53 protein-coding genes (1 of these 53 only partly in view) are annotated in these 55,660 nt (G+C 64.1%); 25 read left to right on the top strand and 28 right to left on the bottom strand.

Going from position 1 to position 55,660, the window contains the following annotated elements:
• Positions 1 to 235: 235 nt before the first annotated feature.
• Positions 236 to 556: a DUF6280 family protein gene (locus F8A10_RS10950; protein WP_010391945.1), complete on the top strand. Its 321-nt coding sequence runs from the start codon at positions 236 to 238 to the stop codon at positions 554 to 556.
• A 70-nt stretch (positions 557 to 626) separates the two neighbouring features.
• Here the strand turns inward: F8A10_RS10950 and chrA are convergent, their stop codons facing one another.
• The 3 genes from chrA to F8A10_RS10935 form a co-directional block, all read right to left on the bottom strand.
• Positions 627 to 1,838, bottom strand: coding sequence for a chromate efflux transporter (gene chrA, locus F8A10_RS10945; protein WP_152367292.1), 1,212 nt, complete (start codon positions 1,836 to 1,838; stop codon positions 627 to 629).
• Between the two features lie 85 nt (positions 1,839 to 1,923).
• Entirely contained in the window at positions 1,924 to 2,640 is a 717-nt protein-coding gene (locus tag F8A10_RS10940) for an LrgB family protein (protein WP_010391940.1), read from the bottom strand.
• The gene (locus F8A10_RS10935) at positions 2,637 to 2,990 is read right to left on the bottom strand and encodes a CidA/LrgA family protein (RefSeq protein WP_010391938.1); all 354 of its coding nucleotides are present in this window, start codon (positions 2,988 to 2,990) and stop codon (positions 2,637 to 2,639) included. Before F8A10_RS10935 ends, F8A10_RS10940 begins: the two co-directional genes overlap by 4 nt.
• A 149-nt stretch (positions 2,991 to 3,139) precedes the next feature.
• Here F8A10_RS10935 and F8A10_RS10930 point away from each other — a divergent pair, with 149 nt between their 5' ends.
• From F8A10_RS10930 to F8A10_RS10910, 5 genes are read left to right on the top strand one after another with little or no spacing between them, the layout of a single operon-like run.
• Entirely contained in the window at positions 3,140 to 6,583 is a 3,444-nt protein-coding gene (locus F8A10_RS10930) for a chromosome segregation SMC family protein (protein WP_152367291.1), read from the top strand.
• A 46-nt stretch (positions 6,584 to 6,629) separates the two neighbouring features.
• Positions 6,630 to 7,082, top strand: coding sequence for a YbjN domain-containing protein (locus F8A10_RS10925; protein WP_010391934.1), 453 nt, complete (start codon positions 6,630 to 6,632; stop codon positions 7,080 to 7,082).
• Between the two features lie 11 nt (positions 7,083 to 7,093).
• Complete coding sequence (locus F8A10_RS10920) at positions 7,094 to 7,534, top strand: RidA family protein (protein ID WP_010391932.1); 441 nt, start codon at positions 7,094 to 7,096, stop codon at positions 7,532 to 7,534.
• A complete protein-coding gene (locus F8A10_RS10915; protein WP_010391930.1) occupies positions 7,534 to 8,289 on the top strand; it encodes a glycerophosphodiester phosphodiesterase family protein in 756 nt (251 codons plus the stop codon). The genes F8A10_RS10920 and F8A10_RS10915 overlap by 1 nt, the downstream gene beginning before the upstream one ends.
• A gap of 31 nt (positions 8,290 to 8,320) precedes the next feature.
• Positions 8,321 to 9,475, top strand: a complete 1,155-nt coding sequence (locus F8A10_RS10910) for a GNAT family N-acetyltransferase (protein ID WP_152367290.1) — start codon at positions 8,321 to 8,323, stop codon at positions 9,473 to 9,475.
• Here the strand turns inward: F8A10_RS10910 and F8A10_RS10905 are convergent.
• Both F8A10_RS10905 and F8A10_RS10900 read right to left on the bottom strand, forming a co-directional pair.
• A complete protein-coding gene (locus F8A10_RS10905; protein ID WP_085502003.1) occupies positions 9,462 to 10,307 on the bottom strand; it encodes a TIGR02186 family protein in 846 nt (281 codons plus the stop codon). The genes F8A10_RS10910 and F8A10_RS10905 overlap by 14 nt on opposite strands.
• The gene (locus F8A10_RS10900) at positions 10,304 to 11,227 is read right to left on the bottom strand and encodes a sulfite exporter TauE/SafE family protein (protein ID WP_010391922.1); all 924 of its coding nucleotides are present in this window, start codon (positions 11,225 to 11,227) and stop codon (positions 10,304 to 10,306) included. The genes F8A10_RS10905 and F8A10_RS10900 overlap by 4 nt, the downstream gene beginning before the upstream one ends.
• Before the next feature lie 192 nt (positions 11,228 to 11,419).
• On the opposite strand from F8A10_RS10900, the gene surE reads away from it, so the two are divergent.
• Genes surE through F8A10_RS10885 form a run of 3 tightly spaced genes read left to right on the top strand, consistent with a single transcriptional unit; the run spans position 11,420 to position 14,064 of the window.
• Entirely contained in the window at positions 11,420 to 12,214 is a 795-nt protein-coding gene (gene surE, locus F8A10_RS10895; RefSeq protein WP_010391918.1) for a 5'/3'-nucleotidase SurE, read from the top strand.
• Between the two features lie 7 nt (positions 12,215 to 12,221).
• Complete coding sequence (locus F8A10_RS10890; protein ID WP_010391916.1) at positions 12,222 to 12,872, top strand: protein-L-isoaspartate(D-aspartate) O-methyltransferase; 651 nt, start codon at positions 12,222 to 12,224, stop codon at positions 12,870 to 12,872.
• Between the two features lie 31 nt (positions 12,873 to 12,903).
• Positions 12,904 to 14,064, top strand: coding sequence for a LysM peptidoglycan-binding domain-containing protein (locus tag F8A10_RS10885; protein WP_152367289.1), 1,161 nt, complete (start codon positions 12,904 to 12,906; stop codon positions 14,062 to 14,064).
• 230 nt (positions 14,065 to 14,294) lie between these two features.
• Here the strand turns inward: F8A10_RS10885 and F8A10_RS10880 are convergent, their stop codons facing one another.
• Genes F8A10_RS10880 through F8A10_RS10870 form a run of 3 tightly spaced genes read right to left on the bottom strand, consistent with a single transcriptional unit; the run spans position 14,295 to position 17,190 of the window.
• Complete coding sequence (locus tag F8A10_RS10880; RefSeq protein ID WP_152367288.1) at positions 14,295 to 15,089, bottom strand: hypothetical protein; 795 nt, start codon at positions 15,087 to 15,089, stop codon at positions 14,295 to 14,297.
• A gap of 26 nt (positions 15,090 to 15,115) precedes the next feature.
• On the bottom strand, positions 15,116 to 16,513 hold the full coding sequence (locus tag F8A10_RS10875; protein WP_010391909.1) for a TolC family outer membrane protein: 1,398 nt from the start codon (positions 16,511 to 16,513) through the stop codon (positions 15,116 to 15,118).
• A 23-nt stretch (positions 16,514 to 16,536) separates the two neighbouring features.
• The gene (locus tag F8A10_RS10870; protein WP_085502005.1) at positions 16,537 to 17,190 is read right to left on the bottom strand and encodes a protein-L-isoaspartate O-methyltransferase family protein; all 654 of its coding nucleotides are present in this window, start codon (positions 17,188 to 17,190) and stop codon (positions 16,537 to 16,539) included.
• A gap of 112 nt (positions 17,191 to 17,302) precedes the next feature.
• On the opposite strand from F8A10_RS10870, the gene F8A10_RS10865 reads away from it, so the two are divergent.
• Positions 17,303 to 17,998 (top strand): fumarylacetoacetate hydrolase family protein, encoded by a 696-nt coding sequence (locus F8A10_RS10865; protein ID WP_152367287.1) that lies wholly within the window; start codon positions 17,303 to 17,305, stop codon positions 17,996 to 17,998.
• Positions 17,999 to 18,007: 9 nt separating this feature from the next.
• On the opposite strand, the gene F8A10_RS10860 is transcribed toward F8A10_RS10865, so the two are convergent.
• The 6 genes from F8A10_RS10860 to F8A10_RS10835 all read right to left on the bottom strand — a co-directional run bounded on the left by F8A10_RS10860 (position 18,008) and on the right by F8A10_RS10835 (position 24,615).
• Positions 18,008 to 18,427, bottom strand: a complete 420-nt coding sequence (locus F8A10_RS10860) for a PaaI family thioesterase (protein WP_010391901.1) — start codon at positions 18,425 to 18,427, stop codon at positions 18,008 to 18,010.
• A 68-nt stretch (positions 18,428 to 18,495) separates the two neighbouring features.
• Positions 18,496 to 18,897, bottom strand: a complete 402-nt coding sequence (locus F8A10_RS10855; protein ID WP_152367286.1) for a hypothetical protein — start codon at positions 18,895 to 18,897, stop codon at positions 18,496 to 18,498.
• A 76-nt stretch (positions 18,898 to 18,973) separates the two neighbouring features.
• Positions 18,974 to 20,017: a selenide, water dikinase SelD gene (selD, locus tag F8A10_RS10850; RefSeq protein WP_152367285.1), complete on the bottom strand. Its 1,044-nt coding sequence runs from the start codon at positions 20,015 to 20,017 to the stop codon at positions 18,974 to 18,976.
• Entirely contained in the window at positions 20,014 to 23,115 is a 3,102-nt protein-coding gene (locus F8A10_RS10845; protein ID WP_152367284.1) for an efflux RND transporter permease subunit, read from the bottom strand. The genes selD and F8A10_RS10845 overlap by 4 nt, the downstream gene beginning before the upstream one ends.
• Positions 23,116 to 23,118: 3 nt before the next feature.
• Complete coding sequence (locus F8A10_RS10840) at positions 23,119 to 24,288, bottom strand: efflux RND transporter periplasmic adaptor subunit (RefSeq protein ID WP_152367283.1); 1,170 nt, start codon at positions 24,286 to 24,288, stop codon at positions 23,119 to 23,121.
• Positions 24,289 to 24,441: 153 nt separating this feature from the next.
• Positions 24,442 to 24,615, bottom strand: coding sequence for a DUF1674 domain-containing protein (locus F8A10_RS10835; RefSeq protein WP_010391895.1), 174 nt, complete (start codon positions 24,613 to 24,615; stop codon positions 24,442 to 24,444).
• A 75-nt stretch (positions 24,616 to 24,690) separates the two neighbouring features.
• On the opposite strand from F8A10_RS10835, the gene F8A10_RS10830 reads away from it, so the two are divergent.
• From F8A10_RS10830 to F8A10_RS10790, 9 genes are all read left to right on the top strand, one after another.
• On the top strand, positions 24,691 to 25,941 hold the full coding sequence (locus tag F8A10_RS10830) for an RsmB/NOP family class I SAM-dependent RNA methyltransferase (protein WP_193668205.1): 1,251 nt from the start codon (positions 24,691 to 24,693) through the stop codon (positions 25,939 to 25,941).
• Between the two features lie 31 nt (positions 25,942 to 25,972).
• Complete coding sequence (locus tag F8A10_RS10825) at positions 25,973 to 27,622, top strand: heparinase II/III family protein (RefSeq protein ID WP_152367281.1); 1,650 nt, start codon at positions 25,973 to 25,975, stop codon at positions 27,620 to 27,622.
• A gap of 39 nt (positions 27,623 to 27,661) precedes the next feature.
• Complete coding sequence (gene purH / locus F8A10_RS10820; protein WP_152367280.1) at positions 27,662 to 29,251, top strand: bifunctional phosphoribosylaminoimidazolecarboxamide formyltransferase/IMP cyclohydrolase; 1,590 nt, start codon at positions 27,662 to 27,664, stop codon at positions 29,249 to 29,251.
• A complete protein-coding gene (gene lspA, locus F8A10_RS10815) occupies positions 29,251 to 29,934 on the top strand; it encodes a signal peptidase II (RefSeq protein WP_085502010.1) in 684 nt (227 codons plus the stop codon). Before purH ends, lspA begins: the two co-directional genes overlap by 1 nt.
• A 32-nt stretch (positions 29,935 to 29,966) precedes the next feature.
• Positions 29,967 to 30,521, top strand: a complete 555-nt coding sequence (locus tag F8A10_RS10810; protein WP_010391885.1) for a DUF3035 domain-containing protein — start codon at positions 29,967 to 29,969, stop codon at positions 30,519 to 30,521.
• Positions 30,522 to 30,618: 97 nt separating this feature from the next.
• Complete coding sequence (locus F8A10_RS10805; protein WP_085502011.1) at positions 30,619 to 32,013, top strand: M16 family metallopeptidase; 1,395 nt, start codon at positions 30,619 to 30,621, stop codon at positions 32,011 to 32,013.
• Complete coding sequence (locus F8A10_RS10800) at positions 32,010 to 33,338, top strand: M16 family metallopeptidase (RefSeq protein ID WP_010391883.1); 1,329 nt, start codon at positions 32,010 to 32,012, stop codon at positions 33,336 to 33,338. Before F8A10_RS10805 ends, F8A10_RS10800 begins: the two co-directional genes overlap by 4 nt.
• A gap of 43 nt (positions 33,339 to 33,381) precedes the next feature.
• Positions 33,382 to 35,199 (top strand): DNA mismatch repair endonuclease MutL, encoded by a 1,818-nt coding sequence (mutL, locus tag F8A10_RS10795; RefSeq protein ID WP_152367279.1) that lies wholly within the window; start codon positions 33,382 to 33,384, stop codon positions 35,197 to 35,199.
• Between the two features lie 67 nt (positions 35,200 to 35,266).
• Positions 35,267 to 35,638, top strand: coding sequence for a DUF3775 domain-containing protein (locus F8A10_RS10790; RefSeq protein ID WP_152367372.1), 372 nt, complete (start codon positions 35,267 to 35,269; stop codon positions 35,636 to 35,638).
• 3 nt (positions 35,639 to 35,641) lie between these two features.
• Here the strand turns inward: F8A10_RS10790 and F8A10_RS10785 are convergent, their stop codons facing one another.
• The 5 genes from F8A10_RS10785 to F8A10_RS10765 all read right to left on the bottom strand — a co-directional run bounded on the left by F8A10_RS10785 (position 35,642) and on the right by F8A10_RS10765 (position 40,672).
• Entirely contained in the window at positions 35,642 to 36,829 is a 1,188-nt protein-coding gene (locus tag F8A10_RS10785; RefSeq protein ID WP_010391879.1) for a PQQ-dependent sugar dehydrogenase, read from the bottom strand.
• Between the two features lie 62 nt (positions 36,830 to 36,891).
• Positions 36,892 to 37,953 carry a saccharopine dehydrogenase gene (locus tag F8A10_RS10780; RefSeq protein ID WP_085502013.1) on the bottom strand — a complete coding sequence of 354 codons (1,062 nt, stop codon included), beginning with the start codon at positions 37,951 to 37,953 and terminating at the stop codon, positions 36,892 to 36,894.
• Between the two features lie 24 nt (positions 37,954 to 37,977).
• Positions 37,978 to 38,826, bottom strand: coding sequence for a C40 family peptidase (locus F8A10_RS10775; RefSeq protein WP_152367278.1), 849 nt, complete (start codon positions 38,824 to 38,826; stop codon positions 37,978 to 37,980).
• The gene (locus tag F8A10_RS10770; protein WP_152367277.1) at positions 38,823 to 40,226 is read right to left on the bottom strand and encodes a leucyl aminopeptidase family protein; all 1,404 of its coding nucleotides are present in this window, start codon (positions 40,224 to 40,226) and stop codon (positions 38,823 to 38,825) included. The genes F8A10_RS10775 and F8A10_RS10770 overlap by 4 nt, the downstream gene beginning before the upstream one ends.
• A gap of 68 nt (positions 40,227 to 40,294) precedes the next feature.
• Positions 40,295 to 40,672, bottom strand: coding sequence for a hypothetical protein (locus F8A10_RS10765; protein ID WP_152367276.1), 378 nt, complete (start codon positions 40,670 to 40,672; stop codon positions 40,295 to 40,297).
• A gap of 141 nt (positions 40,673 to 40,813) precedes the next feature.
• Between F8A10_RS10765 and F8A10_RS10760 the strand changes: the two genes are divergently transcribed.
• Positions 40,814 to 41,464: a carbonic anhydrase gene (locus tag F8A10_RS10760; protein ID WP_010391872.1), complete on the top strand. Its 651-nt coding sequence runs from the start codon at positions 40,814 to 40,816 to the stop codon at positions 41,462 to 41,464.
• An 86-nt stretch (positions 41,465 to 41,550) separates the two neighbouring features.
• Here F8A10_RS10760 and F8A10_RS10755 read toward each other — a convergent pair whose 3' ends face one another.
• From F8A10_RS10755 to F8A10_RS10735, 5 genes are all read right to left on the bottom strand, one after another.
• Positions 41,551 to 42,594 (bottom strand): flagellar basal body P-ring protein FlgI, encoded by a 1,044-nt coding sequence (locus F8A10_RS10755; RefSeq protein ID WP_240547585.1) that lies wholly within the window; start codon positions 42,592 to 42,594, stop codon positions 41,551 to 41,553.
• Between the two features lie 53 nt (positions 42,595 to 42,647).
• Positions 42,648 to 43,667 (bottom strand): flagellin, encoded by a 1,020-nt coding sequence (locus F8A10_RS10750; protein ID WP_010391868.1) that lies wholly within the window; start codon positions 43,665 to 43,667, stop codon positions 42,648 to 42,650.
• The gene (gene flgK, locus F8A10_RS10745; RefSeq protein WP_152367275.1) at positions 43,664 to 45,121 is read right to left on the bottom strand and encodes a flagellar hook-associated protein FlgK; all 1,458 of its coding nucleotides are present in this window, start codon (positions 45,119 to 45,121) and stop codon (positions 43,664 to 43,666) included. Before flgK ends, F8A10_RS10750 begins: the two co-directional genes overlap by 4 nt.
• A gap of 56 nt (positions 45,122 to 45,177) precedes the next feature.
• Entirely contained in the window at positions 45,178 to 46,521 is a 1,344-nt protein-coding gene (locus F8A10_RS10740; RefSeq protein WP_152367274.1) for a flagellar hook protein FlgE, read from the bottom strand.
• 87 nt (positions 46,522 to 46,608) lie between these two features.
• Positions 46,609 to 47,409 (bottom strand): flagellar motor protein MotB, encoded by an 801-nt coding sequence (locus tag F8A10_RS10735; protein WP_152367273.1) that lies wholly within the window; start codon positions 47,407 to 47,409, stop codon positions 46,609 to 46,611.
• Positions 47,410 to 47,680: 271 nt separating this feature from the next.
• Between F8A10_RS10735 and F8A10_RS10730 the strand changes: the two genes are divergently transcribed.
• The 5 genes from F8A10_RS10730 to F8A10_RS10710 all read left to right on the top strand — a co-directional run bounded on the left by F8A10_RS10730 (position 47,681) and on the right by F8A10_RS10710 (position 52,297).
• Positions 47,681 to 48,361, top strand: a complete 681-nt coding sequence (locus tag F8A10_RS10730; protein WP_010391859.1) for a paraquat-inducible protein A — start codon at positions 47,681 to 47,683, stop codon at positions 48,359 to 48,361.
• A complete protein-coding gene (locus tag F8A10_RS10725; protein WP_010391857.1) occupies positions 48,358 to 49,005 on the top strand; it encodes a paraquat-inducible protein A in 648 nt (215 codons plus the stop codon). The genes F8A10_RS10730 and F8A10_RS10725 overlap by 4 nt, the downstream gene beginning before the upstream one ends.
• A gap of 2 nt (positions 49,006 to 49,007) precedes the next feature.
• On the top strand, positions 49,008 to 51,080 hold the full coding sequence (locus F8A10_RS10720; RefSeq protein WP_152367272.1) for a PqiB family protein: 2,073 nt from the start codon (positions 49,008 to 49,010) through the stop codon (positions 51,078 to 51,080).
• A 1-nt stretch (position 51,081) separates the two neighbouring features.
• Positions 51,082 to 51,732: a PqiC family protein gene (locus F8A10_RS10715; protein ID WP_010391852.1), complete on the top strand. Its 651-nt coding sequence runs from the start codon at positions 51,082 to 51,084 to the stop codon at positions 51,730 to 51,732.
• Between the two features lie 232 nt (positions 51,733 to 51,964).
• The gene (locus F8A10_RS10710) at positions 51,965 to 52,297 is read left to right on the top strand and encodes a DUF2867 domain-containing protein (protein WP_152367271.1); all 333 of its coding nucleotides are present in this window, start codon (positions 51,965 to 51,967) and stop codon (positions 52,295 to 52,297) included.
• On the opposite strand, the gene F8A10_RS10705 is transcribed toward F8A10_RS10710, so the two are convergent.
• From F8A10_RS10705 to F8A10_RS10690, 4 genes are all read right to left on the bottom strand, one after another.
• Positions 52,294 to 52,839: a flavin reductase family protein gene (locus F8A10_RS10705; RefSeq protein WP_085502024.1), complete on the bottom strand. Its 546-nt coding sequence runs from the start codon at positions 52,837 to 52,839 to the stop codon at positions 52,294 to 52,296. The genes F8A10_RS10710 and F8A10_RS10705 overlap by 4 nt on opposite strands.
• A 57-nt stretch (positions 52,840 to 52,896) precedes the next feature.
• A complete protein-coding gene (locus F8A10_RS10700) occupies positions 52,897 to 53,718 on the bottom strand; it encodes a 3'(2'),5'-bisphosphate nucleotidase CysQ (protein ID WP_152367270.1) in 822 nt (273 codons plus the stop codon).
• Positions 53,705 to 55,057 (bottom strand): TldD/PmbA family protein, encoded by a 1,353-nt coding sequence (locus F8A10_RS10695; protein ID WP_010391844.1) that lies wholly within the window; start codon positions 55,055 to 55,057, stop codon positions 53,705 to 53,707. The genes F8A10_RS10700 and F8A10_RS10695 overlap by 14 nt, the downstream gene beginning before the upstream one ends.
• Before the next feature lie 95 nt (positions 55,058 to 55,152).
• A protein-coding gene (locus F8A10_RS10690) for a DUF2125 domain-containing protein (protein ID WP_152367269.1) crosses the window boundary here: on the bottom strand, positions 55,153 to 55,660 show its end. The gene runs 1,031 nt beyond the window's last position; only the last 508 of its 1,539 coding nucleotides appear in the window; the start codon falls outside the window, past its right edge; it ends in the stop codon at positions 55,153 to 55,155.

Below are 55,660 nucleotides of genomic sequence, written 5' to 3'. Positions count from 1 at the left end.
GCGTTGTCAAGGGGGCCTGCGAACTTCCGCTTGTCGCAAGACCGTTGCTTTTGGCGGCTATTCTTTACATCCGCCGGGGTTTGCACAGTGTGCATGGCGGACATGCGGTGGGGGGCATACCGAATCATGGCCTGGATCGGCTAAGCCGACCAGCGCCGCCTGGAGGCAAGACCATTAAGCAGCCTTGGCATTGTTCAAGGTGCGGTGGCACCGCAAGAAAAACAGGATAACGATGATGCGCGATTTCGTGGATGGCTCGGCTTTCAACTTTGAACAAGGACAGCGGGCCCGCAAGCTTTTTGCTGCGGTTGTGCTGGCCGCGCTGGACGATGCGATCGCCGATGATAAAAAATACGGCAACGGGCCTGAACAAATTGCACGTTGGGCACGGTCGCGCGACGGTCGCGAGGTTTTGTCCTGCGCCGGAATTGATCCGAACGAACGCGTGGTGAAAGGTCTGATGGAATTCGTGGCCAAGGGTGTGCGCACCTCTGTCGCGCTGTCGCGCGAGGAAAGTGAGCGCCGCCATGCCGCAGAAGAGGCCGACGCCGCATAAGCGCGCCTTTCATTCCTACTGCGATGGGCCGTCCTGCGGGCGGCCTTTTTCGTTGGGTGATCGGGCCCGGTCAGGGGATCAGCGCCAGGGCGATCCCGCCAGGCACCGACAGGATCACCACGACCCATGGCGACGATTTCCACGCTGTCAGCAGCACGAAACAGATCAGGGCCAGTGCGAAATCCCGCAGATCCCCGATGGCGCTGGAAAAGACGGGCGTGTAAAGGGCCGCGCCCAGGATACCGACCACGGCGGCATTCGCGCCCTGCATCAGCGATTGCGCCTGCGCTATTGATCGAAAGCGGTTCCAAAAGGGCAGGGCGGCGATCAGGATCAGAAATCCCGGCAGAAACAGAGCCAGCAACGCGAGAACGGCTCCGGTCAGGCCATTCGGCGCAGGTCCCAGAACAGCGCCGAGATAGGCGGCAAAGGTAAAAAGCGGCCCCGGCACCGCTTGCGCCGCGCCATATCCGGCCAGGAACTGATCTGGTGTAACCCAACCAGTAGCAACCGTTTCGGCCTGCAAAAGCGGCAGGACGACATGCCCACCCCCGAACACCAGGGCCCCGGCGCGGTAAAAGCTGTCGATGACGGCCAGCGCCTGCCCTTGGGTCGCAAGCAGTGGCAAAAGGGTGAGCAGACCCAGAAAGGCAATCCCCGCCCCGGTCGCCAGTTTGCGGGAAATAGGCAGGATGGCGGGGCCATGGACCTTGGTCACTGTCCCCCGGCCCAGTGCCAGGCCAAGGATTGCGCCAATCAGAATTGCCCCGATCATCCCCAAGGCCCCTGGGACAAAGGCCAGCACTGCCACTGCGACGGCTGCAATCGCCGCGCGTTCTTTATCCGGGCACAGGTTGCGGGCCATGCCCCAGACAGCCTGTGCAACGATTGCTACTGCGACAATCTTTAACCCGTGCAGTGCGCCGTCTCCGACCGGGCCAGAAATGCTTGCTGCCGTCATGGCAAAGACCAGCAACACCAGCGCCGAGGGCAGTGTGAACGCGGCAAATGCTGCCAGCGCACCTGCCCAGCCCGCGCGCATCAGTCCCAGCGCAAAGCCGACCTGGCTTGAGGCCGGGCCGGGCAGGAACTGGCAAAGCGCCACCAGATCGGCATAGGCGCTGTCGTTCAGCCATTTGCGCCGCGTCACCAGCTCGTCGCGGAAATAGCCCAGATGGGCGATCGGGCCGCCAAAACTGGTCAGGCCCAGTTTCAGAAAGGCCGCAAAGACCTCGGCCGGCGTTCCCTGCCGGGGCGGTATGTTTGTCGGCTGATCTGTCATCCGGCCTCTCCGCTTTGATTGGCAGGGGCTATATCGCTGGCGCGTTTCCCGGATATGACATTCCGCGCAGAGGGCGCGGCAATCTTTACTGGAACAGATAAAGAGCGAGCGGCGCAATGATCGCGGTCAGCACCGCGTTCAGCCCCATGCCGATTCCGGCAAAGGCGCCGGCGGTCTCATTCACCTGAAAGGCGCGGGCAGTGCCGATGCCGTGCGCGGCGACCCCCAGTGAAAAGCCGCGTGCCCGCCAGTCGGTGATCTTGAGCGCGTTCAGCAGTGGTGTTGCTATAATCGCGCCAAAAATACCGGTCACCAGCACCAGAACGGCGGTGATGGTCGGCTCTCCGCCCAGACCTTCGGCGATGCCGATGGCAACAGGTGCTGTGGTGGATTTGGGGGCAAGGCTTGCCAGCATCACCTCGGACAGGCCAAAGGCCTTGGCAATCGCCAGCGCCGAGACCACTGCAGTTATCGACCCCGCCAACAGTGCCGCAATCAATGGCAGCAGTGCCTTTTTGACCCGGTGGAGGTTGTCATAAAGCGGCATCCCCAGCGCCACTGTCGCCGGGCCCAGCATGAAATGCACGAACTGAGCGCCTTCGAAGTAGGTTTGGTAGCTGGTGCCGGTCACCCCCAGCACGCAGGCCAGGATAATCACCGCACACAGGACAGGGTTCGCCCAGCTTTGCCGGCCCATGGCGCGAAAGAAGGTATCGCCCGCCCAATAGGCCAGCAGGGTCGCCGTCAGCCACAAAAGCGGGCCTTCGGTCAGATAGCTCCAGATCAGGGCTGCGTTTGTCATTCTCTGGGTCCGCCCATCCACTTAACCACGGCACAGAATACAAGCGCCCCGGCAGCAATTGCTAATGCGGTCGATACCGCCAGCGCCACCGCCACGGCTAACCCATCGCTGCGGAACTGTCCCAGATGCGCGATCACACCGACACCCGCAGGGACAAAGAACAGCGACAGATGCCCAAGGATCCCATTCACAACCGGGCGCAGCAGTTCAGCCAACGCCGGGCGCAGACTGCACGACAGCACCAGCAGCAGCAGCCCCAGAACCGGCCCCGGCAACAACAGGTCCAGACTGCGGGTCGCGATCTCGCCCACAAGTTGAAAGATCAGAATGATGGAAAGCGCTGGAATCATGGCGCCAGATTAACACCAGTTTTCCCGGCGTGAACCAGAATCTTGTGGATAGATCGGTTAAACCCCGCGATATATGGGGTTTGTGTTGACTTGTTGGCCGGTATGGCCAAAAATCCCCAGCATCTGGATGACCCTCAGGGACCCCCCTTTTGCGCTTTGACCGCCTGCGCCTCAATGGTTTCAAAAGCTTCGTGGATCCGACCGATCTGGTCATCCGCGAGGGCCTGACCGGTGTGGTCGGGCCGAACGGCTGTGGCAAGTCGAACCTGCTTGAGGCATTGCGCTGGGTCATGGGCGAAAACCGTCCCACCGCCATGCGCGGCGAGGGGATGGAGGATGTGATTTTTGCCGGCACGGCCCGCCGCTCGGCCCGCGCCCATGCCGAGGTCACGCTGACCATCGACAATAAGGACCGCCTTGCCCCCGCCGGGTTGAACGACAGCGATGTGCTGGACATCACCCGCCGCATTACGCGCGATGCGGGCTCGGCCTATCGCATCAATGGCAAAGAGGTGCGGGCGCGCGATGTGCAGATGCTGTTTGCGGATGCCTCGACCGGGGCACATTCGCCGGCTCTGGTGCGTCAGGGGCAGATTTCCGAACTGATCAACGCCAAGCCCAAGGCCCGCCGGCGGGTGCTGGAAGAGGCGGCAGGGATCTCGGGCCTTTATCAGCGTCGGCATGAGGCCGAGCTGAAGCTGAACGCGGCCGAGGCGAACCTGACCCGTGTCGACGACACGCTGGACCAGCTTTCCAGCCAGGCGGCGAGTCTTGCCCGTCAGGCCCGTGCCGCCGCCCGCTACCGCGAAATCGGCGCTGCTTTGCGCCGGGCCGAGGGGATGTTGCTTTACCGGCGCTGGGCCGAGGCAGACCGTGCCAGGGCTGCGACCGCCGAGGCGCTGCAGGCTGCGATCCGCGCCGCTGCCGAGGCCGAGGGTGCCGCCCGCCGCGCCATTGCCGCCCGGCAAGAGGCCGAAGAGAAACTGCCCCCCCTGAGGGAAGAGGAACAGGTCGCCGCCGCGATCCTGTCCCGCACCGTCGTTGAGCGCGAGGCTTTGGATGAGGCCGAGACCCGCGCGGCGCAAGCGATCCAGACGCTGCTGGCGCGCATCGCCCAGCTTGACCGCGATATCGAGCGCGAGGCGGCGCTGAACCGCGACGCTGGCGAGGTGATCGAGCGGCTGGTCTGGGAAAAACGTGAGCTGGAAAAGGCCGGACAGGGCCATGATGAACGGTTGCAGGCCGCGGCCGATGTTGCCGATGAGGCCGCCGAGACGCTGCGCGAGGTCGAGGCCAAGCTGGCAGAGCTGACCGACGAATCCGCCCGTATCGCCGCCCGTCACCAATCGGCCGAGCGGCTGGTTCACGATCTGCGCCAGATGCAGGAACGCGCGACCCGCGCTGCGACTGAGGCTGAAACCGCCGCTGTCCGCGCCGCTGAAACCGGTGCCGAGGCCGAGGCCGCCCGCGAGGCTGCCGAAGAGGCCCAGGAAGAAGCCCGCGCCCGCGTCGAAGCCGCCGAAGAGGGGCTGGCCGAAGCTGAGGAAACCCGCGCTGCGCTGGAGGCTGAGGAGTCTGCCGCCCGCTCGGCCCGCGCCGAGGCCGAGGGCGAGGTTTCGGCGCTGAAGGCCGAGGTGGCGGCGCTGAAACGGCTGGTCGAACGCGGGCAGAGCAGCGATTCTATTCTGAATCTGGTCCGCGTCGGGCGTGGCTATGAAACTGCATTCGGCGCGGCACTGGGCGACGATCTGGGCGTCGGACTGGCCGAGGATGGCTCGGGCTGGCACCTGCTGCCGGGCTATGACGCGCCGCAACCTCTGCCCCATGGGGTCGAGGCCTTGGCGCCCCATGTGGACGGGCCTGCCGCCCTGGCCCGCCGTCTGTCGCAGGTCGGGCTGGTCGCCGATGTGACAACAGGCGTGGCCCTGCAGGCGCAGCTTGCCCCCGGTCAGCGGCTGGTGACCCGGGAAGGTGACCTTTTCCGCTGGGACGGGATGCGGGTGATGGCGGGCGAGGCCGCATCTGCGGCTGCATTGCATCTGCAAAAGGTTAACCAGCTTGCCGAAATGAGCGCGCAAGCCGAGGTGGCGCAGGCCCGCGCTGATGAGACCCTGTCCGCGCATGAGACGCTGCGCGCCCGCTATCTGGCGGCGACCGAGGCCGAGAAACGCGCCCGCGACGCAAGGCGCGAGGCCGAGCGCGGACTGTCCGACGCTGTCCGGGCCGTAACGCGTGCCGAATCCGAGCTTGCCATGGCGCAAAGCCGCGCCGAATCCGCCCGCGCCGAACTGGCGCGCAACCGCGAGGACGCGCTTGACGCCCGCACCCGGCTGACCGAGGCCGAACGGGCGTTGGCCGAACTGCCCGACCGGGGCGCGGCGGCTGCGGCGGTCGAACATGCCCGTACCGCTGTCGAGGCTGCGCGCATCGCCACCCTGACCCGGCGCGGCGCGCTGGAGGAACTGCGGCGCGAGGCCAATGCCCGCATCAGGCGTCTGCAGGAAATCGCCAAGGAGGAATCGGGCTGGCGTCTGCGGCTGGATCAGGCAGGTACCCGCTCCGCCGAGCTTGCTGCCCGCCGCGAAGAAACCGCCCTTGAACTGGAAGAGGCCGAGGCCCAACCCGAAATCCTTGCCGGGCGTCGCAGTATTCTGATCGACGCCGAAGCTCAGGCCGGGGCGCGGCTTGCCCGGGCCCGCGATGCGCTGTCAGCCGCCGATCAGGCGCTGCGCCACGCTGCCGAGGCCGAGCGCGAGGCGGAACGGGCGGCCTCAGACGCGCGCGAAACCCGTGCGGCCTGCGAGGCCCGCGCCGAAGCCTCGGTCACGGCCGAGGCGAATGCCCGAGCCCGCATTCATGAAGAACTTGAGGCCACGCCCGGGACGCTGCTGGAATCGCTGGGCGAGATCGACGAGATCACCCCCGATGCGCTTGAGGCCGAGATTGCCCGCCTGCGTCAGGGCCGCGATGCGCTTGGGCCGGTCAACCTGCGTGCAGATGAAGATAAGCGCGAGCTTGAGGCCGAGCGTGACCGCCTTGGCGCCGAAAAAGAGGACCTGACCGAGGCGATCCGCAAGCTGCGGCAGGGCATCGGCAGCCTTAACCGCGAGGGGCGCGAACGTCTGCTGGCGGCCTTTGACACGGTGAACGCCAATTTCGCCAATCTCTTTACCCATCTGTTCGGTGGCGGCGAGGCGCGGCTGGTGCTGGTCGAATCCGACGACCCGCTTGAGGCCGGGCTTGAGATCATGTGCCAGCCTCCGGGCAAGAAACTGTCGACGCTAAGCCTGCTTTCGGGGGGCGAACAGACGCTGACCGCGCTTGCGCTGATCTTTGCGGTGTTCCTTGCCAATCCCGCGCCGATCTGTGTTCTGGACGAGGTGGACGCGCCTTTGGACGATGCCAACGTCACCCGTTTTTGCGACCTGATGGACGAGATGACGCGGCGGACCGAGACGCGCTTTCTTGTGATCACGCACCATGCCGTAACCATGTCGCGCATGGACCGGCTGTTTGGTGTGACCATGGTGGAACAGGGCGTCAGCCAATTGGTCAGCGTGGACCTGAAGCGTGCCGAAGCACTGGTAGCCTGAGGCGCAAACCGTTAAGCAATCAGCTGTTCCCGTGACGGAGAAGAGTATGCGTACCTTGGTTTCCCTTGCGTTGGCGATGCTGCTGCAGGCACCTGTCGCACAGGCGCAGGTCCTGGGCGATCCCGATGTGATTCGCTTGTTGATGATGGACTTTGGTCTGCCGGTAGAGATGACCAAAGACGATTCCGGCGATCCGATGATCGAAAGCCGCATCGATGGCACCAGGTTTCAGGTCTATTTCTACAGCTGCGAAAAATCCTGCCAGTCGATCCAGTTCTCGGCTGGCTTTGACCTTGACGATCCGATGAACGCGACCAAGGCCAACCGCTGGAACCGGGACAAGCGTTTCGGCAAGGTCTGGCTGGACGAAGAGGGCGATCCCTTTATCGAAATGGACATCGGCCTTGCAGGCGAAGGTGTGGGACGCAAGAATTTCGAGGATACTCTGGACACCTGGCGCATCGTCCTCAGCGACTTCCGCGGGTTTATCGACTGGTAGGAGAAACAAGCATGTCCATCGAAACGAAACTGGCAGATCTGGGAATCACGCTGCCCGACGCGCCGGCTCCGGCGGCGAATTACGTGCCCTTTGTGATCACGGGCAACCTGCTGTTCGTTTCGGGGCAGATCAGCCCGGCCAAAGGCCGTCTGGGCGCAGATCTGGCTGTCGAAGAGGGCGCCGAGGCGGCGCGGGCCTGCGGTCTGGCGCTGCTGGCGCAGGCGCGGGCGGCGCTTGGCTCGCTTGATCGGGTGACGCGCGTGGTCAAACTGGCTGGCTTTGTCAATTCGACCCCGGAATTCACCGACCAGCCCGAGGTTATCAACGGTTGCTCAAACCTGATGGTCGAGGTGTTCGGCGATCTGGGCCGCCATGCCCGCGCCGCCGTCTCGGCCCCGGCCCTGCCGCGCGGGGTCGCCGTCGAGATCGAGGCCGTGTTCGAGTTCGCATGATGAGTCTGCACCCGGATTTTCTGAACATGCCCATTGCCCATCGCGGGCTGCATGGGCCGGGCATGCCGGAAAACAGCATGGCGGCCTTTCGCGCCGCTATCGCTGCGGGATATGGCATCGAATGCGACATCCAGCGCACGGCCGATGGCACGGCGCTGGTGTTTCACGACGACGACCTGCCGCGGCTGACCGGGGCTGAGGGTCCCGTTGGCGCCAAGGGCATGGATGATCTGTCGCAACTGCGCCTTCTTGGCACCTCGGAACCCATCCCGACGCTGGCAGATCTGCTTGCCGAAGTTGCAGGCCGGGTGCCGTTGCTTATCGAGATCAAGGACCAGAGCCTGCGTCTTTCCGATCAGGTCGGCGATCTGCAGGACGAAGTGGCGCGGCTTGTCTTGGCCTATGGCGGTCCGGTCGCGGTCATGTCCTTCAATCCTCATACGATCGCGGCCTTTCACGTCGCAGCGCCAGACGTGACGGTCGGTCTGACCACCTGCGACTATAAGGATGAGGAATGGGCCGTCGCGGGCGAGGCTGCCCTTGCGCATCTGGCCGCCATCGGTGATTTCGACCGGGTCGGTGCCAGCTTCATCTCGCATGACCGCAAGGATCTGGACAATCCGGCGGTGACGGCGCTGAAACAGCGCGGCGTGCCGGTACTGTGCTGGACCGTCCGTTCGCCCGAAGAAGAGGCAGCTGCCCGCCGCGTGGCCGATAACATCACCTTCGAGCGTTACTTGCCCGCAAGGCCCTGACAATCGTCGCGCCCGCCCCTATGTTACTGCCATGAGCGAGCTTGCCGTTTCCGTCCTGCCCGCGATTTCCGGGATCAAGGCCCCTGAATGGGATGGCTGCGGGGCGGGCACCAACCCTTTCACCACCCATCGCTTTCTGTCGGCGCTTGAGCAGTCCGGCTCGGTCGGCGAGGGCACGGGCTGGCATCCGGCCCATCTGGTCGCCCGGCTGGATGGCAGGGTAGCGGGCGTTGCGCCCTGTTACATCAAGACCCATAGCCAGGGCGAATACATCTTTGACCACGGCTGGGCACAAGCCTATGAGCGGGCGGGCGGGCGCTATTACCCCAAACTGCAATGCGCGGTTCCCTTTACCCCCGTCACCGGGCCGCGGCTGATCGCGCCCGATCCGGCGGTGCAGCGTGGTCTTTTGGCCGGGATGGCGCAATTCGCGCAGCAATCGGGGTTGTCGGGGGCGCATGTCACGTTCTGTACCGAAGCCGAGGCCGGGTTGGGTGAGGCGGTCGATTTCCTGCCTCGCGCCAGCGAACAGTTCCACTGGCTGAATCAGGGCTATGACAGTTATGACGATTTTCTGGGCCAGCTTTCGTCTCGCAAGCGCAAGGCGATCCGCAAAGAGCGTGAGCGTGCTCAGGCCTTTGGCGGCACTATCCGCAGCCTGACCGGGGATGAGATCAGGCCCGGCCACTGGGACGCGTTCTGGACCTTTTATCAGGACACCGGCGGGCGCAAATGGGGGCGGCCTTATCTGACCCGGGCGTTTTTCGACATCCTGCATGACACCATGCGCGACGATTGCCTGCTGGTTCTGGCCGAGCGTGACGGCATCCCGATTGCCGGTGCGCTGAATCTGATCGGGCCGGATGCGCTTTACGGCCGTTATTGGGGCTGTATCGAGGATCACCCCTTTTTGCATTTCGAGCTGTGCTATCACCGTGCCATTGACTGGGCGATCAAGCATCGCCTGTCACGGGTCGAGGCCGGCGCACAGGGCGAGCACAAGCTGGCGCGCGGCTATTTGCCCAGCCAGACCCATTCGCTGCATTGGGTCGCGGACCCCGGCTTTTACGGTGCCATCGCCGATTATCTGCAGCGTGAGCGCGAGGCGGTGGACGAGGAAATGGCGGTCCTGACGGAACTTGGCCCGTTCCGGCGCGGCCAGACCGGTCCGCTCAGGTCCGCTTGATCAGCCGGAAGGCCGCCGATGCCGCCCAGCCTGCTGCCATTGCGATGGCAAGCGACATGATGCCATAGATAAACGGCTGTTCCAGGGCGAGGCGGTAAAGCCAGCGCTCCAGCCCGACCTTGCGTACGTCGATGGGCGCGCGGAACGTGTCGATTACCTTGCCGTCGCGCAACAGGAAAATGCGGGTGCTGTAGAACCCCTCGATCAGGTTCGCGGGCAGGCCGATATCGGCGCGAAACAGCGTCTGTTCCGCCAGCAGGACCGAGCCGTCATCCTGTCGGTAAAGGTCTGCGGCGCGACGCAGGCGGATCAGGGCCTCGGTATAGGGGACGACGTCCTCGACCTCGGTCGGGCCGGCAAAGGCCCGCATCGCCAGCGGGATCGAGATCCGGTAACGCTGGTCCTCTTCGGGCGGCAGGATCAGGTGCAGGGGCCGGGTCGTTGCCACGACATAGAAATTCGGGGCCGAGCCGATGTTCACGCGGCCGGTATTGACCCAGATGCCCAGCCGCCGCTCTTTGTGGCGGACGGTGACGGGGCGGTGTGGGCCCTCGACGGTTACGATCACATCAAGGGGCTGGCCGGGCGGGATGCGGCTTTCGCGTTTGACGGCGCCGTAGATGATGATCTCGGACCCGTCAAAGCTGGTGGTGATATCGATGTCGTCGCGCGACAGGCCCGCAACGATCCGCTCGGGCGTGGTCTCGGGCTCGGCCTCGATTGTGGCCGAGGTCGCGCCCTCTGCCGGGGTGGGTGGCGGGCTTTCCTGCGCCTGCAGGGGCAGGGCCAGCATCGCCAGCGCCAGAAGGGCGTGACAGGACTGCCGGATCATGCCTTGCCCCCTTGTGTGATCGAGTAAAGCTCATCCGGGCGCAGGAACAGATCCAGCGCCAGCTTGCCACAAACGCCCAGAACGAGCAGCGCCAGCAGAATGCGCAGCTGCTCGGCCCTCAGCCGTGCGCCAAGATGGGTGCCGACCTGTGCCCCGATCACGCCTCCGACGATCAGCAGCACTGCCAGCATCACATCGACGGTGTTCGACGACACCGCGTGCATCAGCGTCGTATAGGCTGACAGGAACGTGATCTGGAACAGTGAGGTCCCGATAACGACCTTGGTCGGCATGCCAAGCAGATAGATCATCGCCGGCACCATGATAAAGCCGCCGCCGACGCCCATGATCGCGCCAAGAACGCCGACCGCTGCGCCGACCATCAGCACCGGAATGGCGCTGATATACAGGCCCGAGGCGCGGAATTTCATCTTCAGCGGCCATTTGTGCACCCAGCCATGCTGGTGACGGCGCATGGGCTTGATCGGTCCGCTGCGGCGGGCGCGATGCAGGGCGCGCAGGCTTTCCTGCAGCATCATCGCGCCGATCAGGCCCAGGAAGATGACATAGCACAGCTGAACGACCAGATCGACCTGCCCCAGCCGCGACAGCAGGTTAAAAATCAGCACGCCCACCGAGGACCCGACCAGACCGCCCGCCAGCAGGACCCAGCCCATGCGGAAATCGACCGCCTTGCGTTTGACATGGGCCAGCACGCCGGAAAAGGACGAGGCCACGACCTGGTTTGCGCCGGTCGCCACCGCGATGGCTGGCGGAATGCCGATAAAGAACAGCAGAGGCGTGATCAGAAAGCCGCCGCCGACCCCGAACAGGCCCGACATCAGCCCGACGATGCCGCCCAGCCCGGTCAGCACCAGCGCATTGACCGCCACCTCGGCGATGGGAAGATAGATCTGCATGTCCTGCCCGGCCTTTTGCCTTGTTCCAATGCTGCCCCGAGCGCAGCCGCGCGTCAAACGCTTCCATGGCTGTTCCTGCGGGTTGTCGCAAGGCTGTGGCCCGGATAAGCATGCAAGATGAGGGCAAAAATGCCTCGGGCGCGGGCGGCCTTGCCGGGCAGGCCCGTCACGGCAGGTCGGACAGGAAAGAACATGCGTATTCTGATTACCAATGACGACGGCATCAACGCTCCGGGGCTGGAGGCGCTTGCCGCCATCGCGGCCGAGGTTGCCGGGCCCGGGGGTGAGGTCTGGACCGTCGCACCGGCCTTTGAACAGTCCGGTGTCGCGCATTGCATCAGCTATGTTCACCCGACCCTGATCGCCGAACTGGGGCCGCGCCGCTTTGCCGCCGAGGGCACCCCCGCCGATTGCGTGCTTGCCGCGATTGCCGATGTGATGCGGGATAACCCGCCCGATCTGGTGCTCTCGGGGGTGAACCGCGGCAATAACTCGGGCGAGAACGTGATGTATTCGGGTACCGTCGGCGGCGCGATGGAGGCCGCTTTACAGGGGCTGCCCGCCATTGCCCTGTCCCAGTATATGGGCCAGCGCACCGCCACGCTTGATGACCCGTTCGAGGCGGCGCGCGTGCATGGACCGCGCCTGATCCGGCAGTTGCTGGAATATGGCGACTGGACCTCGGACGAGGATTTCCGCCTGTTCTATAACATCAACTTCCCGGCCTGTGACGCCGCCTCGGTCAAGGGCACGCGGGTTGCCCCGCAGGGCCGCCGGCGCGGCGTCCGTTTTGAGGTCGAGCCTTATCACGCCCCGAACGGGCGGCGGTTCCTGTGGGTTCTGGGCGGATCACAGACCGCACCCGCGACGCCAGACAGTGACGTTGATGCCAATATGCGCGATTATATCTCGCTGACGCCGATGCGGCCGGATCTGACCTGCCACAAGACCCTGGCCGAACTGCGTGGCGTTCTCGAAGAGGGCTAAGCAACAGATGAGCGACGATCCCGAGACTGCCGAACGCAAGATGCGCTTTTTATTCGCGCTGCGGCAGCGCGGGGTTACCGATCCGCGGGTACTCGAAGCGATGGAGCGCATCGACCGCGGCGAATTCGTGCGCGGCCATTTCGAAGACCGCGCCTATGAGGATACGCCCCTGCCCATCCCTTGCGGCCAGACCATCAGCCAGCCTTCGGTTGTCGGGCTGATGACCCAGGCGCTGGAGGTCGGGCCGCGTGACAAGGTGCTCGAGATCGGAACCGGCTCGGGCTATCAGGCGTCGATCCTGTCGCTATTGTGCCGGCGGGTATATACCATCGACCGCCATCGCCGGCTGGTGGCAGAGGCCGAGGCGCTGTTTCGCGACCTGGGCCTGACCAATATCACCACGCTGGTTGCCGACGGTTCGCGCGGGTTGCCCGAACAGGCGCCCTTTGATCGCATTATGGTGACGGCTGCCGCCGAGGATCCGCCGGGCCCGCTCTTGGCGCAGTTAAAGATCGGCGGTATTATGGTGGTGCCGGTCGGTCAGTCGGACGCAGTTCAGACGCTGATCCGCGTGCGCCGTGGCGAAAACGGTTTTGACTACGACGAATTGCGGCAGGTGCGTTTCGTGCCGCTGGTCGAGGGGTTGGGACAGACATGACCCCCGACCGTCCAGAGTGAGGAACGGGCAGATGATCAAGATCAGGCAGTTGGCATTGGTTGCCGGAACTGCGGTGACTCTGGTGGCTTGCGGGCCGCAGGGTGGCCTGGACTTCAGCAATTTCGATCCCGACCTGCGCGGCTGGGGCGGCGGGGGGCTGGACACCGCCGGCGCGGCCGCGCGCGCGCAGCCCAGACCGACGCCGGATCAGCGCGGGGTGATTTCCTATCCCGGCTATCAGGTCGCCATCGCCCGTCAGGGCGATACGGTGACCACCATCGCCGCACGGCTGGGGCTGAGCGCGGGCGAACTGGCCAGCTACAACGCGATCGACGCGAATACTCCGCTGAACCCCGGGGCGGTGGTTGCCTTGCCGCGGCGGGTTGCAGCAGGTGCGCCTGCCGCACCTGTCACCTCCTCGACCGGGCAAGTCACCGATCCCTTTGCCGGTCAGGGCGTCAAGCAGCCAGCGGTGCCCCCGGCAGAAGGAGGGGTGACTGCGCAGACCCTGCCGGCCTCGAGCCAACCCAAGCAGCACGTTGTTGCTGCGGGCGAGACGGCCTGGTCCATTGCCCGTAAATACAATGTCTCGGTCAATGATCTGGCCCAGTGGAACGGCCTGTCGCAGAATATGGCTTTGCGTACCGGCCAGCGCCTGCTGATCCCGGTCGTCGGTCAAAGCCGCCCTGCCAGCGGTGCCGTGACCGCTCCCGGTACCGGCAGTCCGACCCCGCGCCCGCCTTCGGCAGCCGAGCCGCTGCCAAAGGAGCAGACCAAGCCCGCCACCAGCAAGGTCGACACCCCCGCAAGCCCTGATCTGGGCAAGACGCGGACTGCTGCTTCGGGCAATGGAAAATTCCGTATGCCCGCCAATGGTTCGATCATCCGCACCTATCAGAAGGGCAAGAACGACGGCATCGACATTGCTGCCGCGCCGGGTAGCACCGTGACAGCTGCTGGCAGCGGGACGGTCGCCGCCATCACCCGCGATACGGATCAGGTGCCGATTATCGTTGTTCGGCACGACGGCAATCTGATGACTGTCTATGCCGGTCTTGATGATGTTACCGTCACCAAAGGGCAATCGGTCAGCGCAGGAACCGCACTTGGCAAGGCGCGCAATCAGGGCGTGGTGCATTTCGAGGTGCGCAACGGTTTCGATAGCGTTGATCCCGAAAAATACCTGAACTAGCGGGCTCTGCCCGTTGCCGCAGTGGCCGCGCCTTAACGGCTGGCCGCTGCGACGGTCGCTGACCGGCAGATCCAATCCATCAGTGAATGGCAGCTTGAGCAAACCAAGTCAGGGCAAGCCTTTTCAGGGTATTGTGGACGGGTCTGGCATTTGACCGGCCCCAGCACCACCATTCGCGATGGGCGGGGGCCGCTACCCCACCCTATGCGGCATTCAGGCGGTTGCCTTGCTCAGTCTTGTTCGCACATCTGACGCAGCGCCAGCTCGATCTCGTGGCGGATCATTTGCTGCAGATTGCGGCTAAGGCGGTTGCCGATCTCTCCCTGAAGCTCTTGCCGGATCGCCTCGCGAATCAGGCCGCGCAGTTGGGGGCCGTTCTGCGGTCCTTTGTCCCTGGGCGCAAAGAGATGCGGCTCGCTACTATCGCGGGCAGAGGCAATGCTGTCCTCCATCTCGACGACAGGAGTTGCGGGGGTTGCGGGTGTGCTCACATGCAGCATGGCTTCTTCCATTTCCGTGATAGTAGCGGGTCCTTGCAGCGAAAGGTCGGGGGTGCTGCTGCTGATCATTTCGATCGCAGCAGGGGGCGCCGTATCGAACGACGGCGGTTCCGTGTCACTGTCGGAGGTAAGATCATCCGCCCGTTCTGGCTTGGTCACGCGCGCCTCGGGCAGGGCGTCGGAGAGCATTTCAGGCTGATCGGCGTTTTCCATCACAGCATGCACCTCTGGCAGTGCGGCTGGCGGCTCAGCCTGATCCTCGGGATCGGGTGCGACCATGGCGTTTACATCCAGCACCAGCGGTGTCACGCGCGCTGCTGTTGCGGGTGGCTCGGATGACACCAGCTCGATCCGGGCGCTGGTCGGACCTGCGAGGTCGCGGGTGATCCGCGGGCCAGAGGGATGATCCGGGCTGTGGCTGCCGGCAGTGTCCTGATCGATAAGCTTGCGGATCGAGGACAGGACATCGCCGATATGATCCGGCATCGGGGCCGGAGTCGGTTGGCGCATCATTTCATGCTGCATGATGCGCCCCCGTAGCAGGGGCGGGATTAGTCCCTGCCGATGGCGCGCAGGACCCGGTCCAGGCTTTTGCCCTGCCTGCTGGTATAAGGTGCGTCCTGCACCGCGTTGTAATAGGCCGAAGGGTCATAGGTCGGTATCCCCAGTTTCAGGTTTTCCACCGTCAACAGACCCATAGCAGCCAGAAGTTGATAATGTGCTAATTGCAGATTGGCTTCCGCCGAGATTTTATTGGCACGCGCCTCAAGCAGCGACTGCTCGGCGTCCAGCACGTCCAGAGTGGTGCGTGCACCCAGCGTCGCCTCTTCGCGCACGCCTTCGTAGGCTTGCCGTGCTGCGACGATCTGTTCGTCAATGGCGCGAATCTGCGCCTTTGCGACGTCGATTCCCGCCCAGGCCTGACCGACCGCCTCGTTAACCTGACGCGAAACCTGCAGCAGCGACGCCCGTGCCTCGTCCCGTCGCGCCATGGCCTTGCGATGGGCCGCCGGCAGGCGTCCACCGGAATAGATCGTCTGCGACATGCTGACCGACGCGCCAATATCGTTCGTCGTCGTTTCGCGTTGCGTCTGCACCGACATATCGTGCGAACGGCCAATGCCGACCGTACCGCTGAGGGTCGGGTTACGCTCGGCCTCGGCCGCAGCGACGCCCAGTTCGGCCGCGGCGGCCAGACGTTGCGCCTGCTGGATCGCCGGATGGCTGCGCTGTCCGATCTGCCGCGCCGCCTCCAGCGTGGCGGGCAGGGCGGGCGTGGGCGGGGGCGGGGAAAGCTTGCCCGGCGCACGGCCCGTAGCGGTGCGATAGATTTCGCGTGCTATCTCAAGCTCTCCTCGCGCAGAGGCGAGGCTGGCGCGCGCGGCGGCAAGGGCTGCGTCGGCCTGTGCGACGTCGGTCTGGGTGATCTCGCCCACCTCGAACCGGTCCGAGGCGGCCTGCTGTTCCTGACCGATCACCCGCACCGAGTTTTCCTGCAGATCGACCTGTTCAGTCGTGCTGCGTACGTTCAGATAGGCCTGGACGGCCCCCAGGAGGACATCCTGTTCAACCCCGACCAGCGCGGCGCGGGTGGCCAGAACGGTTTCCTTGGCGGCGTCGATGGCGATGGCGTTGCGGCCCCAGTCGTAAAGCGTGATCTGGGCTTGCAGCGCGATGCTGGTCGAACGGCCGATCCGGCTGTTATCGACCTTTTGAAAGCTGTGCTCGGCGATCCATTGCACCACCGGGCGAAGCTGGGCGAGGGCCGTCGCCACATCTTCGTCCGCGGCACGCAGGACGGCGCGATTCTGCTCAAGCAATGCCGAGTGGCGATAGGCCGCGACCATGGCATCGGCCAAAGTCTCGGCCGAGGCGGGCAGGGCGGTCGCCCCTGCAACAATGGCTGCGATCAGTGGTCGCCGCAGGGTTTCGAACGTTCTGCGAAACATGCCTTGGCCTTTCGTGTCGGCAGTCACAAGACGAAGCCTCTGGGCCGTACGAACCCCGGCAGAACCGGGGCGTCGGCATTGAAGGCAAAGCGCCAGTTCACCCGGCCGTCCAGCTTCTGGCCGATGCGGGCGGTACCCAGATTGCCTTCGCGGAACAGCGCGACGATGCGGCCGCCTTCGCTTAGCTGCTCAACCAGGCCTTCGGGCAGTTCTTCGATGGCGCCTTCGATCAGAATGGCGTCATAGGGGGCCTGACCGGCACAACCTTCGGCCAGCGGGCCCTGAACCACGGCGACGTTAAAAACGTCCTGCGCGGCAAGCCGGCTTTCAGCCTCGGCAGCCATGCCGGCATCTTCTTCGACCGCGACGACGGCTTCGACGATGCGGGCCATGACGGCGGCTGCATAGCCGTAGCCACAGCCGATATTCAGAACCAGATCTTCGGACTGAAGGTTCAGCGTGTCGATCATCTTGCCCAGCGTGCGCGGCTCTAGCAGCACGCGGCCGGGGATGAGGTCGATGTTGTTGCCGACATAGGCAACTTCACGGCGTGCCTCGGGGACGAACTGTTCGCGCGGGACGTTCAGCATCGCCTCGATCACGGGGTAGCTGGTCACATCGTTGGGGCGAACCTGGGTATCGACCATATGGGTGCGGCGCTGCGCGAAATCGGTCATTCTGAGACCCTGCTCTCGGTTGGCTTTGATGCTCTCTTGCCATGAAATTCCCGGTTGGGCAACGGCAGCCGGCACGCTTGCCGCGACGGTGTTGCCGTGGCAGGGTCGCACCATGACCGGATATCTGTTCCCTTTGCCCCCGCCCGCTGCACTGCCCATCCTGGGGCAGAGCACTGAATTCCCCGTCAATCGCATCTTTTGCGTCGGGCGCAACTATGCTGCCCATGCCGCCGAGATGGGGTCCGAGGTTGACCGCGAAGCGCCTTTCTATTTCCTCAAATCTGCCCATGCGGTCAGAAAAAGCGGCACGATTCTGCCCTATCCGCCCGGCACGGCCGACCTGCATCACGAAATCGAGCTGGTCGTTGCCATCGGCCTTTCGGCCTTTCGCATCGGTGCTGATGACGCAATGTCAGCAGTCTGGGGCTATGGTTCGGGGCTGGACATGACGCGGCGCGATTTACAGGCGCGGGCCAAGGACAAGCGCCACCCCTGGGATCTGAGCAAGAATTTTGAAGGCGCGGCGGCGATCTCGGCCCTGACCCCGGCGGCGGGCTTCACCCCCTGTGCCCAAAGCATCCGGCTGGAGGTGAACGGTGATCTGCGGCAAGAGGGTCAGGTTTCGGACATGGTCTGGACCATACCCGAGCTGATTGCCGATCTGTCACGATATTATCATCTCGCGCCGGGGGATCTGATCATGACCGGCACGCCATCCGGTGTCGGGGCGGTCGGACCGGGTGATCGTCTGGCTGGCGGGGTCGAGGGGCTGGCGCAGGTCGAACTGACCATCGGCCCGGCTGAATAGCGGGCCGGTTCAGGCCGGTTCCTTCCATTCAATCACCAGTTGCGTCTGGATCACCACGGCGGCAAGTTTGCCGTCGCCACGCAGGATATCGGTCTGCCAGATCATCGTGGTGCGGCCCAGATGCAGCGGTTTCGGCCGCGCCTCGGCCACATCGCCCAGCCGGATCGGGCGCAGGAAGTTGGTCTTGCTTTCCATCGTAGTGGTCGTCGCCCCAGCCGGCAGGCGCAGATGGGTTGCGGTGCCAGCGGCATGGTCGGCAAGGCTCATGATCGCGCCGCCATGCAGGACGCCATTGCGATTGGTCAGGGCCGTGGTCACGGGCATGTGCAGGACGACCTCGTCCAGCGTGGCCGAGATGACCTGCATCCCCAGCGATTCGGAATAGGGCGCATGCACATCAATGGTGGCGGCTGGCTGGCTGTCGGGCATCGCGGCTGTCTCCCTGCTTCGCCCGCATCTTGGGCGGGGGCGGGGACCGCGTCAATCGCTGTGCCCTGTCAGCAGGGTGCCGTCGGTTCGGGCCGTCCGGCAAGATCAAGGCCCCGCGCGGTCGGCGGCTGCCATGTCCGGGTGGCATGATGCGCGCCCGAAGGGTTGGTCCCGATCTGAGAGCCTCCGGTCCCGCCCGTCCAGCCGGTCGAGCCCGAGTTGGCGGGCGCGGTGCCGTCAGTTGAGGCGGTCTCGGGCGTTGCCGGTTCGGCCTTGCCAGCGGCGGGCGGGCATTCGCCAGCGGATGCTGCTGTCTCGGCCGGTTGCGGCGCTGGTGCGGGGGTAGCCCCGGCAGGGACGGTTTCCGTGGTCGCGGGCTCTGTTGGTGCTGTCTGGGCGGACAGAGGCGCGGCCAGACAGGCCAGCGCCATGCTGAGCGCGGCAAGGCGGGGCAGGGAAATCTGCGGCATGGTGCGTTCCTCCTTTGCCCCAACGCCCGCCCGGGCGCCGGGGTTCCGCACTGTCCCGCCGCCCGGTCCGCCAGCCTTATTCGACCACGATGCCAGCCGGGCCTTCCTCGGTCTGGCCGATGATCGCTGCCAGCGGGAAACCGGCGGCACGGACCATCGCCAGTACCTCATCGGCTGAACCGGGCGCGCAGGCGACAAGCAGCCCGCCCGAGGTTTGCGGATCGGTCAGCAGCGCCTGCTGCCATGGGGTCAGCCCCTCGGGCAGCGTGACCTCGGCCCCATAGGCGGCCCAGTTCCGATTCGATGCGCCGGTGACAAATCCCGCCTCGGCCAGTTCGGCGGCGCGGGACAGCAGCGGAAGCTCTGCCAGTTTCAGCCGCAGGCGCAGCCCCGCACCCCGTGCGATCTCCAGCCCATGGCCCAGGATGCCAAAGCCGGTCACATCGGTGATGGCGTGGACGTCCTCGCGTTTGGCAAGATCGGCACCCACCTGATTCAGCGTGGTGGCCGATGCGATCATCTCGGCCACTCCGGCTGCGTCCAGAACGCCTTTCTTGATCGCGGCGGAATAGATCCCGACGCCAAGACCCTTGGTCAGGATCAGCGTATCGCCGGCGCGCGCATCGGCGTTACGCCGCAGCTCGGACGGGTGGCAGAGGCCGATCACCGCAAGGCCATAGATCGGCTCGGGCGAGTCGATGGAATGGCCGCCGGCGACAGGGATACCCGCCTGCAGGCAGATCTCGCGCCCGCCTTCAAGGATGTCGCGGATTTGCGCGGGGGCAAGCTTGTCGATCGGCATGCCAAGGATCGCCAGCGCCATGATCGGCCGCCCGCCCATGGCGTAGATATCCGAAATCGCATTGGTGGCGGCGATGCGGCCAAATGCGCGCGGATCGTCCACCATCGGCATAAAGAAATCGGTGGTGGCGATGACGCAGGTGTTGTCGTCGACCTGCCAGACCGCGGCATCGTCCGAGGTTTCGGTCCCGACCAGCAGTTGCGGAAAGGCCTGCGCCACCGGCTGATTGGCCAGCAATTCGCGCAATACCGAAGGCGCAAGCTTGCAGCCGCAACCGCCGCCATGCGCCAAAGAGGTCAGTCGGGGAAGATCTTTCATGTCCGGGCACTCCTGTCGGTCAGCCGCCGCACGGTAACGTAGAAAGCCGGGACCATGAAGATGCCTAGGAAGGTTGCCGCCATCATACCGCCCATGACCCCGATCCCGATCGAGTTCTGCGCGGCCGCCCCGGCCCCTGTGGCGACCGCCAGAGGCAGCACGCCAAGGATGAAGGCCAGTGAGGTCATCAGGATCGGCCGCAGCCGCAGCCGCGCGGCCTCGACCGCTGCTTCTACGGCGCTGCGACCCGCGGATTGTTGCAGGTCCCGGGCAAATTCGACAATCAGGATGGCGTTTTTGGCGGCAAGGCCGATGGTGGTCAGGATGCCGACCTTGAAATAGACGTCATTGGCCTGACCAAAGGCCAGCGCCGCGACGACCGCGCCAAGAACACCCACCGGCACCGCCAGCATGACCGAAAACGGGATAGACCAGCTTTCGTAAAGCGCGGCCAGCGACAGAAACACCACCAGCGCCGACAGCGCGAACAGAAATGGCGCCTGATTGCCGGCCTGGCGTTCCTGATAGGACAGGCCGGTCCAGGCGGTGGCGTAATTGCCCGGCAACTGCGAAACCAGCTCTTCCATCGCGGCCATCGCCTCGCCCGAACTGGCGCTGTCGCTTTGCTGGCCGCTGAACTCGATCGCGTCGATACTGTCCATGCGCGACAGGCTGGGTTCGACCGGTTCCCAGCGGGTGGTCATAAAGGCCGAAAAAGGCACCATCTCACCATCGGCATTGCGGGCATACCAGCTGTCCACGTCCTCGGGCTGCATGCGGTTTTCGGCGGCTGCCTGCACGATGACCGGGCGCAGCTGGGCGCCAAGCGCAAAGTCGTTCACCTCGGTTCCGGCAAAGATGGTTGAAAGCATCGCGTTCACGCCCGACAGGCTGACGCCCAGGCTTTCGGCCTTTTGCTGGTCGATGTCGATTTTCAGCGCGGCCTCGTTCTCGGCACCGCTGCTTTCGACGTTTTGCAGGCGCGGGTCAGCAGCGGCCGCCTGTTCCAGCGCCTCGGCGGCGCGGGTCAGCGCCTCGGTCCCGGCGCCGGCCTGATCCATCAGATACATGCTGAAGCCCGCGGCATTGCCAAGCCGAGGAATGGCGGGGGGTTGCAGGAAAGCGATCCGTCCCGCCCGGTGCCCGGCAAAGCGCGCATTGGCGCGCGAAGCCACGGCGCTGGCCGCAAGTGCGGGGTCCTGCCGTTCGTCAAAGTCGCGCAGCTTGACAAAGATCATCGCCCGGCTTTGCGAATTACCCGAAAAGCCAAAGCCCATGGCGACAAAGACCGACTCGACTGCCTCGCTTTCCTCGTTAAGCATATAATCTTCGATCTCTTGCACGACGGCGGCGGTCTGTTGGGCGGTCGAGCCTTCGGTCAGGGTGATGCGCGATTGCAGCACGCCCTGATCCTCGGACGGGATAAAGGTGGTGTTCATCCGCCCGAAAAGCTCGGCCGCGCCAAAGCTGATTGCGGCCAGCACCAGCATGACCAGCAGCGGGCGGCGCAGGGTACGGCGGACGGTGGCCGAATAGCCGCGCGTCATCCGCTCGAACCCGGCGTTGAACCAGCGCGCGGGGGCAAAGCGGGTCGGCCCGTGGCTTTGCCGCAAAAGGCTGGCGCACATCGCAGGCGTCAGGATCAGCGCCACCAATAGCGACAGCACCATGGCAGTGATGATCGTGACCGAGAACTGGCGATAGATCACCCCGGTCGAGCCGGGCATGAAGCCCATGGGCAGAAACACAGCCGACAGGACCAGCGCGATGCCGATCAGCGCGCCGCTGATCTGGCCCATGCTTTTTTCGGTGGCCTCGACCGGGCCAAGCCCGTCCTCTTCCATCACGCGCTCGACGTTCTCGACCACGACGATGGCGTCATCGACCAAAAGGCCGATGGCCAGCACCATGGCAAACATCGTCAGCGTGTTGACCGAGTATCCCAGCGCCGCCAGCATTCCGAAGGTGCCCAGCAGCACCACCGGAATGGCGATGATCGGGATCAGCGTCGCGCGCCAGTTCTGCAGGAACAGCAGGATGACCAGAAACACCAGCACGATGGCCTCGATCAGGGTGTGATAGACCTTTTCGATCGACAGCTCGACAAAGGGGGCGGTGTCATAGGCGATATGGATCTCGACCCCTTCGGGCAGGGCGTTTTTCAGGCCATCCAATGTCGTCCGCACGGCGTTTGCCGTTTCGACCGCATTGGCACCGGTGGCGAGGTTCACCGAAAAACCCGAGGCGTTCATGCCGTTAAAGCGTGAATCCCGGCCATAGCGGGTCTGGCCGATGGCGACTTCTGCCACGTCCCCCAGCCGCACGGCTGCGCCATCCGACCCGGTTTTCAGCAGGATGTTGCGGAAATCCTCGACCGAGGTCAGCTGGCTTTGCGCGGTGATATTGGCGGTGAACTGCTGGCCGGGCACCACCGGCTGTTCCCCCAGCGCCCCGACCGATACGGTGCTGTTCTGCTGGGCGACCGCAGTGGTGATATCGGTCGGAGTCAGCTGGAATTGTGCCAGCCGCAGCGGGTCCATCCAGATCCGCATGGCATAACCCGAGCCAAAGACATCGACACCACCGACACCCTGCGTGCGCTTGACCGGACCTTCGACCACCTGTTCCAGCAGGTTGCCAAGCTCGATGGTCGAGTGCTGGCCGGTGGTCGAGACCAGCGCCCCCACCATAAGGATCGACGAGGATGATCGCGAGACCGAAACGCCATCATTCTGCACCGGTCCGGGCAGGCGGCCTTCGACCGAGCGGACCTTGGACTGTACCTCGTTCAGTGCATCGACCGGGTCCACACTGTCGTCAAAGGTCAGCGTGATGACGCTGCGCCCGGTTGATGAGGATGAGACGGTGTAAAGCAGCCCGTCCAGCCCGGTCAGCGCGTCCTCGATCGGTGTAGTGACCGAATTCTGCACCGCCCGCGCTGTCGCCCCGGAATAGCCGGCGCTGATGCGGATCGTCGTCGGGGCGATGTCGGGGTATTGCGAAACCGGCAGGCTCAGCAGCGACCAGGTGCCGATCAGCATGGTCACGATGGCCAGCACCCAGGCAAAGACCGGGCGGTGAATGAAAAATCCAGCCATGCCCTAGCCTTCCTTGCTATCCGTGGCCTCGCGCACCACGCCTTCGGCATCGATGGTGACCGGGATGGTGGTGACCTCTGATCCGGCGCGCAGGTTGTCCAGCCCGTCAAGGATCAGCTGTTCGCCGGGGTTGATGCCCTGTGTCACGATCCAGCTGTTGCGGTAGCTGCCCTGTTCGATCAGCGTCACCTGCTGGGCCTTGCCATCGCGGGCGACAAAGGCGGTCAGCGTGCCGTCCGAGGCGCGGCTGGTTGCGCGCTGGGGCACCAGTACCGCGCGGGTCGTGCCGAGCGTCAGCTTTACCCGCAGGAACTGGCCGGGCAGGATCATCCGGTCGGGGTTATCGAACTGCAGCCGGATCGGCACCGTGCCCGTGGTGGGTGAGACGGCGATGCCGGGGCTGACGATACGCCCCTCTCCCTGATATTCCCCGCCGGTTTCAAGGATCAGCTGGGTCTTGACCCCGCCGTTGACGACCAGAAGGCCGGCCTTGATCCGCTCGCGCACCCGCAGCATCCGGGCGCTGGATTCAGAGACATCGACATAGATCGGGTCAAGCTGGGTAATGGTGGTCAGAACCTCGGACTGGTTTGCCGTGACCAGATCCCCGACCGACACCGCCGCTACATCGGCCATGCCGTCCAGCGGGCTGCGGATCTCGGTCCGTTCAAGCGCAAGGCGGGCGGCGTCCCGCGAGGCCTCGGCGGATTTCAGATTGGCCTCGGCCTCTTTCAGGGCCACTTCGGCATTGGCGCGCTCGACCGCCGAGACACCCGACCCCTCAAGCCGCCGATAGCGCGTGACGGTGTTCTGGGCCTGGGTAAGGCCAGCCTCGGCACCTGCAACGGCGGCCTCGGCGGCGGTCAGTGCAGCGGCCAGCGTTTCAGGGTCGAGGCGGAAAAGCACATCGCCCGCCTTGACGGGTTTGCCGGGGTCGTAAGAGATTTCAAGCACTTCTCCGCCGACCTGCGGGCGGATACCGGTTTGCTGATAGGCAATCGCGCGGCCGGGCAGGGTAACGGTATAGGGGACGTCCTCTTCGGTGGTGACGATCACCCCGACCTCGATCGGGCCCTGTGGCCCGCGCCTGCCCGGACCTTGCTGTGCCAGTGCCTGTCCTGCCAGCAGCAGCGTCAGCGCCGCCCATTTCAAAATCCCCTGCCCAGAGGCCATCTGCCGTTCCTTGCGGTTTGGTGGTTGGCGCATTCTTTAAGCGGCGAACCCCAATGGCAAGTAAACGGCGGACCCACCTCTGTTCACGGATTCGCCATCACGGCAGAGTGGGCAGAATATGTCCAAATGCTCGCGCAGCGAGGCGCGCGAGGCTTAGAAATCGACGCAGAGGCCCTTACGCTCATAGTCGCCATAGCGCACCGGCTCGGGCCCGTCGCGCCCGCCCAGTTCAACCGGCAGGTCCAGCGGTTTGGCCTTGCGGCGGCGTTCTTCGGCTTCGGCCAGGGCGCGCTGGGCGGCAGGCGGCAGATCCTTGCGGTCGGTCATGGCAGTTTCCCCTGCTACACGCTAGACCAGACCAATCTAGGCAAGAGGCAGGCTTTGGACAAGTCACGCGGCAAGATGGTCAGGGATGGGGCGCGTTCGGGCGCCCTGCGGCTGCTCGGAGCGGTCGAGGCAGGTGCGACGCTGGACGAGGCCGCCGCGCAGGTTGAGCGTCTGCCGCCGGCCGAGCGTGCCCGCGCCCGCCGTCTGGCGCTGGAGGTGCTACGGCGCATGGATCGTGCGGACCAGCTGCTTGCACCGATGCTGGCCCGTCCCCCGCGGCCCGAGATCATGCGCATCCTGCGGCTCGCGACGATCGAGATGCTGGCGCTGGCCGAGGCTCCGCATGGCGCGGTGAATGCTGCTGTTGCGCTGGCGCGCGCCATGGGCCCCAAAGGGCAGGCGGCAGCCGGGATGGTGAACGCGGTACTGCGTAAGGTCGCGGGCACTGGTCAGGTCTGGGCCGGGCTGACGCCGCAAAAGATGCCGTCATGGCTGCGTGGCCCGGTCGTTGATGCATGGGGCGAGGATGTCGCGCGTGCCATCGAGGCCGCGCACGAGGCAGGCGCGCCCCTTGATCTGACGCCCAAGGGTGCGGATTGCCCGGGGGAGGCGCTGCCGACCGGTTCACACCGCATGTCTGTGGGGACGCAGGTTTCTGCACTGCCGGGTTATGCTTCGGGCGACTGGTGGGTGCAGGATGCCGCTGCCGCGCTGGCGGTACGGGTGCTTGACCCGCGCCCGGGTGAGCGGATCGCCGATCTTTGTGCCGCGCCGGGCGGCAAGACGCTGCAACTGTCTGCCGCCGGGGCCGAGGTCACGGCGCTGGATATCTCTGAGCCCCGTCTGGCGCGGGTGGCTGAAAACCTTGCCCGCTGTGGTCTTTCGGCGCGGCTGGTGGCGGCGGATGCGCTGGAATGGTGGCCAGAGGCACCTTTGGATGCGGTTTTGCTGGATGCACCCTGTTCGGCCACCGGCACCATTCGCCGTCATCCCGAACTGCCGCGCATCCGCGATGACAGTGCGCTGGCCGAACTGACCGATCTGCAGGCGCGGTTGCTGGACCACGCGCTGACGCTGCTGAAACCCGGTGGGCGGCTGGTCTATGCCACCTGCTCATTGCTTTGCGCTGAGGGAGAGGACCAATTGGCCGCCCTGCTTGTCCGCCACCCCGGCCTGATGGTCGAGCCGCCCCAGGCACCGGGTATCGAGCCGGGCTGGATCACCCCGCAAGGCGGGCTGCGCCTGCGCCCGGATCTGTGGCCGGAACGCGGCGGGATGGATGGGTTCTTCATCGCGCGCTTGCGAAAATCCGCTGACCAGACCTAAGGTTAAGCCGTCCTTAGTCAATGCGTTGCCCATGACCGAAAGTTCTGTTGCGCCAAGGGGGTTTCTGCGCCGCCCCGAACCCAAAGCCATCGGCCATCCCGGTCGCGGCGAACAGATCGTCGGCGGCACGCTGCATCTTGGCGGCTTTACGCTGAGCGATGATTTCTTTGCCGCCGACCTGCCGCCCACCGTCGCGGCCGGGCTGCACGGCTTTGGCTGGCTGGACGATCTGGCCGCGGTCGGTACGCCCAGGGCCCGGGCGGTGGCCCAGAACCATGTCATGCGCTGGTTGCGCCTGCACCCCGAACCGGCGCCTGGCACGCCGGAATGGTCGCCCGAGGTTTCGGGACGCAGGGTGTTGCGCTGGATCTTTCACGCCGGGATGATTCTGCCCGGTCTGGACCGTAGTGGGGCCGAACCCTATTTCGACGCGCTTGACCAGCATCTTAGCCACCTGCGCGATTGCTGGTATGACGCCGCCGACGGGCTGTGCCGGCTTGAGGCGCTGGCGGGGCTGGCGATTGGCGCCATGCTGCTGCGCGACCGTCACGCCATGGCCCAGCCGGCGTTGATTGCCCTGGCCGAAGAGGCTGACGCCATGGGCATTGCCACCCTGTCCGAAACGCGCGCCCCCGAATCGCTGCTGGAGGCGATGGCGCTGCTTGTCTGGGCGCAGGAGGTCGCTGATGAGGTGGGGCAGGAATCCCCGCCCGAACTTGGCGCCATCATCTCGGAAATCGCCCCGATCCTGCGGGCGCTGCGCCATGCCGACGGTTCGCTGCCCTGTTTCCATGGCGGCGGCCGGGGCGCGGCGGGGCGGCTGGATCGCTGTCTGCGCGCTGCCGAGGGGCCCGCGCTGCCGGTCAGCGGTCTTGCCATGGGCTTTGCCCGCATGACACGGTCGCGCACCACGCTGATCCTTGACGCGGCACCTCCGCCCGGGGGGCCGGCTGCCGTCCGCGCCCATGCCTCGACGCTGGCTTTTGAGCTGACGGTAGCGCGCCAGCCCCTGATCGTGAACTGCGGCCCGGGCGACGGTTTCGGCCCGCTATGGGCCAGGGCCAGCCGCGCCACGCCCTGCCATTCGGCGCTGTGCCTGGCCGGGCTGTCTTCGTCACGGCTGAACCCCAACCGTCAGGAGGGAGAGCCCGATATCCTGACCGAGCGTCCCGATCTGGTCTGGGCCGGCGATTGCGATGCGCTTGGCAACCTGACCACCCCGGATTGCGGCCCGGCGCATTCGCCTGAACCCGCGCATCTGCTGGCCGGCCACGACGGCTGGCTGGCCAGCCACGGACTGACCCATCTGCGGGAATTGTGGCTTGATCCCGACGGTCTTGGGCTGCGGGGCGAGGATTCGCTTGCGGCGCTTGATGCCAGTGCCCAGGCCCGGCTTGAGCAGGTCCGCCCCGAGGGCGGTCTGGCCTTTGACGTCCGTTTCCACCTGCACCCCGAGATTCAGGCCCGCCAGCAGGGGCAGGAAATCCATCTGACCCTGCCCGGCGGCGATGAATGGCTGTTTTCGCATGATGGCGTCGGAGAGCTGCGGCTTGAGGCGTCCTGCCTGCTTGACCGGGCACTGGCCGAGCCGCGCCCATCGCGTCAGATGGTGATTTCTGCGCGATTGCAGGGCCGCGCCATCCAGATCTGCTGGACCTTGGCGCGCTCCGGCGCTAGGTGACGGGCCAAATCTGTCATCCATTTCACGGGGCCCAGACCGATGACCGACCGCATTCCGCTGAAGCGCGCGTTGATTTCCGTTTCCGACAAGACCGGGCTGATCGATTTCGCGCGGGCGCTTTCGGCGCGGGGCGTCGAGATCCTGTCCACCGGCGGCACTGCCAAGGCGCTGCGCGAGGCCGGGCTGAGTGTCGTTGACGTCGCCGATGTCACCGGCTTTCCCGAGATGATGGACGGCCGCGTCAAGACGCTGCACCCGGTCGTGCATGGCGGCCTGCTGGCCCTGCGCGACAACGAAGAGCATATGGCCGCTGCCAGCTCGCATAATATCGGGATGATCGACCTGCTGGTCGTGAACCTTTATCCGTTCGAGGCGACGGTCGCCAAAGGCGCAAGCTACGAAGACTGCATCGAAAACATCGATATTGGCGGCCCGGCGATGATCCGCGCGGCGGCCAAGAACCACGCCTTCGTGACTGTGGTGGTGGACGTTCAGGATTATTCCGCCGTCTTGGCCGAGCTGGATGCCAACGACGACGCCACGACCCTGGGCTTTCGCCAGCGTCAGGCGCAGATCGCCTATGCGCGCACGTCTGCCTATGACGCTGCGGTCTCGGGCTGGATGGCCGGGGCGATCGGCGAAGAAACCCCGCGCCGCCGCAGCTTTGCCGGCACCCTTGCCCAAAGCCTGCGCTATGGTGAGAACCCGCACCAGTCCGCCGCCTTCTACCGCGACGGTTCGGACCGGCCCGGCGTTGCCACCGCGCAGCAGTGGCAGGGCAAAGAGCTGAGCTATAACAACATCAACGACACCGACGCGGCCTTTGAACTGGTGGCCGAGTTCGACCCGGCCGAAGGGCCGGCGGTGGCGATCATCAAACACGCCAACCCCTGCGGTGTGGCGCGCGGCAAGACGGCGGTCGAGGCCTATCGCCGCGCCTTTGACTGCGACCGCACCTCGGCCTTTGGCGGCATCATCGCGCTGAACACGGTTCTGGACGGTGAAACCGCGCAGGCAATCACCGAGATCTTTACCGAAGTGGTGATCGCGCCCGATGCCACCGACGAGGCAAAGCAGATCTTTGCCGCCAAAAAGAACCTGCGCCTTCTGACCACTGGCGGGTTGCCTGATCCGGCGGCCCCTGGGTTGGCCTTCCGGCAGGTCGCGGGCGGTTTTCTGGTGCAGGGCCGTGACAATGGCCGCATCCTGCGCGCCGATCTGAAAGTCGTGACCAAGCGCCAGCCGGGCGAGCAGGAGCTTGAGGACCTGCTTTTCGCCTGGACCGTTGCCAAGCACGTCAAGTCGAACGCCATTGTCTATGCCCGCGATCTTGCCACCGTCGGCATCGGCGCCGGTCAGATGAGCCGCGTCGATTCGACCCGGATCGGCAAGCGCAAATCCGAGGACATGGCCGAGGCGCTGGGTCTGACCGAGGCGCTGACCATCGGTTCGTCGGTTGCCTCTGACGCCTTCTTCCCCTTTGCCGACGGGGTCGAGGCGCTGGCTGCAGCCGGGGCGCGGGCGGTGATCCAGCCCGGCGGCTCGATGCGTGACGCTGAGGTGATCGAGGCGGCAGACCGTCTGGGCCTTGCCATGGTCTTTACCGGCCAGCGGCATTTCCGTCACTGATGGCCGAGACCGCGACCCCCCAGCCGCGTAAGAAATCTGCGGCACCCCGGCGGCGCTCAAAGAAACCGGCGCCCCCGGTCTGGCGTCCTGTCATCCTGACGGCGGGGGTGATTTTCCTGCTGGATCAGGTGCTGAAATATCTGGTCGTGCATATGATGCGGCTCGACCGGGTGCGCGAAATCGACCTGTTCGATCCGTGGCTGAACCTGCGCATGGCCTGGAATCAGGGCATGAACTTTGGCCTGTTCGCCAGCGATGTCGACATCATGCGCTGGGTTCTGATCGCGATTGCGCTGGCGGTCTGTCTGTGGGTCGTGATCTGGATCCGACAGGCAAAGCCTTCGCGCTTTGCCCAGATCGCGGCGGGGCTGCTGATCGGCGGGGCTTTGGGCAATGTCGTGGACCGGCTGACCTATGGGGCGGTCGCGGATTTCCTGAACATGTCGTTGCCCGGCTGGCGCAACCCCTATAGTTTCAACGTCGCGGATATTGCCATCTTTCTTGGTGCTTTGGGGCTGGTTCTGCAGCCGCCGGAAAGCAAGAAGGGTACAAAAAAGCGCAAGGCTCCTGCCAAGCCCCGGCAGGCCAGATCCCGCCAGCCCGAACCTGCGGCGCAGCCCGAGGCGTCGGGCGATGCGGCCTTTGACGACAAGACCCGTGACGAGGACGGGAATACGCGCTAAGAACGGCGCGGGACGAATAAGAGGGACGGAAGATGCGGGCGATCGCACTGATCTTGACCATGCTGGGCCTTGCCGCCTGCAGCACCGATCCGCACCTGATGAACATCAATGCCGGGCGGACAAGTCCCGACGAATTCGCCATCCTGCCCACCAAGCCGCTGCAAATGCCGACGGATCTGAACGACCTGCCGGCTCCGACGCCGGGTGGCTCGAATATTACCGATCCGACGCCGCGCGCCGATGCCGTTGCCGCCCTGGGGGGTAACCCGGCGCAGCTTTCGGCCCAGGGGGTCGGGGCAGCGGATGGGGCGCTGATCGCCTATAGCTCGCGGCTGGGCCGCGACGGCACCATCCGCCAGACCACCGCGCAAGAGGATGCCCAATGGCGTAGCCGTCATTCGCGTCGCCTGCTTGAGGTGCTGGCGCGGACCAATGTCTATTACCGCGCCTATGAGCCTATGACGCTGGACAGCTGGGCCGAGCTTGAGCGTTGGCGCCCGACCGGCGTGCTGCTGCCCGCCGCGCCGCCGCGCAACCGGGGTGTGCCTGCGCCGGCAGCCCCTGAAAGAAGCGTGCTGCGCGACTGATTCCGCGCGTATCACGCTTAGGTGACGGGCGGCAGGCTTGCGCGCCCGCGCCGGGCAAGGCAGCTTCTGGGCGCGCACCCGGAACCGGAGCCTGCCCATGAATATCCTTTCCCGCCTGACACCTTTTGCACTGGTGCTGGCCGCCACGCCTGCACTGGCCGAGATGCCAAAGGGAATCAGCCACTTCACGCTTGATAACGGGCTTGAGGCCGTGGTGATCGAGGATCACCGCGCCCCGGTTGTCGTGCAGATGCTGTGGTATCGGATCGGCTCGGCTGATGAACAGCCCGGCAAGTCGGGCATTGCCCACTACCTCGAGCATTTGATGTTCAAGGGCACTGACAAGCTGGCAGCGGGTGAGCTGTCCAAAACCGTGACCGCCAATGGCGGCATGGACAACGCCTTTACCAGCTATGATTTCACCACCTATTTCCAGCGTATCGCCAGCGATCGCCTGCCGCTGATCATGGAGATGGAATCAGACCGCATGGCGAATCTGCGTATTGGTGAGGATGACTGGCAGGCCGAACGGCAGGTGGTGCTTGAGGAACGCTCGCAGCGCACCGACAGCGACCCCGGTTCGCAATTCGCCGAAGAGCGCAGCGCGGTTCAGTTCTATAACCATCCCTATGGCCGCCCGGTGATCGGCTGGCGCCAGGAGATGGAGGGTCTGACGCGCGAGGACGCGATCGCCTGGTACGATGCCCATTACGCGCCCAATGCCGCCGTGCTGGTGGTGGCAGGCGACGTAACCGCCGATCAGGTCCGCGAACTTGCGCAGAAATATTACGGTCCGGTGCCGCCCAAACCCGACGCCGCCCGCAAACCGCGCCCGCAAGAGCCGGTCCAGCGCTCGCCCCGCCGCATTGAGCGTGTTGACGCCCGTGTGGCTCAGCCGGTGCTGATCCGCACTGTGATTGCGCCCGAACGCAACCCCGGTGACCAACAGACCGCCGCTGCCTTGACCGTGCTGGCTGATCTGTTGGCCGGCTCGGCCCAGACCTCGGTTCTGGCGCGCGATCTGGTGCTGACCGGCAAGGCGCTTTACGTCAATGCCTTCTATGACGGGCTGTCGGTCGATCCGACCACCTTTGGCATCTCGCTGGTGCCGGTGCCGGGCGTCCCGAATGACGAGGCCGAGGCGGCTCTGGACGCGGCGCTGACGAAATTCCTGACCGACGGTCCCGACCCTGCCCAGCTTGAACGGGTCAAGACCAGCATCCGCGCCGCCCGCGTCTATGCCCAGGATTCGGCGCATGGCCGCGCCTATGATTATGGTCAGGGCCTGGCGGTCGGTCTGACGGTCGAGGATGTGAACGACTGGCCGGATATCCTTGCCGCTGTAACGCCCGAGGATATCCGTGCCGCCGCAAAACTGGTGCTCGACAGCAAGGTCAGTGTCACCGGCTGGCTCTTGCCCGCGCCTGACACGACGGACGAGGCTGCAAGATCGGCCTCGGCAGACGCCGCCAAATCAGGGGAAATCGAATGATCCGCGCTGTCTTTACCCTCGCCTTTGCCGCGCTGGTCAGCCTGACTGCCATGGGTCAGGGTGCGCGCGCTATTGATATTCAGGAGATTACCTCGCCCGGTGGCATCAAGGTGTGGCTGGTCGAAGATCACTCGATTCCCTTTACTGCGCTGTCGCTGATGTTCAGGGGCGGCGCCAGCCTTGATGCGCCCGGCAAGCGCGGCCAGATCAGCCTGATGACCGCCTTGCTTGAGGAAGGCTCGGGCGACATGAGCTCGGTCCAATATGCCGAGGCGGTCGAGGGGCTGGGCGCGCAGAACCGCTTTGACGTTGGCGATGACGCGCTGATCGTCAGCGCCCGTATGTTGACCGAAAACCGCGATCAGGCAGCCGGGCTGCTGCGTCAGGCGCTGACCGAGCCGCGTTTTGACCCCGACGCGGTCGAGCGGGTGCGCGGACAGTTGCAAGCGGTGATCCGTTCCGAAGCGACCGATCCCAATGCCATTGCCGCCAAGGAACTGGCCCGACAGGCATGGGGCGATCATCCCTATGCCACCTCGGTCAACGGCACTGCCGGATCCGTTGCCAGCCTGACCCGTGATGATCTGGTCGCCGCCAAGGATCGTATCCTCGCCCGGGATCGCGTGGTCGTCGCGGCGGCGGGCGACATCACTGGCGAGGAACTGGGCAAGCTGATCGACAGCGTGCTGGGCGGGCTGCCTGAAACCGGCTCGGCCCCCTTGCCCCAGCCCGCCAGCCTGCAACTGACCGGAGGCGTGACGGTGATAGACTGGGACAGCCCGCAAACCGTGGTGAATTTTGCCCAACCCGGTCTGCCCATGTCCGACCCGGATTATTTCGCGGCTTTCGTCGCGGATCACATTCTTGGCGGCGGCGGTTTTTCCTCGCGCCTGATGGAAGAGATCCGCGAAAAACGTGGCCTGACCTATGGCGTGGGCACCGGTCTGTCGAATGGTGTCTATGGCGAGACATGGCAGGGTGGCATGGCCAGCGCCAATGACAAGGTGGCCGAGGCGGTTGATCTGATCCGGCAGGTCTGGGACCGTTTTGTCACCGAAGGCGTGACCGAAAAGGAACTGGCCGATGCCAAGACCTACCTGACCGGGGAATATCCGCTGCGTTTCGATGGCAATGGCAAGATCGCGTCGATTCTGGCGGGGATGCAGCTGATCGGCCTGCCGGCTGATTACGTGAATACCCGGAACAGCAAGATTGAGGCCGTCACTGCCGAGGATGTGCAGCGCGTCGCGCGTCGCCTGCTGCATTCCGATCAGATTCGCTTTGTTCTGGTCGGTCGGCCCGACGGGGTTGAGGCGACCGACTGACGAATCCTTTCCCACCTTGCCCGAAACTGCTAAATATGGGGTTATGAACACCCATGACCCCAATATGCGCCCGGTGATCCGGCAACTGGACGAGGCGGCCGCCAACCGCATTGCCGCTGGTGAGGTGGTCGAGCGGCCGGCCTCGGCGGTCAAGGAACTGGTCGAGAACGCATTGGATGCCGGTGCCACCCGCATCGAGGTGGCGATTGCCAAGGGTGGCAAGGCGCTGATCCGCGTTACCGATGACGGTTGCGGCATGACTGCCGAGGACTTGCCTCTGGCGCTTGCCCGCCATGCGACCAGCAAGATCGACGGCAGCGACCTGCTGGATATTCGCAGCTTTGGTTTTCGCGGTGAGGCTTTGCCCAGCCTGGGCGCGGTCGGGCGACTGCGTATTGCCAGCCGTGCCGCGGGGTTTGACGGGGCTGAAATCTCGGTCTCTGGCGGTCGTATCGGTTCGGTCAAGCCTGCCGCTGGCAATCGGGGCACGGTGGTCGAACTGCGCGATCTGTTCTTTGCCACCCCTGCCCGGCTCAAGTTTCTGCGCACGGACCGGGCCGAGACGCAGGCCGTGGCCGATGTCATCCGCCGCCTTGCCATGGCCGAACCCTATGTCGGCTTTATCCTGACCGATGAGGACGAGGCGCGGGTACTGTTCCGCGCCGATGCCGAACAGGGCGATCTGTTCGGCGCCCTGCAAACACGGCTGTCGCGGGTCATGGGTCGCGATTTTATCGACAACGCCCTGCCGATCGACGCCGAGCGGGACGGTATCACTCTGACCGGCTTTGCCGCCCTGCCGACCTATTCGCGCGGCGCGGCGGTTGCGCAGCATCTTTACGTGAACGGTCGTCCGGTTCGCGACAAGCTGCTGACCGGGGCGCTGCGGGCCGGTTATATGGATGTGCTGCCTTCCGGGCGTCACCCGGCGGCGGTGCTGTTTGTGACCTGCGACCCGCATCAGGTTGATGTCAACGTCCACCCTGCCAAGGCCGAGGTGCGTTTCCGCGAACCGGGGATCGCGCGCGGGCTGGTCGTTTCGGCCCTGCGTCACGCGCTGGCGGGGGCGGGGCATCGTGTCTCATCGACTGTGGCAACGGCGGCGCTGGGTCTTGCGCGGCCTGAGCCGCAGCCCGAAGCTCCGCGCCGCTATCAGGCAAGCTACGCCCCCTCTCGCCCCTCGGCTCCGGCGATTGCAGCCAGCCTTGCCCTGCAGGCGCCGGGCTTTGCCGAATCGCCCTCGGCCCGCGTCGAGCCGGAGCCCGAGGGCGAGGCGCAGACCGACGCCCCGCTGGGCGCGGCCCGCGCGCAACTGCACGAAAACTGGATCATCGCCCAGACCTCCAATGGCATCGTCATCGTCGACCAGCACGCCGCGCATGAGCGGCTGGTTTATGAGCGGCTGAAGGCGCAGCAAGAGACGAACGGCATCGCCAGTCAGGCCCTGCTGATCCCCGAGATCGTCGAACTGTCCGAGGCCGACGCCCAGCGGATTCTTTCAATCGCCGGGGATCTGGCCGAGCTGGGTCTGGTGATTGAACCTTTCGGCGGCGGTGCGGTGGCGGTACGCGAGGTGCCGGTGCTGGTCAAACGGCTGAACGTCCAGCGACTGATCCGCGACATTCTCGACGATCTGGCCGATCAGGGCACATCCGAGCGGCTGCGGGCGCGGGTCGACGCGGTCCTGTCCTCAATGGCCTGTCACGGCTCGGTCCGTTCGGGACGGCGCATGACGGCGGATGAGATGAACGCCCTGCTGCGCGAGATGGAGCGGGTGCCGAAGTCGGGCCAGTGCAACCATGGCCGCCCGACCTGGATCGAGCTCAAGCTTTCGGATATCGAGCGGCTGTTTGGACGGTGACCGTACGGCCGTGATTGACCCCGTCGTCGCCCGGCGCGACAAAGGGGCAAAGACCGGAGGTGCAGCCATGCTGGAAATCAGCCCCGAAAAGATCGCCCATGTCATCATCCGCGCGCGCGAATATGACAGCGGGGTAAACCCTTGGGCGCATAGCGGGCAGCGCAGGGGCCATGGAACCGAAACCGAGCTTGCCGAATTCATCGCCGGTCTGAACGAGGATGAGCAGGCAAGCCTTGTCGCGGTGATGTGGATTGGCCGCGATACCTTTGCCGCCGAAGATCTGGCCGAGGCGATTCGCACCGCCAAGGCCGAGCGCCGCACCCCGACCGAGGATTACCTGATGGGCGAGCCCCAGCTTGCCGATTACCTCGAAGCCGGGATGGAGGCTTTGGGCCTGTCCCCCGAAGAGGAAGAGGACAACCTGCAACGTCCGGTCTGACCCTCAGCCCCGGGCAAGCCGGATCAACGCTCCGCCGTCGGTCAGGATCAGGATCGCGCCATCGGGGGCAACCTCGATATCGCGGACGCGGCCGATGCCCTCGACAAGGCGCTGTTCGCCGCTGACGCGGTCGCCGGTGATCCGCAGGCGCACCACGGCCTGTGCTTGCAGGCCGCCGATCAGCGCGTCGCCGCGCAGCTCGGGAAACATTGTGCCCTGATAAAAGACCATGCCGCTGGGGGCGATGACCGGGTCCCAGTAATAGACCGGCTGCTCCATCCCCTCGCGTTGGGTGATGCCCTGGCCGATGGGCGCGCCGCTGTAATCCTGCCCATAGGTGATGATTGGCCAGCCGTAGTTGCGCCCTGGCTGCGGGCGGTTCAGCTCATCCCCGCCGCGCGGGCCGTGTTCGACCGTCCACAGCCGACCCTGTGCGTCAAGCGCCGCTGCCTGAAGGTTGCGGTGGCCAAGGGACCAGATCTCGGGCCGCGTGTCACCCTGAGCGGGGGGATTGCCCGGTGCAGGGCCGCCGCTTGCCGGATTGATGCGCAGGACCTTGCCCAGATGGGTGTGCGGGTCCTGGGCCAGCTTGCGTGGCTCGGGCAGCGATCTTTCGCCTGTGGTGACGAAAAGCTGCCCTTGCTGGTCAAAGATCAACCGCGAACCGAAATGCAGGGTCGAGGCCCATGCCGGCTCTTGCCGAAAGATCACGCGCACGCCCTCAAGCGCCTTTCCGTCTGCTGATAGCTTTCCGGTGCCGACCGAGGTGCTGTTGCGCCCCTCGCCGCGTGGTTCTGAAAAGCTGAACCAGACCTGCCGTGTCCGGGAGAAATCCGGTGCGACTGCCACATCCAGCAGACCACCCTGGCCGCGGGCGTCGACAGCGGGCAGGCCCTTGATCGGGTCTGAAAGCTTGCCATCGCGGAAAAGCCGCATCCCGCCACTACGCTCGGTGATCAGCAGCCCGCCATCAGGCAAAAGCGCCATCCCCCATGGGCTGTCGAGCCCGCGAATAAGCGTGCTGCGGGCAATCGGGATGTCCTGATGGATTTCGGGCGCACGGGTCTGGCCGGGAAAGGCCGGGCTTTGGTCACGGGCATTCGGGGGACGGTCGTTCAACTCGGCCATCGCTGCAGGCGCAGCAAGGCCGAGGACGAGCGTGGCGGCAAGGGTGCGTCGGATAGTGTTCATGATCGCCTCCGGTCCCGGATCGGTTCGCAAGCTCAACGGTCCGGGGCGGCTTGTGTTCCCCTTTACGCTGAAAGCGCCGCGAGATGGTCGCGAAACAGCGCGCCGGCCCGGCCCCATGCGCCCTGATCTATATGATCAAGCTGCTTGAGGACTGGCAAAAGCTGTCCGGCATAATCAAGCGAGCTTTCGCGCGGCAAAAGTGACGGCAGATTGTCGATTGCCATCACATCCAGCGGTGGTTGCTCGGCGACGCGTATCACCGGCCGGGCCCAGTCCGTCACCCGGTCATAGACCTTGACCGGGTTGAAGCTGCTGGAGGGATCGCAGGCCACATCGCCGATCACGGTTAGCAGGCGGCCGGGATTGACCGCATTGGGCGGGACAAAGACCGGAGTTTGCGGGCTGGCGAGAATGCAGTTGATGAACATCTCATGGGCAAGGACCTCTGGGAACGGGCCGCCGCCTGCGGTTTCGGCCATGTCCCATTTCGTCACCCGTACCCCCATCCGCGTCAGCAGGTCCGAGGCCCCGCTACCCACCCGCCCCAGCGCGCCGATGACGATGGTATGGGGACGCGGGGCGCCGGTCGCGTCCAGTTCGGCCCGTAGCTCTGTCTCAAGCGCGTCTTGCGAAGGCCAGGTATCAACCGGCCCGCAGATGCCACCCCTTCGCTGGGCCGCCCATGCCTTTAGCGTCACTGCTGCCCCGGCATACCCGGCCCAATAACCAAAGGCTGCCAGCCTGCGGCCATTGTCGTCGGTCAGGTATTCCAGATCGTAAAGGGTGCCGCCCCCGTCGCGGAACCGGCGCAGCAGCGCTTGCCCGGCGGGCTGTCCCTTATAGGCGTGGCCGAACATGATGTGCCGATGGGCAAGCGGCGCACCGTCTTCGGGCAGCTCCTTGATGCCAAAGATGATCGCATCGCCTGGGGCGTCGGGCCAACTGTCATTGGGGGCGATCGCGGCCCCTGCTGCCCGGTAATCGGCGATAGGCAGGATGCGATGCGGGCTTTCCTCGACCGTGACGCGGAAGCCTTGGTCAATCAGCGCGGCCACGCCTTCGGGCGTGACGCCGACCCTTTGCTCATTGGCGCGGCTTTCCGCGCGGACCCAAAGATGAACCAAGCATGCCTCCTTTGTTATAGGGGGTCAGGGATAGGTGGCCCCTCCCGGTGGTGGCGGGCGATGGGCGCCAAGAAACGGCCCGTTCCCAGCCGTATCGATTCGGGCGACAGCTTCGGCGATAGGCTCGATGATCACCGCCATGGCATAGGCGGTGGCATGAATTATACGCTGCGAATCCAGTGCAAGGGCGACATGACCGGGCCAGAACAACAGGTCGTTGCGGCGAATCTCGTCCCCTATCTCGGGAAAGGCTTTCCGTTGCAAATCGCTGTCGCCGGGGCAGGGGATCGCACAGGCGCTTAGTGCCGCCTGCGCCAGACCCGAGCAATCAATCCCGCAGCGGCTGTTGCCGCCCCAGAGATAGGGCGTGCCGAGCAGACGCCCGGCCACCGCCGCAGGGTCGGCTTCGGGCCGGTCCGAGATATGCTGGACCGGGACCCAGCCGCCTTGCGCCAACCGGGCAAAGCCGTCCTTTATCCCGGTCACCGACAGCCGTGCGCCCAGTGACAGATGCATCGTTTCGGGCGTTTTCAGGTCCGGCCCGGTATAGGCGTGGCTCGCGGGGGCGCTGAGGCGATGGGTAATTTCCGGGTGTTGCGGGCCGAGCCCAGCCGCCTGCACCCAGCCGCAATAGCTATCGGATGTGGCCTGGACAAAGGCCCAGTCCCCCTGTCGTTCAATCACAGTCAGATCGGCGCCAAAGTTCAGTTGACGGTCGCGCGCGCCTTGCGGTGCGCGGCACAGATCGGCCACCGGCACTGCCAGACGCGCTGGCTCTCCTGCCGTATAGCTGGGGCGCTGCAGGGTGCCGCGCAATGTTTCCAACGCGACCCGCTCGGTCGCCGGGGTCAGGCGGCGGTCGGGTGCGGTCATGACAAAATCTCCGGCAGGGCATGCAGAAGGGCGCGCATACCCTGACCCGCGCCGCCCTTGGGTCGGCCGGGCGCGGTGCTGGGTTGCCATCCATAGATGTCAAAATGCGCATAGGCCCGGGCCTGGCCAGTAAAGCGGCGCAGGAACAGGGCGGCGGTAATCGCGCCCGCAAAGCCGCCCGATGGCGCGTTGTCGAGATCGGCGATGGCGGGTTCGATCATCGCCTCGTACGGTTCCCAAAACGGCATGCGCCAGACCGGATCATCGTGGGAAAGCCCGGCCGACTGGATTGCCGCCGCGACTGCATCGCTGTCGCAGAAAAAAGGCGGCAGTTCAGGGCCAAGTGCGACGCGGGCCGCGCCGGTCAGCGTTGCCATCGAGATCAGCAGATCGGGCGCCTCTTCATCTGCCAGCGCCAATGCGTCGGCGAGCACGAGCCGGCCCTCGGCGTCGGTATTGTTCACCTCGACCGTCAGTCCCTTGCGGCTGGTCAGGATGTCGCCGGGGCGGAATGCATTGGCGGAAATGGCATTTTCCACTGCCGGGATCAGAACGCGCAGCTGCATGTTCTGGTGCAGGCCCAGGCGGGCCAGCGTTTCGGCCAGGCCCAGGACATTGGCCGCGCCGCCCATATCCTTTTTCATCAGCCCCATCGACGAAGGGGGCTTGATGTCGAGCCCGCCCGTGTCGAAACAGACGCCTTTTCCAACCAGCGTCAGCCGTGGCCCCTTGCCCTCAAAGCGAAGGTCGATCAGCCGCGGTGCCTGCGCGGCGGCACGGCCGACCGCATGGATCATCGGGAAATTCGCGGTAAGCAGATCTTCGCCGTGGATCACCTCGACCGCTGCACCATGACGTTGGGCAAGCGCGCGGGCGGCTTGCTCAAGCTCGTCGGGGCCCATATCCGAGGTGGGGGTGTTGATCAGGTCGCGTGCCAGATATTCGCCCGCCGCCATGGCGATCAATCGCCTGGGCTCCAGCTCTTCGGGGCAGATGAGCCGGGCTTTCGGCGGTTCGATTCGCTTGTAACGGTCAAAGCGGTATTGTGCGAAAAGCCAGCCAAGCGCGCCGTTGGTCAGATCGAACCCGTCAGGCCGGTTTGCAATCCGCCAGCTGCCTGGGGGCAGCGCCTCGGCTGCCCGTGCCAGTGAAAAGCGCTCGCGTGCTGGTCGGCTGGATGGTTTTGGTGCCGGGCCTATGCCGAAAAGCGCCCCTTCGATCCCGCCCTGGGCCGAGGGCAGAAGGCAGATTTGCCCCGGTCTGCCGATGAAACCCTGCGCCTTCGCCCAGTTCGCTGCCACAGAGCCAAGCTCTGGAGGCAAAACGGGTTCGTTCTCGCCCTGGCGAATCAGCCATAGGGGTAGCGAAGAGGTACTCGGGTCCGCGAATTCGGGTGTCATTGATATGCTCTGTTTTGCATTTCTGACCACAGCCTAGCGCCCGGGTCGGGGGCTGCAAGGGCTTAGCTTTATGGTGTCTCTCGCAAGTCCCACAGTTCGGTCAGCGAATGGTTTCCGATTCGCTCCAAGCGACCGACGGTGGCGGCGAGGGCGGTGAAATCCTGCCGCTCGGCACAGGCCCCGACATCGATGGCGACAGCTGCCAGTGTCACCATCCCCATTTGCCAGGCCAGCCGGGAAAGTTTGTCTGCATGGGCGACGATCATCCCCGGATCACCCCTCTGGAACGCAGAGACGGCACGATGCAAGGTCAGGGCCATCTGCTCAAGTGCCATGCCGATGATCTGACCGGCTGCGATTTCCCCCAGTTCCTGTATGATTTGCTCAAGCCTTTGCACATCTATCCGCGCGGCCTCACTTACAGTCAGAACTGAAATCCTGGTCATAGCCGCTCATTTGTCGGGTCATAAAAGTTGAGGTGGAAACTGGCACCAATCCCTCAAGAAAAGGTTATGAGGATGGTGCCAAAACGCTCGAACTTTACGGGTTCTGCGGTTATCAAGTCGCGGCTGACAGATGAGGAAACGATGAAGCAAGCACGTCCCCTGCCGCAGTATCTGATCCAACGCTATTATGGATGGCGTGCGACAACCTTTCTTGAAAACAAGGTCTGGTATCGCCGCCTTGCCGAGGACGGTCAGCACCCCCGGGCTATGGTCATCGCGTGCTGTGATTCGCGAGTGCATGTGACCTCGATCTTTGGCGCGGACACCGGCGAATTCTTCATTCACCGCAACATTGCCAATCTGGTCCCGCCTTATGCGCCTGACGGAGAGCAGCACGGCACCTCGGCTGCGATCGAATATGCAGTCAATACGCTTAAGGTCGCGCATATTGTTGTCGTCGGACATACCAACTGCGGCGGTGTTCAGGGCTGTCACGCTATGTGTTCAGGTCATGCACCCGAGTTGGAAGAAAAATCGAGCTTCGTTGGACGATGGATGGATATTTTGCGTCCCGGCTATGAACGTATTGCGTCCCTACCGGCCGAGAAGCAAATCCGCGCGCTTGAACGGCAGGCAGTGCTGATTTCTCTCGAAAACATGATGACCTTTCCATTCGTGAAGGAAGCCGTGGAAACAGGAAACCTGTCCTTGCATGGCGTTCTGCACGACATCGCCGAAGGTGTGCTTGAGCAGTATGATAGCCAGCTCAGTAGTTTCATACCGATCCTGTGATCCGTCGAAGCTGACGTGTTCCCTACCCGACCGGGCGCTGCTGGCGTGGGAATCCATTATCGTCGATCTGCAGTGTCGTAAGCTGCTCAGTTCACGACGAATTCGGCGTGCAGCGCGCCGGCGGCGTGGATCGTTTTCAGAATGTCGATCATGTCGCGTGGGCGAACGCCAAGCGCGTTGAGCCCAGCAACAACATCAGAAAGAGATGATTCTCCAGTGACTTCGGCAAAACCGATTCCGGGTTCCTGAGTGATGGCAGCCTCTGTCCGAGGTACTACGACAGTTTCACCCGGGGCGAAGGGGTTGGGCTGCGACACTACGGGAGTTTCGCGCACCTGCAGCGACAGGTTGCCCTGTGATACAGCCACGCGCGAAATGCGGACATCTTTCCCCATGACGATGGTGCCGGACTTGTGATCTATGACCACCCGGGCAGCGGTTTCTGGTTCGACGACGATATTCTCGATCTGGCCCATCATGCGCGCCGGATTCAGACGGCCTTGGGATGTAAGGTCGATGGCAATAGTCCCTGAATCGATCATTTCGGCCAGGCCCCGGCCGAGCTTTTGGTTGATCGCCGCCTCCACCCTCGCTGCAGTGGTAAAATCGGGATTTCTTAGTGCCAGACGCAGATTGGTCATCTGTGAAAAGTCAAAGGCGACCTCTCTTTCGATTCTGGCGCCAGACGGGATCATGCCTGTCGTTGGCACGCCCTGCACGACGGAAGCGGCAGCACCCGAGGCCTCGACCCCGCCGGCTAGTACTGCGCCTTGTGCGACGGCATAGATTTCACCATCGGCGGCGTTCAGCGGTGTCATCACCAGAGTCCCGCCCAAAAGGCTTTTCGCGTCGCCGATCGCGGCCACATTCACATCAATCTGTGATCCGGTTCGGGCAAAAGGAGGCAGTGTGGCTGTCACGATCACTGCTGCAACGTTCTTTGGCCGAAATGCTTCGTCAGTTACGTTCACGCCGAGCCGTTCCAGAAGACCAGCCATGATTTCTTCGGTAAAGGGAGCGTTGCGCAGACTGTCGCCGGAGCCGTTGAGGCCGACGACGAGGCCATAGCCGACCAGATCATTGCCTCTGACGCCATCGACATTGGTCAGATCCTTGATGCGGACCGGCATGGCAAAGCTGGGATGGATGATGCCAAGCAGCAATAGAAGAAGGCAAAGAAACCTCACGACAGGTGCTCCGTCAGACTAAGGCGGGAAAGCCGGTTCGTGAGGATGTAGAGGCTTTCAATGCTTGCTTCGGTTTCTTTTAACGCTGTTGCGGCCTCAAAAGGATCTGCTCCGATCAGAGCGTTGCGCGCGATTGAGAATGCTGTCACTTCGGCAGCATTCCGGGCTTGCGCTTGTGTCACCCGCGCTTGCTGCTGACCTAATTCAGCTCGGGCACTGGTTAACCCGGTAGTTGCTTTGATGAGCAGGCCGCCGGCCTCGGTGAAGAGTTCTCGAAGGTTGGTCGCGTCAATGGTTTGGCCGGCCGAGGCAATGTAGGCCATGATCGCCATACCTTTTAATGCGTCCCGCAGTTCTGGAGAATTTGCAGTCAAACGGCTGCCGGTATGGTGTTCTGATGAGATAGGAACCTGCTGACCTTTAGCATCTGCACCTTGGTAGATCAGGTCGGTGAAGCCGCCCTCTCCGGCTGGGGCGTCGAACCAGGCGTCAATTTTTTTGGTGATATCAGCCGCAGTTGTCGCCCCCGCGACAGCAGTTTTCAGTTCGGACAGCATGGTTTCAAAGCCGCCGAGCGGTGCGCGATCATTTCGCGTACCCGAGAAAACATAGTGACCGCCTACATTACCGTTCAGTGCGTTGAACACCTGACGGAGGCTTTGTTCGACATCCTGAGCCCGCAAGATCAGGTCGCTGGGCTCAAGATTTTCTGCCTCGACAAGGAGCTTGGGACCAAGGTCGTCCGTCAGGGACTGGACTTGACCCAATGCCAACTGCATGGCCTCCAGCCGGATCCCGGCCTCTGAGGCATTCTGCTGAAGCGTGGTCAGTATTTTCAGGCGCGAATCAATATGCGAGATTTCCGATAGATCACCGCCGACGGCCTTGGCAATATCCGACTTGATGCCTGTGGTGACCTCCTGAGTCAGGCGGTTGAGCTTGGCCTTTAACGTATATTGACCCAGCCGGAGTTGATGCGGGCGGGTGAGATCGCCGATGGAGGAGAAAGAGCTCATGTCAACCTCAGGATAGCGTCAAGCATGTCATTAGCGGTCTGAAAGACCTTGGCATTAGCCGAATAGGCGCGCTCCAGGGCCAGCAGGCTTTCCATTTCCTTGTCGCTGTCTACGCCGTCAGCGAGAAGTGCTTCCTTGAGGCCGGACTGGCGCGAACGGTCTTGCAGCGCGGTTGCTTCCGAAGTCAGCCGGCTCGTCGCCGCTTTCGAGGAAAGCTCAGCGGAAAGCGTCTGCAAGCTGCGTTGTGTGTCAGAGAGGTTGGACGAAGCCGGGCTTTGGGTATCTGTTATTGCTTTCGCCAGACGGCTCAGAAGTTCGCTTTCCCCGGCGTCGCCCGGCCCATCGGCATTGATCCCAGCCCGAAGCCGCCACAATTGCCCACCTTGATCGGGGACAACCAAAGAGTTGAGGGCGATACGACTGGCGAAACCGGGCTCATTGTCGGGATCAAGCGCGTGTTGAGCATCTGTGAACAGCCCCGGATCATTTTCAGTCAGCGACGAATCTAGGGCGGGATCGGAAAAGCGCGCATAAATCTCACGCGCGAAGGCGTCGATTTGCTGTTGGTAGGCGGGAGCGATTTGATCACGGATGGCAAAATTTGCGCTAAGGCTGCCCTTGCCCAACATTGCCTGCTGCGCGGCGGTGAGGGGGGTGCCGTCAAAGGTCAGAGCGGAAAGGTCGCCATTCTCGACTGACATCCCGGCACTGATGCCCGGGGCGGCGCTGAAACCAATTCGCACCGGCTTGGTGCCATCCAACAGCGCCATTCCACCTGGTGTGAACAGCGAGACCTGACCATTTTCACGCGGAACTTCGCGAAGCGGCAAGATGCCCGAAATTTCGTCAATCGCGGCCTGACGTGCGTCGACCAAGGAAGCGGTGTCCTTGCCTTGGGCGGCAAGGACGACGATCTGGCTGTTCAGCTTTGCCACCTGTTCGAGCGCATCGTTTACCCGTGTTACGTCCTGGCTGATGGTTTTGTCTGCCTTTGCGCGTTCCTTTTGGATCGACGCCGAAATGTCGTTGATCTTTTTAACCAGTGCTCCGGCTGCATCGACCACGCCCGACAGGCGCGCCTCGCTGTCCGGACGCGATGCGGCGCTGGTCAGCGCGGTTTCAAAATCGGTCAGGGCCTGAACCAGCGAGGTGCGCTCAGTTCCGGCCCCGAAGGTCTTTTCCATAGCGGCGTGAAAGGCGGCAGTGGTTTCCGAGGCACCCAAACTTGCCTTAGCCAACCGGTTATCGGCAAGCAGTCCTTTGTTGATCAGCCTGCTGACACCGTCGATGTGCACGCCGCCGCCCATTTGGGGGGAGCGGGTAGAAAGGTTCAGCTCCCGGCGTGCATAGCCGGGAGTCAATGCATTGGCGATGTTGGCAGAGACGACCTCGGTGCCCCGCGAAGCCGCGGTCAGGCCCGATACGGCGTTTGAGATAGCCGATGAAATACTCATAAACAAATCCTTGCTTTTCTATAATGCGGGATGGTCCGAGATCGTCCCGATCAGCGTCAGCGCTTGAGGTTTGTTGTTTCCTGCAACATCTCATCGACCGTCTGAATGATCTTGGCGTTGGAGGTATAGGCGCGCTGGGTTTGAATCAGATCGGTCATCTCTGCTGCGACATCGGTCGTTGATGTTTCGCGTGCATAGCCCACGACCGATCCGGTCGGGCCATCGCCTGCGTCCCAAAGGTAGAAGGCCCCTGATTCAGGTGAGATCTTGTAGGTCTGGTTGTCCATTGCGATCAGACCGTTTGGATTCGGAACGTCCACCAGCGGAACCTGATACAAGGTACGGGTGAAGCCGGTGTCATAGGTTGCCTGCAGAGAGCCATTCTCGTCGATTTCAAGCGCGGTCAGGCTGCCGACGGGCGAACCATTCTTGGTCACATTGGCGGATGTGAAATCCGTGCTGAGCTGGGTCAGGCCCTGACTGTCGCCATAGCGTCCAAGGTTGATGGTCATAGGGCCGTTCGCACCAGGAACCGTCAGTGTACCTTTTTCAGGATCATAGGAGCCTCCGGCGTCGGTAGTAACCTTCGACAAGGTGCCGCCGCCGCTTTGGCTATTGTCGAACTCCAGAGTGTAGACGCCGATCAGCGACTCATCATCCGGGGTGGACGGATCGTCGGTAATCGCCTTATCACGGATCTCCATTGTCCAGCGGTTCGTTCGTGCCCCCGCCGTGCCGGAGACATCCGGCTTGAAGGTGATCTCCATTTTTTCCGAATTGCCGAGGTTGCCGAAATATTCGACCTCGACCTTGCGTGCGGTGCCGGCCGCATCACCCACCGCCTCATCCGCGGGCAGGTTGACGTCCAGGTTGATTCGTGTGGTTGGCGCGGCGGCGGTCTGGCTTGCGTTGATCATGATTGGCTGCAACCCGCCAGCCGAATTGCGCGACTGCGCAGGGATGGTGCCGTCGCTATTTGCTGGCCAGCCGGTCAGGACCAGACCTGAATCGGTGCGCAGGTAGCCCTGTTCATCAATCCGGAATGCCCCGGTCGAGGTCATGAGCAGGTTGGATGATGTTGCACTTTCGCCTGCGCGTACCGACGACGCATCAAGTACCGGCAGCATGCCACGGCCCGCAATGGCGATGTCAAGCGGATGCGAGGTTGACACGAGGTTGCCGCGCTGATCAATCGCGCGGCTGCTGCTGGCGCGCACCCCGCCAGCGGTATAAAATCCGTCGCCCCGGGCCTGGTTGATCACCATGCTTTCAAAGCTGGTATTGACGCGCTTGTAGCCATAGGTGCCTGAGTTCGAGATGTTATCTGAAATATTCGCCAGGCGGGTAGAGTTTGCGGCCAGCCCCGAAACCCCGGCGCTGAGGGCAGATGAAATCGACATTCTGTTGTCACCCTGTATGAGTCGTTCTTGTAGGAAGTCTGCCCGTCTCGGGTTAACATGCTCCTAACGGCACCCGATCTGGCCGGGTCATCTTAATAAAATCACCTCTATCCGGTTGTTGTTCGGGTCCATTGGATTGACAGAGCGGTTGCGCCGATCAGCAAAGGCCGTGACGCGCTGAATACGCTTTTCGTCAAAGCCGGCCACTTCCAGCAGGTTGCGCAGCGTATGGGCGCGCGCGTCCGACAGTGCCCAGACCGGAGAGTGGATCAGCATTTCGGGATAGGCGCGCACATGGCCGTTGACCGCAACCTGATTTCGGACCCGGCCAAGAATGTCCGACAAAATCCGGGACAGCTCGATCATCGTTGGGGTGGGCTGGGCGCTGTCGCCGACAAAAAGAGGCTCGTCCACCAGGTCGGTCAGCTCGATCACCAACCCTTCGTCTGTCATGCGGGTTATGACATGGCGCAGCAGATTGACCTTTTGCAGGGATTCTGCCCCGCTGCCGGTCAGCTGGTTCTGGATATGGCGGGCCATCTTTTCGAACTCGGCCTCTTGCTCTTCAAGTGCGCGGGCAAGAAAGGTGTCGCGCGATGCGCCCGCACCCTGTCCCGAATTCGTTTCGGCATCCTGAATCTCACCGCCGAAGGGGCCGTCACGACCGCTTTGCACCGATTGGACGATGGTCGGGTTGAAATAATCCGCCAGCCCCTTGCGCTGCTTTTCAGTCGTGGCGTTCAGCAGCCACATAAGCAGAAAGAACGCCATCATGGCGGTCACGAAGTCCGCATAGGCAACTTTCCAGGCGCCGCCATGATGGCCGCCCGAATCTCCGCCTTTGACCCTTTTGATGATGATTGGCGCGCCGCCGCCGTTGCCGGCCATGAACTTTCCCTTTCTCTGCTCGCCGGGGAAGGTCTTTCGCAACGCGGTGAAAATCCAGTTAACGCTTCAAATACCATGTATTTCCTGCATGTGGGGTGATGAGGGCGCGTTCAAGTACATGATTTCTTTTAAATATCATGTCTGCCATGCCGTGTTATGTTATTGGGCCCTGCGCGGGTGGCCTGGTGCGCCAATGTCACCGGTGCCGAATCGCTTCTGTCACGCTTCTGTCGCGTCTTGCGCAGCGGCGGCGGCCCGATATTCTGACGGAATGCAGAGCGAAGGCACATATGATCTGACCACCGGCGCGGGGCTGATTGCCTGCCCGCGCTGCGACGCGCTGCATATCGAGCGCGAGCTTGAGCCGGGCGAAACTGCGCGCTGCATACGCTGCAATACCGTGCTGGCCAGTCCGCGCGCAGGTGCCTTTACCCGCATCATTGCGCTGTCCTTTACCTCGCTGGTGCTGATGGTCGGGGCGGTGTTCTTTCCGTTCCTGGAAATCTCGCGCATGGGGTTTGGCAACCAGACCTCGCTTTTCGGGGTGGCGCTGGCCTTTTCCCACGGCTGGCTGATGCCGCTGACGGTGGCGCTGCTTGGCTCGATCATCGGGCTTCCGGTGCTGCGGGCGGTGCTTTTGGTCTATACGCTTTGGCCCCTGTCACGCAGACGCCCGCCCTATGCCCATGCCGTCCCGGCCTTTCGCCTGTCCGAGGCGCTGAGGCCGTGGTCCATGGCCGAGATCTTTGTCATCGGCACGGCGCTTGCGCTGGTCAAGGTGGGCGGGCTGGCAAATATCAGTTTCGGCCCGGCCTTCTGGGCCTTTTGCGGGCTGATCGTGGTCAATGCGGCCAGCAACGCCTTTACCAGTGCTGCGACCATCTGGGACGCCATCGAGGACGCCGGTGTTGCCACGGACGGGCGCGAAATGACGCCCGAGATCCGCGCATGAGCACGCATGACGGACCGATCCTGACCGCCCATCGCGCCGGGCTGGTTGGCTGCCGCAGCTGCGGCCGGGTCTGGCCGGAAGGCGAGGCGATCTGCCAGCGTTGCGGCGCAGAGCTGCTGCCGCCTGACCGGCGCTGTCTGAACGCGGTCTGGGCCTGGCTGGTGGCCGGATTCATCTTTTACATTCCGGCGAACATGTTCCCGATGCTCAAGACCTCAACCTTGGGCGGGATCAAGGGCAGCAGCGAATCCACCATTCTGGGTGGGGTGGTCGATCTGATGCATTATGGCAACTATGGTGTTGCGGCGATTGTCTTTATCGCCTCGATCATCGTGCCGATCGCCAAATTTGTCTCCATCAGCTGGCTGGCGCTGGTCGCGGGGCGGCCGGCAACGGTAAGCGCGGCGCATAAGCGGTTGCATCTTTATGAGGTGGTCGAATTCATTGGCCGCTGGTCGATGATCGACGTCTTTGTCGTCGCGATCCTGTCGGCTCTGGTGCAGCTTGGCTTTGTTGCCTCGATCCATCCGGGACCGGCAGCTGTCTCATTCGCGCTGTCAGTTGCCTTCACCATGCTTTCCGCGCAAAGTTTTGATCCAAGACTGATCTGGCGCGGCTTACCGCTGCGCAGCCGCAAGGACTAGGAATGACGGACAGGCCTTCGCCCACGCAAAGCGACAATACCCCGCTGAAACCTGCTGATCCTGCCCGCAAGCCCGCCGCTCGTCCGGTGCGACCCGGCCTGCCGCTGATCTGGCTGGTGCCCATTCTGGCGCTGATTGTCACGCTGGGCGTTGGCTGGAACATGATTGCCAGCCGCGGCACGTTGATCTCGGTCGCGTTCAAGGATGCAACCGGCATCACTCCCGGTGAGACGGCGCTGAAGTTCCGCGAGATCACCGTTGGCAAGGTCGAATCGGTGCGCTTTACCGACGATCTTCAGCAGGTTCTGGTCAATATGCGCGTGGACAAGGACCTTGCCCCTTTCATCGACAAAGAGGCACAGTTCTGGATCGTGCGGCCGCAGGTCTCGGCGCAGGGGATTTCGCGACTGGATACGGTGCTGACCGGTGCCTTTATCGAAGGGTTCTGGGATGACAAACCGGACGACCCGCAGACCCGGTTCCAGGGGCTCGACAAGCCGCCGCTGACCAGCTTTGGCGAGAAAGGCACCTGGATCGTGCTGTCGGCGGAACGTTCGCGCGGTATGACCGAGGGCGCGCCGGTGATGTTCCGTGGCCTGCCGGTCGGGCAGATGCAGAACCTGCGCCTGTCCGAAACTGATGAATCCGTTTTGGCCGATGTCTTTATCGCCGCACCCCATGACAAGCGGCTGACCACCAATACGGTGTTCTGGGATACCTCGGGCTTTTCCGTTTCGCTTGGGGCGCAGGGTCTGTCGCTGAATGTAAACTCGCTGGCGTCGGTGCTGCAAGGCGGGGCCGAGTTCGCCACCCTGACTTCGGGCGGGCGACCGGTCGAGGACGGGCATGTCTTTACCCTGCAAACCGATCAGGCCACCGCGCAGGCGAACAAGCTGGCCGAGGACGACTCAACCGCGCTGCGCGTTCTCATGCGTGTTGGTGAATCGGTCAAAGGGCTGGATAAGGGCGCGAATGTACAGTTCATGGGCCTGACGGTCGGCCATGTCAGCAATCTGGCGGCGCGGATCATTACCGACGATCAGGGCCGCGAACATGTCGAGCAAGAGGTGACGCTGGTCATCAACCCCACCCGTCTGGGCCTGTCCGAGGACGCGCCACATGAAGACGCGCTGGACTTCCTTGCCCGTCAGGTTCAGGCGGGGCTGCGTGCGCGGGTCGCCAGCGCCGGATTCTTTGGTACCTCGCTGCAGGTGGAACTGGTCTCGCTGTCCGAGGCCGCCCCGGCCGAGCTTGACCGCTCGGGCGAGCCCTATCCGATCATCCCTTCGGTGCCGGGCGATATTTCGGATTTCAGCGAGACTGCACAGGGCTTCCTTGCCCGGGTTGGCGATCTGCCGATCGAAGAGGCGCTGAAGTCCGCCACCGACATGATGAACAGCATCACCGCCATCGCCAGCAGCGAAGACACCCGCGCCATTCCTGCTGCTTTGCGCGGAACACTTCAGGATGCGCAGGCCGCTGCGGGCGAGATCCGTCAGGTCACCACCGAGTTGCGCGAATCCGGCGCGGTCGGTCAGGTGCGCCGCATGGTGGACGAAGCTGCCGCCGCCGCCGAGGCGGTCAAGCTGGCCGCTGCCGATGTGCCAGCGATGGTCGATCAGATAGACGCCGCCGCCGCCAAGATCGAGGCGGTGGACTTTGCCGCCATCGGCAACGAAGCCGAGGGTATTCTGCGCGATGTCCGTGCCCTGCTGGGGACCGAGGACGCCGAGCAACTGCCCAAGAACCTGTCCGAGACGCTGCAGGCGGCTTCGGGTCTGCTGAACGATCTGCGCGACGGCAATGCCGCGGGCAGTCTGAATACGGCGCTGGCCTCGGCCAGTACGGCAGCGCAGGATGTTTCGGACGCTGCCAAGCGCCTGCCGCAGCTTTCGGCCCGGCTTGAGGCCCTGGCCGCGCGGGCCGATGCCGTGATGGCCGCCTATGGCGAACGGTCAAGCTTCAATAACGAAACCATCAACCTGATGCGCGAGATGCGTCGCGCCGCCAATGCCTTTGGCAGTCTGGCGCGCACCATCGAACGCAATCCGCAAGCTTTCATCCTGGGACGATAAGATGCGCCTCATCCTTGCTTCTGCCGCCTGCCTCGCCCTGCTTGGTGCCTGCTCGAACGGTGAAAAGACAGCGCGCTACCTGATCGATCCGCCAAGCAGCGGCGCGCGCGTTCCTGACCGTCTGGGCACGGCCGAGCTTAAGGACGTGTCCCTGCCGCAATATGCCTCGGGCGATGAGGTTAGCTGGCAGACCGAAGACGGGGCGGTGCGTTCGAACACCAAACAGCTTTGGGCTGACACCCCGCAGCGCGCCTTTACGCAGACGCTGGCACGCAGCATCTCGGACCTGTCCGGCGCCACGGTGATCGCCGAGCCGTGGCCTTTGGCCGAGCCGCCCAAGCGCCGGCTTGAGGTGCGGGTCGAAAAGGCGCTGGCGCAGGCCGACGGCAACTATCGGCTCAGCGGGCGCTATTTCGTCTCGAACGAAGGGGCGGGCGGCGCGAACCATGCGCGCAGCTTTGACATATCGGTGCCGCTGACGAATGACGGGCCCGCCGCCATAGCTCGCGCCCAGTCGCAGGCCATTGCCCAGCTGGCCCGCCAGATCGCCACCTTGTCGGGGCCGGGCCGGGCGATTGCCACCTCATCGGCACCGGTGCCACGCATTGACGACATCTTTTCGCAGCCGCTGCCCCCGCTTGAGGGCAGCTAAGGCCCGGCTGCGGGGTTTGTCCGTTTTATGTGTCGACGGCGTCACCTGGGCTGGTGTCCGCAGCACAGTGACGGAGACGCGAGACATGGTGCAAGGCAGATCAGATCCACAACGTGCCGCTGGTGGCTGCACGCGAGCAGTTGAATTGCCGTAACCAGTAAAAGATGGGCGGCTTCAGCCACCGATCACGCTTGAAGCATGAAATTACATCTGCGGCCATCCTTTGCCGCTGATGAGGCTGACCTTTCGCATCCGCGATGCGGTCTCGGTGCGGTTCGGGGTCCGGCGTATCGGCGGGTCGGGCCGAGAGCCTGGCGACAACGCGCGTGTGGCTGAAAAGCTGGGTTCTTTTCTGGTTGAACAGTCCACACTCGACCTTTTGGTGCTGAACGAGCGGCAGCGGCATCTGGATGTGATGACCTGCATTTCGACCCAAGGGGCAGAGCTGGCGATCACTTCATCTGTGGTGACGCATAACCGCTGTGGCCGGGCGTATATGCTGGTTGCAGGACCGGCGTATCGGCTGATCGTACGCACCCTGCTGCGGCGGTTAAAGTGCGGTTAGCCTGCGTCGGGCTGGAACTGGCCAAAACGTCCGGCGGCAAAGACCAGCGGGTGGTCGCCCGGTCCGGCCACGGTCACCCGCAGCACCCTGCCGATCAGCACCGAATGATCGCCAGCCTCATGCACGGCATGTGCGGCGCAGTCGAAACGCGCGGCAACACCGGGGATAACCGGGACGCCCTCGGCGGTTTCGGCGGTCTCCAGCCCTTCGAACTGGCGACCGCCGCGGGTAAAGCGCAGGCAGGTTTCCAGCTGTTCCGAGCCGAGAATATGGACCGACCATGCCTTGGCCCCGGCAAACGCGTCGTGCCGGGTCGAAGAGCGGGCCGGGCACCACAGGACCAGCGGCGGCTCAAGCGAGACACTGGAAAAACTGTTCACCGTCATCCCGATCGGGCCCTGCGGGTCGGCGGTGGTAACGACGGTGACGCCGGTGGCAAAGCGCCCCAGCGCCTCGCGCAGCAAGCGTGCTTCGGCCGTGGCCGGATGAAATGTGATCGCGTCGGCCAGCCGGTCGCGGGTCGCGGGGGGAAGACGGCTCATATTCGCGCCCTGTCGTCTGCGGGACTAGACCAGAGCGGCTCCGGCCTTTGGTCCTTTTTAGCTGCCGTGCGGCGGGGCATCAAGCTGGCTGCCTGAACGTCCTTTGCGTGGTGTCAAGGCGGCCAGCAACTGATCGTGCAGCGCGGGTGCTGCCACAACCAGCCCGTCGGTCAGCGGGCGCGCAGCGTTGAAATGCATCGGGGTGCCGGACAATTCGCTGACCGTACAGCCGGCACGGGCGGCGACAAGGCTGCCCGCCGCCACATCCCACTCCCAGGCCGGGCGGGTCGACAGCGCCGCGTCGAACTGTCCTTCTGCCACCAGGCACAGCCGCCAGGCCAGCGATGGTCGGAAACCACGCTTGAGCGGGGGCGTTATGCCGCGCCAATGCACCGGGTCTAGGCTGGGCTTGCCGGTCAGGACATGCGCGCCCTCGAAGCTGTGGGCCGAGGGCGCGATAGGCTGGCCGTTGCGCAGGGCCGGTCCCTCGGCCAAGGCGGTATAGGTGATGCCCATGGCTGGCAAATGGACCACGCCCGCCACCACCTGGTCGCCGCGCGCAAGTGCCAGCGCATTGGAAAACCCGGTCTGCCCGTCGATAAAGGCGCGGGTCCCGTCGATCGGGTCGATGATGAAACAGTACTCGGCCTCAAGCCTGGCCGGGTCATCGGTGCTTTCTTCGCTAAGCCAACCGTAATCGGGGCGTGCGCTGCGCAGCAGTCGCTCAAGATGTTCATTGACGGCCAGATCGGCCTCGGTCACCGGACCTGCACCGCCGTCCTTGTCCCAAAAGCGCGGTTCGCGCCGCCAGTAGCGCAGCGCGATTTCGCCAGCTTCATGCGCGGCTTGCTCCAATAGTGCAAGGTCACTCGCCGGCAACGGTCATCCCTTCGACCAGCAGGCTAGGCACGCGCATCGACCGCCAGTCATGCAGGTCATTTGCCGCAATCAGGCGCAGCAGCATGTCGCGCAGGTTGCCGGCAATAGTGCATTCATTGACCGGATAGGCGATTTCGCCATTCTCGACCCAGAAACCGCCGGCCCCGCGCGAGTAATCGCCGGTGGTGCCGTTGATCGAGGCGCCAAGCATTGAGGTGACGATCAGGCCGCGCCCCATCTCGCGGATCAGCTCTTGCGCAGAGCGGTCACCGGGGGTCAGTTCCAGATTGGTCACGCCGGGCGAGGGCGGGCTACCCGCCCCGCGCATGGCGCTGGCGGTCGACTCCATTTCCAGTTTGCGGGCCGTTGCCAGATCCAGCGTCCACCCCTGCAGGACACCATCCGCAACGATCAGCCGGGGCGCGGTCGCCAGCCCTTCGGCGTCAAAGATGCGGGATGAGCCATAGCGCGGCCGGTGGGGATCTTCGCGCAGGTCAAAGCCCTTGGGCAGCACCTGTTCGCCAAGCGCATCGCGCAACCAGCTTGCCCCACGTGCTACCGCAGCGCCATTCACCGCCGAGACCAGATGCCCGATCAGCCCCGACGCCACCCGTTCATCATACAGGATAGGAAAGGCTCCGGTCGGCGGTTTCTTTGCGCCGCGCCGGGCGACGGTGCGTTCAGCGGCCAGCCGGCCGATTTCCTCGGGCGAGGGCATGTCGGCGGCATGAACACGGCTTTCCCCGGCCCAGTCCCGCTCCATCGCCAGCCCTTCGCCGGTGATTGCAACTGTGGACAGGCTGTGGCCGCTGCGCCCATAGCCAGCCGAGAAACCGTTGGTCGCGGCCAGCCACATCCGGCGCTGCGAGTGGCTGGCGCCAGAGGATTCGATCTTGGAGATACCATCAACGGCAAGTGCTGCTGCCTCGGCGCGCAGCGCCAGTTCTTGCAGCTCTTCTGGTGTCGGCTCGCGGCCGTGATCAAAGAGGTCCAGCCCGCTGTTGTCGGTGTCGCGCGCCAGTTGCCCGGGTTCGGCAAGGCCCAGCGTATCGTCAACCGGAGCTTCGCGCGCCATGGCAACCGCCCGCGCGGCCATCTCTTCAATGGTGCGCTGTGAGCGGTCCGAGGCCGAAACGCAGGCCTGTCGCCCACCGATCAGCACGCGCAGGCCGATTTCGACCCCCTCAGCGCGTTCGGCATGTTCCAGATGCCCCCCCCGCACATCGACCGAGACGGCGGCAGCTTCAAGCGCCACGGCATCCGCCTGCTCGGCGCCCGCCTTGCGCGCCGCAGCCAGCAGCTGCTGCGTCAAAGTCTCGAGTCGGTCGAATTCTGACATGCGGTTCACCTTGTAAAATGAATGCGGGGGCGCGGACAATGCCCGACCCCCGCGAAAGCATCCCTCAGGGCGCGTCGGTGCCGCGCCGCGCGGGATTACTTGATTTGTTGGCCGTTGGCAAAGATCGAGCCGTCTTCCTTGAACTCAAGCTTGGTTTCCAGCTTGTCGTCGCCGACCGGCTTGGCAAACATGGCCATCATCATCCGCACGCTCATGGCCTGATCTTCGGGGATCAGCCCGATGGTGCTCAGCTTGTCGATCAGGCCGTTGACGCCTTCGTAGCTGGCGTTCAGTTCACCCACCGGGGTGGTCATGTCGCCGCTTTCGGGGGCTTTCAGCGCACCTTCGGCGTGGATCTTGGCGCCAAGCGCGTTCAGCGCGACCTGGTTGATGGTCAGGTCGATCGGTTCGAAGGGCGGCTCGTCCGAGGCCATATCGCCGGCACCCTCGTCGGAAGAGATGTCTGCGTCAGCCATCGTGGCCGGATCGAACAGATCCTTGATGACCTTCATCGTGCCGGTCACGTCGATATCCAGCGTGGCCGGATCGCGCGGCAGTTGACCCTGGGCGTCGAACAGGTTCCAGATCGCATCGCCAAGCGTC

The organism is Paracoccus kondratievae (assembly GCF_009301415.1).
Classification (GTDB): Bacteria; Pseudomonadota; Alphaproteobacteria; order Rhodobacterales; family Rhodobacteraceae; genus Paracoccus; species Paracoccus kondratievae.
This window is presented reverse-complemented; position numbering and strand designations above follow the sequence as displayed.

What these genes read in the sequence shown, in the direction of transcription:
- F8A10_RS10950 (WP_010391945.1), top strand. Translation starts at nt 236, where the DNA reads ATGCGCGATTTCGTGGATGGCTCGGCTTTCAACTTTGAACAAGGACAG.
- chrA (WP_152367292.1), bottom strand. Translation starts at nt 1,838, where the DNA reads ATGACAGATCAGCCGACAAACATACCGCCCCGGCAGGGAACGCCGGCC.
- F8A10_RS10940 (WP_010391940.1), bottom strand. Translation starts at nt 2,640, where the DNA reads ATGACAAACGCAGCCCTGATCTGGAGCTATCTGACCGAAGGCCCGCTT.
- F8A10_RS10935 (WP_010391938.1), bottom strand. Translation starts at nt 2,990, where the DNA reads ATGATTCCAGCGCTTTCCATCATTCTGATCTTTCAACTTGTGGGCGAG.
- F8A10_RS10925 (WP_010391934.1), top strand. Translation starts at nt 6,630, where the DNA reads ATGCGTACCTTGGTTTCCCTTGCGTTGGCGATGCTGCTGCAGGCACCT.
- F8A10_RS10920 (WP_010391932.1), top strand. Translation starts at nt 7,094, where the DNA reads ATGTCCATCGAAACGAAACTGGCAGATCTGGGAATCACGCTGCCCGAC.
- F8A10_RS10915 (WP_010391930.1), top strand. Translation starts at nt 7,534, where the DNA reads ATGAGTCTGCACCCGGATTTTCTGAACATGCCCATTGCCCATCGCGGG.
- F8A10_RS10910 (WP_152367290.1), top strand. Translation starts at nt 8,321, where the DNA reads ATGAGCGAGCTTGCCGTTTCCGTCCTGCCCGCGATTTCCGGGATCAAG.
- F8A10_RS10905 (WP_085502003.1), bottom strand. Translation starts at nt 10,307, where the DNA reads ATGATCCGGCAGTCCTGTCACGCCCTTCTGGCGCTGGCGATGCTGGCC.
- F8A10_RS10900 (WP_010391922.1), bottom strand. Translation starts at nt 11,227, where the DNA reads ATGCAGATCTATCTTCCCATCGCCGAGGTGGCGGTCAATGCGCTGGTG.
- surE (WP_010391918.1), top strand. Translation starts at nt 11,420, where the DNA reads ATGCGTATTCTGATTACCAATGACGACGGCATCAACGCTCCGGGGCTG.
- F8A10_RS10890 (WP_010391916.1), top strand. Translation starts at nt 12,222, where the DNA reads ATGAGCGACGATCCCGAGACTGCCGAACGCAAGATGCGCTTTTTATTC.
- F8A10_RS10885 (WP_152367289.1), top strand. Translation starts at nt 12,904, where the DNA reads ATGATCAAGATCAGGCAGTTGGCATTGGTTGCCGGAACTGCGGTGACT.
- F8A10_RS10880 (WP_152367288.1), bottom strand. Translation starts at nt 15,089, where the DNA reads ATGCAGCATGAAATGATGCGCCAACCGACTCCGGCCCCGATGCCGGAT.
- F8A10_RS10875 (WP_010391909.1), bottom strand. Translation starts at nt 16,513, where the DNA reads ATGTTTCGCAGAACGTTCGAAACCCTGCGGCGACCACTGATCGCAGCC.
- F8A10_RS10870 (WP_085502005.1), bottom strand. Translation starts at nt 17,190, where the DNA reads ATGACCGATTTCGCGCAGCGCCGCACCCATATGGTCGATACCCAGGTT.
- F8A10_RS10865 (WP_152367287.1), top strand. Translation starts at nt 17,303, where the DNA reads ATGACCGGATATCTGTTCCCTTTGCCCCCGCCCGCTGCACTGCCCATC.
- F8A10_RS10860 (WP_010391901.1), bottom strand. Translation starts at nt 18,427, where the DNA reads ATGCCCGACAGCCAGCCAGCCGCCACCATTGATGTGCATGCGCCCTAT.
- F8A10_RS10855 (WP_152367286.1), bottom strand. Translation starts at nt 18,897, where the DNA reads ATGCCGCAGATTTCCCTGCCCCGCCTTGCCGCGCTCAGCATGGCGCTG.
- selD (WP_152367285.1), bottom strand. Translation starts at nt 20,017, where the DNA reads ATGAAAGATCTTCCCCGACTGACCTCTTTGGCGCATGGCGGCGGTTGC.
- F8A10_RS10845 (WP_152367284.1), bottom strand. Translation starts at nt 23,115, where the DNA reads ATGGCTGGATTTTTCATTCACCGCCCGGTCTTTGCCTGGGTGCTGGCC.
- F8A10_RS10840 (WP_152367283.1), bottom strand. Translation starts at nt 24,288, where the DNA reads ATGGCCTCTGGGCAGGGGATTTTGAAATGGGCGGCGCTGACGCTGCTG.
- F8A10_RS10835 (WP_010391895.1), bottom strand. Translation starts at nt 24,615, where the DNA reads ATGACCGACCGCAAGGATCTGCCGCCTGCCGCCCAGCGCGCCCTGGCC.
- F8A10_RS10830 (WP_193668205.1), top strand. Translation starts at nt 24,691, where the DNA reads ATGGTCAGGGATGGGGCGCGTTCGGGCGCCCTGCGGCTGCTCGGAGCG.
- F8A10_RS10825 (WP_152367281.1), top strand. Translation starts at nt 25,973, where the DNA reads ATGACCGAAAGTTCTGTTGCGCCAAGGGGGTTTCTGCGCCGCCCCGAA.
- purH (WP_152367280.1), top strand. Translation starts at nt 27,662, where the DNA reads ATGACCGACCGCATTCCGCTGAAGCGCGCGTTGATTTCCGTTTCCGAC.
- lspA (WP_085502010.1), top strand. Translation starts at nt 29,251, where the DNA reads ATGGCCGAGACCGCGACCCCCCAGCCGCGTAAGAAATCTGCGGCACCC.
- F8A10_RS10810 (WP_010391885.1), top strand. Translation starts at nt 29,967, where the DNA reads ATGCGGGCGATCGCACTGATCTTGACCATGCTGGGCCTTGCCGCCTGC.
- F8A10_RS10805 (WP_085502011.1), top strand. Translation starts at nt 30,619, where the DNA reads ATGAATATCCTTTCCCGCCTGACACCTTTTGCACTGGTGCTGGCCGCC.
- F8A10_RS10800 (WP_010391883.1), top strand. Translation starts at nt 32,010, where the DNA reads ATGATCCGCGCTGTCTTTACCCTCGCCTTTGCCGCGCTGGTCAGCCTG.
- mutL (WP_152367279.1), top strand. Translation starts at nt 33,382, where the DNA reads ATGAACACCCATGACCCCAATATGCGCCCGGTGATCCGGCAACTGGAC.
- F8A10_RS10790 (WP_152367372.1), top strand. Translation starts at nt 35,267, where the DNA reads ATGCTGGAAATCAGCCCCGAAAAGATCGCCCATGTCATCATCCGCGCG.
- F8A10_RS10785 (WP_010391879.1), bottom strand. Translation starts at nt 36,829, where the DNA reads ATGAACACTATCCGACGCACCCTTGCCGCCACGCTCGTCCTCGGCCTT.
- F8A10_RS10775 (WP_152367278.1), bottom strand. Translation starts at nt 38,826, where the DNA reads ATGACCGCACCCGACCGCCGCCTGACCCCGGCGACCGAGCGGGTCGCG.
- F8A10_RS10770 (WP_152367277.1), bottom strand. Translation starts at nt 40,226, where the DNA reads ATGACACCCGAATTCGCGGACCCGAGTACCTCTTCGCTACCCCTATGG.
- F8A10_RS10765 (WP_152367276.1), bottom strand. Translation starts at nt 40,672, where the DNA reads ATGACCAGGATTTCAGTTCTGACTGTAAGTGAGGCCGCGCGGATAGAT.
- F8A10_RS10760 (WP_010391872.1), top strand. Translation starts at nt 40,814, where the DNA reads ATGAAGCAAGCACGTCCCCTGCCGCAGTATCTGATCCAACGCTATTAT.
- F8A10_RS10755 (WP_240547585.1), bottom strand. Translation starts at nt 42,594, where the DNA reads ATGCCGGTCCGCATCAAGGATCTGACCAATGTCGATGGCGTCAGAGGC.
- F8A10_RS10750 (WP_010391868.1), bottom strand. Translation starts at nt 43,667, where the DNA reads ATGAGCTCTTTCTCCTCCATCGGCGATCTCACCCGCCCGCATCAACTC.
- flgK (WP_152367275.1), bottom strand. Translation starts at nt 45,121, where the DNA reads ATGAGTATTTCATCGGCTATCTCAAACGCCGTATCGGGCCTGACCGCG.
- F8A10_RS10740 (WP_152367274.1), bottom strand. Translation starts at nt 46,521, where the DNA reads ATGTCGATTTCATCTGCCCTCAGCGCCGGGGTTTCGGGGCTGGCCGCA.
- F8A10_RS10735 (WP_152367273.1), bottom strand. Translation starts at nt 47,409, where the DNA reads ATGGCCGGCAACGGCGGCGGCGCGCCAATCATCATCAAAAGGGTCAAA.
- F8A10_RS10730 (WP_010391859.1), top strand. Translation starts at nt 47,681, where the DNA reads ATGCAGAGCGAAGGCACATATGATCTGACCACCGGCGCGGGGCTGATT.
- F8A10_RS10725 (WP_010391857.1), top strand. Translation starts at nt 48,358, where the DNA reads ATGAGCACGCATGACGGACCGATCCTGACCGCCCATCGCGCCGGGCTG.
- F8A10_RS10720 (WP_152367272.1), top strand. Translation starts at nt 49,008, where the DNA reads ATGACGGACAGGCCTTCGCCCACGCAAAGCGACAATACCCCGCTGAAA.
- F8A10_RS10715 (WP_010391852.1), top strand. Translation starts at nt 51,082, where the DNA reads ATGCGCCTCATCCTTGCTTCTGCCGCCTGCCTCGCCCTGCTTGGTGCC.
- F8A10_RS10710 (WP_152367271.1), top strand. Translation starts at nt 51,965, where the DNA reads ATGAGGCTGACCTTTCGCATCCGCGATGCGGTCTCGGTGCGGTTCGGG.
- F8A10_RS10705 (WP_085502024.1), bottom strand. Translation starts at nt 52,839, where the DNA reads ATGAGCCGTCTTCCCCCCGCGACCCGCGACCGGCTGGCCGACGCGATC.
- F8A10_RS10695 (WP_010391844.1), bottom strand. Translation starts at nt 55,057, where the DNA reads ATGTCAGAATTCGACCGACTCGAGACTTTGACGCAGCAGCTGCTGGCT.